This is a genomic window from Fictibacillus fluitans, from assembly GCF_030418125.1.
In the GTDB taxonomy this organism is placed as follows: domain Bacteria; phylum Bacillota; class Bacilli; order Bacillales; family Fictibacillaceae; genus Fictibacillus_C; species Fictibacillus_C fluitans.
The window spans coordinates 1-57671 of the sequence record NZ_JAUHTR010000006.1 but is presented as its reverse complement, the minus strand read 5'-3'; the positions used below and the strand labels follow the sequence as shown (position 1 = coordinate 57671).

The following is a 57671-nucleotide window of genomic DNA, read 5'->3' as shown; positions in this document are numbered from 1 at the left end:
AGATAACGCAAAACAGGAATATTTCTTAGTTTATTTGTGATCTGCAATACTTCAAATGAGATGCCAAGCACTACAGGGATCAGGACGACCCGGTATATTACACGCTGCCACAATGGGTCAGACGGTACAAACAGATAGACAAAGACTCCAACAACTACTGTAAACAGGATAAAGCTGCTGCCGCATCGATAATGAAGACGAGACTGTTTCTTTACGTTATCCACGGTAAGCTCGCAGCCGTTTTCATAAGCGTTAATGACTTTATGTTCGGCACCGTGATACTGAAACACTCGTTTCACCGTAGGAGTCATCGACACAAAGTAAATATAGGAGAGAAGGAAAAGAAACTTGAATAATCCTTCCAGCAGGTTTTGGCCAACATGACTTTGAACCCATGGCCTGAATGCTTCGGCCAGGAAAACGGGAACAAGAGTGAAAACAAACTTTCCAAAAAGGAAAGTCAATACCCCGACAACTGCCAGACTAAAAATGAACATGGCTTTGGATGAAGCGGGTTCTTCCTTTTTAAGCTCCTCTCCGGGTGTTACATTGTAACGCTCAGTGGAGAAGTTCAGATGCTTGGTGCCGTTGGAACTGGCTTCGAGAATCGCTGCGATTCCACGAAGGAAAGGAACCTTTTTAATTTTGTTCATCCACGGGTTGTATGGTTTGAGCACTTCATAATAATCGATGCTGTCATCATTTCTGCGGATGGCAGTGACATATGTGTTCTTGCCGGCAAACATAACCCCTTCGACGACCGCCTGGCCGCCGTATGCCGGTTTCTTCTGATCTGTCATTTTTACACCTCTACCTTATTGTTTATAACTTTAATTCTACAGGAAAACGCTATAAACCTCTAGGCAATCGTGCTTTAACTTTATTTTTCCCATTTTATACAGTTTTAACACGGAATATTAGTAGAACACAGGATGATAAGAGATGGAGAAAAAGGGACATACTACAAACTGGAGGTGTACTTAAACGAATGTATGAGATGAACAGAGATAAAAACAAACAGGAAGAGCCTGGCTCCTTTATGGGCAGGGTCGTCAGTGTGGGTTTTTTTGGCGGGCTGTTTTGGGGAATCATCGGCTATTTTGCGTATTACTTAAACTTGTCCAAAATCGGGCCTGCCCTGGTCCTTGCTCCATGGGCACTGGGAAAATGGAAAGGCCAGTGGCTCGGACAACTGATTGGAGTAGTGGTCATATCGCTGCTTTCCATTTTGGTTGCTATTGTTTACCGCTATCTTTTTGCACGGATAAAAAGCAAAGTTGCCGGTATCTTTTTCGGAATCCTTCTTTGGTTCCTTGTTTTTTATTTGCTGCATCCCATTTTTCCGGGGCTGGAAGCCATGAATAAAATAGGCAGGAACACGCTGGCCACCACACTGTGCCTGTACATTCTGTATGGAGTATTTGTTGGCTATTCGATTTCCTTTGAATATCAGGAGCGGCAGGATGACAATACCGGACAAAGTACCTAACTATTCAAAAAAATAGGGGTATGATAGAATGTTCATGGAACATTCTATTTTTTTTGAGGAGATAACCGATGAAACGGATATTAGTGATAAATGGCCCGAATTTAAACCGGCTTGGCAAACGGGAGCCCGGCATCTATGGCAAAAATGACCTCGCCTCCATCGAAGAGCACCTGATCAGGTTTGCCGAGGAGAACGGGTCAACTGCAGTTTGCCGGCAAAGCAATCATGAAGGCGATATCCTGGACTGGATTCACGAAGCGGAAAATGAGTTTGACGGCATTGCTTTAAATGCAGGTGCCTTTACTCATTATAGTTATGCGATACGCGACGCTATTGCAAGTGTGAATATCCCGGTTATCGAAGTACATATTTCAAATATCCATGCAAGAGAGGAATTCCGTCACCATTCCGTCATCGCAGCGGTGGCTGCCGGCCAGATCGCCGGTCTCGGTGTAAAGGGATATGAGCTTGCTGTATTGGCTCTTATTGGCGAATAATTAACTAGAGGCAGGAGGAGAAACAATATGTCTAAACTGGAGAAACTTAAAAGTGGTTTTAACAATCATGACGTAGATGGCCTGATTGTCACATCCCCCATTAACAGAAGATATCTCAGCGGGTTTACAGGAAGTTCAGGCGTCCTGGTGATTTCTGAAAAAGGAGCAAAGCTGATTACTGACTTCAGATATGTTGATCAGGCGGCAGAGCAAGCCAAAGATTTTGAAATCGTTAGGCACAGCAGGTCCATTCAAGAAGCAGTCGCAGAAGCATTGAAGGAAATGAACATCAAGAAAGCCGGGTTTGAACAGGATCACCTTACCTTTGCAGGTTTCAAAACTTATGAAAAGTATGCCGCTGGTGTTGGAGCGGAGCTTGTGCCGGTTTCTGGCCTCATTGAAAAATTACGCTTGATTAAGGATAATTCAGAGATTAAGATATTAAAGGAAGCTGCGCAAATCGCGGATGCAGCATTCTCGCATATCACGACATACATAAAACCCGGAGTCACTGAGCTGGAAGTCTCAAATGAGCTTGAATTCTTTATGAGAAAAAATGGAGCTGATTCTTCTTCTTTCGATATTATTGTTGCTTCAGGCTACCGGTCGGCACTGCCCCATGGCAGGGCGTCTGAGAAGAAAATCAGCCAAGGGGAATTGGTCACCCTTGATTTTGGTGCATACTATAAAGGCTATTGCTCAGATATTACGCGGACGGTTGCTGTTGGCCAAATTACAGAAGACCTAAAAACCATTTATGAAACGGTTTATGAAGCACAGGCAAGGGGTATGCAGGAAATTAGAGCGGGAATGACAGGCAGACAGGCAGACGCCTTAACAAGGGATTATATTACAGAAAAAGGCTATGGGGAGCATTTCGGTCATTCCACCGGACATGGCATCGGTCTTGAGGTCCATGAGGGGCCAAGCCTGGCGGTTCATTCGGAAGTCGTATTGGAGCCGGGAATGATTGTAACGGTAGAACCAGGCATTTATATTTCTGGTCTTGGCGGTGTAAGAATCGAGGATGATGCGGTGATTACGAAAGATGGCAATGAATCACTTACACATTCTCCAAAAGAGCTTCTTATTTTAGGATAGATAATCAGGAGGAAAAACGATGATCTCAGTAAACGATTTTAAAACAGGGTTGACCATTGAAGTAGACGGCGGAATCTGGCAGGTAATGGAGTTCCAGCACGTGAAACCAGGAAAAGGCGCGGCATTTGTACGTTCCAAGCTTCGTAACCTTCGCACGGGGAACATTCAGGAAAAAACATTCCGTGGCGGTGAAAAAGTAGCGAAAGCCCACATCGAAAACCGAAAGATGCAATATTTGTATGCTTCCGGAGACACACATACATTTATGGATAACGAATCCTATGAGCAAACTGAGCTTTCATCTGCACAGCTTGAGCACGAATTGAAGTTTCTTCTTGAAAACATGGTGGTCCAAATTATGCAATATCAAGGAGAAACCATTGGTGTTGAGCTGCCGAACACAGTTGAGCTGGAAGTAACGGAAACCGAACCTGGCATCAAAGGAGACACAGCTTCGGGCGGTTCAAAACCGGCTACACTGGAAACAGGTTTAATTGTTCAGGTCCCTTTCTTTATTAACCAGGGAGACCGGTTAATCATCGATACACGTTCTGGAGATTACGTTTCAAGAGCATAAGGAAAGCAAGCCTAAGCTTCATTCCCTAAAGGGAGTGGGGCTTTTTTGTTTGCCTTCGTGAGTCATATTGGGAGGTGACAAGCCATAAGGTATAATACCAATTTCTTTTTGGGGTGGTGCGCTTGGAACATGTGTTGGCTGTGTTGCCGGAAGCAGTTGGAAAGCTCATCCGGCAGCTTCCGCAAGAGCGTAAGGAACGAATTGAAGAGATTCGGTTCCGGCTGATGAAACCGCTGGAATTGATTATGAACGGGAGGCCGGAATTTCTTCTTGCTGGTGCCGGCCCGTATATCATACAGCCGGAAGATGGCGTTCAGCTTCTGAATAAACTCAGCCGGTACTCGCTATATGCTCTTGAAGAAGAGCTGAAAAGAGGTTATATCACCATTAAAGGCGGGCACCGGGTCGGACTTGCAGGAAAGGTAATCACAGAAAAAGGAGAAGTGAAGGCGATCCGGGATATCGGTTCTTATAACATCCGAATCGCCAGGCAAAAAATTGGCAGTGCTGAGCGTCTTGTATCCAGCCTTTATGAGAGCGGACACTGGCTCAACACGTTAATTGTCGGAGCTCCGCAAACCGGAAAAACAACCTTGCTCCGGGACTTGGCCAGAACGGCGAGTACCGGCTGCTCTGCTAAAAATATTCCCTCAAGCAAAGTGGGCATTGTGGATGAGCGGTCCGAGATTGCCGGAAGCGTAAAAGGAATTCCGCAATTTATGCTGGGTGAACGGGTGGATGTCCTTGATGCCTGTCCGAAAGCTGAGGGGATGATGATGATGATCCGCTCAATGAGCCCGGAAGTCTTGATTGTGGATGAAATCGGCAGAAAAGAAGATGTGGATGCCATCCTTGAAGCCATGAACGCCGGTGTGCAAATGATGATGACCGTGCACGGACACTCACTTGAAGAAGCTCTCAGGAGGCCCGCAATTTTTCCTCTTGCTGAAATGAAATTGTTTGACCGTTACGTGGAACTCACTCGGACAGGCAGCCCGGGGACAGTTCAAGGCATTTACAACAGGGACAGGAAGCCGCTTTCCATGGAACAGGGGAGCAGCCTATGAGCTGGCTTGGTGCTGTTTGTATCTTTATTTCCACCACTTGGATTGGATTCGAACTTGCCAAAAAAGTGCGCGACCGGCCAAAGCAGCTCAGGCAGCTGAAAGTTGGTCTTCAATCGCTCGAAGCCGAGATTATGTACGGACTTATCCCGCTGGATGAGGCGTTCCTGCATCTTAGCCGGCAGCTCAGCGGGCCGGTTGCTGAGTTTTTCCTGCATGCGGGAAAGTCACTTGAAGAATCGGTATCATCTGTCCAGGAAGCCTGGGAAAATGGGCTGTCCCACCTGTCAGCGGCCTCATCCTTTAAAAAAGAAGAGATAGAGATCCTCAGGCAGTTTGGAGCAACGCTGGGACGGCATGACCGGGAAAACCAGCAAAAACAGATCCGGCTGGCGCTGGCTCACCTTGAGCGGGAACTTGCTGAAGCGAATGACGCACAAATGAAACATGAAAAGATGTATAAAAGCCTTGGTATTCTGTTGGGGCTGCTGCTCATAATTTTATTGGTGTAGGCATGGGAGGAAAACAGATGGGTATTGACGTAAATGTCGTCTTTCAAATCGCCGGTCTTGGCATCGTAGTAGCAATGCTTCACAGTGTTTTAAAAATGGTGGGTAAGGAAGATTATGCGAATTGGGTTACGCTGCTCGGTTTTATCGTGGCGCTTTTCATTGTCATCTCGCTCTTGAGTGATTTATTCCAAAAAGTGAAGGGCGTCTTTCTTTTTCAAAATTGAAGGGGGTATCCAACATTGAAATTCTTCAAATTGTCGGATTTGGCCTGATAGGTACGTTCCTTGCCCTCATTCTGAAAGAACAAAAAACGTCCTTTGCCTTTTTGCTGACACTCGTTATCGGAATAACCATCTTTCTTTTTTTAATCGACCAGATTGCCCTTGTTTTACGAATGCTCCAGCATCTAGCGGAAGAAGCCCACATCAATTTGATGTATGTGGAAACCATCATGAAAATTATCGGCATTGCGTACATCGCTGAATTTGGAGCGCAGATCACAAAGGATGCGGGTCAGGGCGCTATAGCAGCAAAAATCGAACTGGCAGGGAAAATATTAATTCTGGTAATGGCTTTGCCGATTTTATCCATCATCATAGAAACGGTCATTAACCTGATCCCCAGATAGGAGGTGAGGAAGACGTTAAAGACAAACCCTAAAAAGGCGGCTGTACTGCTCTGCTTGTTTTTTGGATTTTACTTGTGGAACAGCAGCGGAGAGACGGTGCATGCGGCTTCAATGACGGAAAACATTGTCAACGAGCAGCTGTCTAAGCTTGGCATTGATGATATCAAAGACTATTGGACAACCATCATGAATGAATATGGCGGGTTTCTGCCGGAAACACAAAAAGGCACGCTGCTTGAATTTGTGAAGGGTGAAAAAGACTTTAGTATCAAGGCTTGGTCTGTTGGCATTTTAAAATATTTATTCTATGAGATTCTCGTGCAGGGAAAGCTGCTCGGCACGCTTATTCTGCTGACGGTGTTCAGCATGCTCCTGCAGACGATACAAAATGCCTTTGAGCATCACAGTGTCAGCAAGGTTGCCTACGCCATTATCTATATGGTTCTGATCATCCTTGCCCTTAACAGCTTTCATGTCGCCATGCAGTATTCCAAGGAAGCCATTGAATCGATGATGAACTTTATGATGGCGCTTGTGCCTCTCCTGCTGGCGCTTATGGCAACGGTAGGAAGTCTTACATCCGTTGCCTTTTTTCATCCCATTATTGTTTTTCTTGTAAATTCAAGTTCCATCCTGATCAATAACTTTATCCTTCCTCTGCTGTTTCTTTCGGCCCTCCTGAGTATCGTAAGCACATTGTCCGAACATCATAAAGTCACCCAGCTGGCCAAGCTGCTCCGGTCTCTCGGCATGGGGGCGCTGGCAGTGTTTTTCACCGTATTTCTCAGCGTCATCTCTGTTCAGGGAGCTACCGCAGCGGTGGCAGACGGCATCACGGTGAAAACCGCAAAGTTTATAACGGGCAACTTTATTCCGGTGGTCGGGCGGATGTTTACAGATGCGACTGACACGGTAATGAGTGCTTCTGTTTTACTCAAAAATACGGTTGGGATTGCCGGTGTGGCTATTCTTTTTCTGCTGGCTGTATTCCCGGCCATCAAGGTGCTGGCTATTGGCCTGATCTACAGTTTTGCTGCTGCCGTCCTCCAGCCGCTGGGGGGCGGACCGATTATTGAATGCCTGGGCATTATCGGCAAAAGTGTATTTTATATCTTTGCAGCACTTGCTACGGTATCCATTATGTTCTTTATCGCTGTCACCGTTATTGTGGCGGCGGGAAATCTATCATTAATGATTCGATAGCAGGAGGCAGATATGGAATTTTTGACTGACTGGATTTCGAATATAGTGCTGATTATTCTGCTTTCCGTCATCGTCGATCTGCTTTTGCCGAATAACGGGTTCCAGAAATATATCAAAATGGTCGTCGGCCTTCTTCTGATCCTTGCGATCCTGAATCCGCTCCTGAAAGTGGCCGGCACCAACGTGGACAAAGTGTTCGAGAAGATCGGTATTGATTCAAAAGTGAAAGAGAGCGAGATAAAAAATTCGATAGATACAAAGAAAAAAGAAATACAAGACTCTCAGTCTGCATATATTTTAGAACAAACGCGTGTCCACATGGAGAACCTGGTAAAAGAGGAGTTGAAGGCCCGCTATGAAGTAACCATTACTGATCTCGTGCTGGTCCCGAAACAGACCGCCGGCGGCACATTCAATGCTGATGATATACAGACGGTCCAGGTTACCCTGGCAGCATCGGAGAACGAAAAGCAAATTACCGTTCCTGCCGTGAAGAATGTGGAAATCAGTGCAGAACAGCCTGTTCAGGAAGAACGTGCTTCATTACCGTCCAAACCTGTGCAGAAGTTTTTGGCGAAAAAATGGCAGATAAAAGAAAAAAATGTGGTGATCTTTACGGAGGGGGGAGAAGAGCATGGAGAAAAAAGGGAGCAGTAAAGGATGGCTTCAGAAATTAATGGACGTGCTGCCGGGAGTCAAAAGCAATAAAGGGCCGCCTCCTTATATATGGATTCTGCTGCTCCTGGGATTTGCCATTATGATTGCCGGCAAGCTTTTTACTCCATCCTCCGGTGATCAAGCCAACCTTCCCGCCATATCCGTAACAAAGCCGGATAAATCCAAGACGGTTTTTAAATCATCAGGAACATCTTCTGCCAAAAAGTTCAGGGACTATGAAGACACCTATGCCACACAGCTGAAGGACATTCTCGAACAGATATCCGGTGTACAGAAAGTCAGGGTCATGGTGACACTTGATACAACAGAAATCAAAGAAATACAAAAGAATGAAAGGAGGCAGAACCAGACCACAAAGGAAACTGATAAAAACGGAGGGGAACGGACGATCAACGATTATAAGACCGATGAAGAAGTGGTGACCATAAAAAGCGGGGATGAAGAAAAGCCCATTGTGATCACAACAGAGAAACCCAAGGTTCGCGGAGTAATCGTTGCGGCAGAAGGCGCTGAAAATCTGCGCGTCAAGGAAATGATTATCGATGCAGTAACCAAAGTGTTTGATATAGGAAGTGACAAAGTCTCGGTCATACCGAAAAAATTTGAGGGGGAATAAGGAATGCTATTAAAAAAACAAACCGTCTGGCTGCTGACGATGCTCAGTTTGATCATTGTATTATCTGTCTATTATATTACTGCCCCGGGTACAGGGGATGACCTTGCCTATCTTGAAAAAGGGAAAAATACGGCGACAAAGCAGGAACAGGGTACAAAATCAAAGAAAGGCAACGATGCGGCTGTTACCTCGGCTTCCAATGATGACTTGTTTACAGCACTGCGCATGAAAAGAGATGAAAGCCGTGATGAGCTGAGCAGCCAGTATACAGCGGCTATTGCCTCACCGAATGCCTCAGCAGAAGTTCAGGCAGAAGCACTTGCCAAAATTTCAGAGCTTCAATCTCTTACAATGAAGGAATCCACACTGGAAACACTGATTAAAACAATGGGATATGATGATGCACTGGTCAATACGATGGATAATGAAGTAAGAATCATTGTACAGGGCAAGAAATCATCCAAAGAAGCAGTAGCCATTATGAAAAAAGCAAAAGAACAGCTGGGCAGCAAGCAGGTAGCAGTCGAATTCCAAAGCAAGTCAAAATGAGCCGGGGAGTTGATCCCCGGCTTTTCTTTTTCCAATCTTATACAGGGTATGTACATGCAGATCGTTGGTCAAGCTGTTAATAGAGAAATTTAAGGGGCAAACGCTTACAAAACCGTTTAATTTCGTGTAGTATGTACTTGTAGAGGGATTAAAACTATTATTTGATCCTCGATTATGATATGCTTTGCTAGTACCAGGTAACAAAATAAGGTACTAAATCAAGGCTTACAACACCGTTTATAGATGAACAAAGGAGTGGAAGTAGCGTGTTGAAGATACAAGAAATCCGAGAATTGATTAAACTAATTGACAAGTCCAGCATTGATGAATTTCAATTTGAAAATGACGGAGAAAAAATCGTCCTAAAGAAAAATGAAGTGAAAATTCAGCAGGCTGCTGAACCGCAAGCTCCTGCAGCTGTTCCGTTTGCGCCTCCAGCCCAACCGGCACCGTCCGCACCAGCACAATCTGCGGCCGTAGAAGCGCCTGAGACTCCTGTTGCGGAAAAGAAACAGGAAGATGCTAATTTACATAAAGTCGAATCTCCAATGGTGGGGACTTTTTATGCATCACCTTCACCAGAAAATCCTGCCTATGTGAAAACAGGAGATAAGGTAAGCAAAGACTCCATCGTTTGCATCATTGAAGCGATGAAGCTGTTTAACGAAATTGAAGCAGAAGTAAATGGGGAAATCGTTGAAATCCTTGTTGAAAACGGGCAGCTCGTTGAATATGGTCAGCCCCTCTTTTTAGTAAAAGCGGAATAGAGGTGTCCTCACATGATTAAAAAGCTGCTAATTGCCAACCGGGGAGAAATTGCTGTCCGGATTATAAGAGCATGTAAAGAATTGAACATAGAAACAGTGGCTGTCTATTCGGAAGCGGACAAAGATGCCCTTCACGTCCGACTGGCCGATGAAGCGTATTGCATTGGTCCAAAGTCATCCAAGGACAGCTATCTTAACTTTACCAACATCATGAGCGCTGCAATGCTGACAGGAAGCGATGCGATTCATCCGGGCTACGGATTTTTGGCAGAGAATGCAGATTTCGCGGAAATTTGTGCAGAGTGCAATGTGAAATTTGTTGGCCCGAGCGCCGATGCCATTAATAAAATGGGCATAAAAGACGTTGCCCGTGCAACCATGAAAGAAGCAGGTGTACCGATTGTACCGGGTTCACAAGGCATTATTTCCGGTAAAGAGGAAGCCATTGAACTCGCGGAAGAAATTGGGTATCCTGTAATTATAAAAGCAACAGCAGGCGGAGGCGGAAAAGGAATCCGTATTGCGAGAACAGAAGCCGAACTCGTCAAGGGAATTAATATTACTCAGCAGGAGGCCGCTACGGCATTCGGCAATCCTGGAGTTTATATCGAAAAATTCATCGAGGATTTCCGCCATGTTGAAATCCAGGTGCTCGCAGACAACTATGGGAACGTGATTCACCTCGGAGAAAGGGATTGCAGTATCCAGCGAAGACTGCAAAAGCTTCTTGAAGAAACCCCGTCACCGGCTATCTCTCCTGAAAAGCGTGCAGAGATGGGTGCGGCAGCTGTAAAAGCTGCAGAGGCTGTTAACTATTCTGGAGCCGGTACCGTAGAATTTATTTTTGACCACAATACAGGCGACTTTTATTTCATGGAAATGAACACAAGGATCCAGGTGGAGCATCCCGTTACAGAAATGGTAACAGGCATTGATCTCATCAAACAGCAGATTCGTGTCGCGTCCGGTGAACATTTAAGTGTTGCACAGGAAGATATCGAATTTGATGGATGGTCGATCGAATGCCGGATCAACGCTGAAAATCCGGATAAAAACTTTATGCCATCCGCGGGGAAAATCGAAATGTACCTCCCTCCTGGCGGTCTGGGTGTCCGGGTTGATTCTGCCGCATACCCTGGATATACCATACCCCCTTATTATGATTCCATGATTGCGAAAGTGATCACTTACGGAAACACAAGACAGGAAGCGATCGATCGCATGAAGAGGGCGCTGAATGAATTTGTCATTGAAGGTGTGCATACAACGATTCCGTTCCATTTGCGTCTTTTAAACCACGCTACGTTTGTAAACGGCGACTTTAATACTAAATTTTTAGAGATTCACGATTTGACATCAAAGTCGGTCAATTAGGCATGGAGGTGTAATATCAATGAGTGAGCTTACATTTGAGATGGAAGAACATCATTCAGAGCTTGGCAGGGTGGAAATTTCACCCGAAGTGATTGAAGTGATTGCCAGTATTGCAGCCTCGGATGTGGAAGGTGTTGCATCCATGAGAGGGAACTTTGCCACCGGAGTAGCAGAACGTTTCGGCAAGAAGTCCCACAGCAAAGGCGTGAAAGTTGAGCTTGGTGAGGAAGGAATCGCCATCAGTGTTTATGTTGTCATGAACTATGGTGTTTCCATTCCGGAGGTGGCTCAGAATATTCAGGATCATATCCGGCAGGGATTGAAGAATATGACAGCCCTTGAAGCCAGTGAGATCAACATTTTTGTCGTTGGCGTGCAATTTGACACAGCCAAGGAGATAACGCTGGAAGCACCTGAAGCATATTGAGGAAGGGGATTCTTATATCCCCTTTATTTTTTTGAGAAAAATGAGTTGTATTGCAGTAAAGCTGTAACCTGCGTTGTTAACCTTTTACTACATGTGATATGATTTCATTTATATTAAGGTACGAAGCAGAAAGGACGTAAAAGATGAAACGTAGACTTGCAAGAGAAAAGGCATTTCAGTCTTTATTTCAAATCGAAGTGAGTGATATTGAACCGGAAGCTGCCATTAAACATGTTTTAGAAGAAGATGAAAGGGAGGATGAGTTCCTTCACGCCCTTGTCTTCGGGACAATGGAACACAAAGATGAAATCGATGAGCAGATTTCCAGCCATCTGGAAAACTGGAGTTTTGCACGTCTTGCCAATGTGGAAAAAGCGGTATTGCGTATGGCTATTTATGAAATGCAGTTTCTTGATGATATTCCGGTTAATGTCTCCATGAATGAAGCGATTGAACTTGCAAAGATCTTCGGTGGAGAAGAGTCGGGGCGTTTTGTTAACGGCGTGCTCGTAAAAGTCGTACAGCATTTTTCAAAGTAAGGAGACATTTCTGTGCAAAATGACCGTTATGTAACGATAAGTTCGGTTACCCGTTACATTAAGCGGGTATTTGAAGAAGATCAAAATCTCAATAATGTCTGGGTCCGCGGGGAACTGTCCAATGTTAAGCGACATAGCCGCGGTCATTTGTATTTTACGCTGAAAGATGAACAGAGCCGGGTAAATGCAGTTATGTTTGCCGGCAATAACCGCTTTCTTTCTTTCCAGCCGGAAAACGGAATGAAGGTTCTTATTCAGGGTGAAATTTCAGTATATGAACCCCAGGGGCAGTACCAGCTTTATGCCCGTTCCATGAAGAAGGATGGTGTGGGAAACCTTTTCCTTGCCTATGAAGAGCTGAAAAGGAAGCTCGAGGAAGAAGGTCTGTTCGATGCTGCCGGCAAAAAGGAAATTCCGTCTTTCCCGGCGGAAATAGGCGTCATAACTTCGCCTACCGGTGCTGCAGTAAGGGATATTATAACCACCATCAAGAGACGGTTTCCGGTGACAAAAGTGACCGTGTACCCGGTTTTGGTACAGGGGGCAGGGGCAGCTGCATCAATCGCTGCTGCGATCGAAAAGGCGAACACTGGTTCAGCGCATGTGCTTATTGTAGGACGCGGGGGAGGTTCGATCGAGGAGTTGTGGGCCTTTAATGAAGAAGTAGTGGCCCGGGCAATTCACCAATCAGTAATTCCTGTCATCTCTGCGGTCGGTCATGAAACTGACTTTACCATTGCGGACTTTGTTGCCGACTTGCGGGCTCCGACGCCTACTGCGGCCGCGGAATTAGCGGTGCCCCATATGGATGAACTTCAGGACAGGCTCATGCAGCGGACGATGAGGCTCAGGCGTGCGATGGGTGATCAGGTTGCCCAATATCGCAAACAGCTGTCACGGCTTCAGAAATCATATGCCTTCCGCTATCCGGATCAGCTCATCAAACAAAAAGAGGTAGAACTTGACCGGGTAATGGAAGCCATGACCAGGGAAGTCCAGCGAAACATTGAACTTCAGAGGAATAAAGTGACCCAGCGCCAAAAGCAGCTTTCTTATTTTTCACCTGCTGATCAGATACAAAAATGGAAAGAAAGACAGTCGAGGCTTGGAAGGACCCTTACACGCACAATGCTGCAGCAAATAAAAAACAGCCAGACAGGTTTCCAGGGGAAGCTGTCGCGTTTGAACGCGCTTAGCCCGCTCGCTGTGATGGAGCGCGGCTACAGTCTCGTCTATACCGAAGCAGACCAGCTAGTGAAAAATGTGAGGCAAGTGCAGCCCGGAGATAGGGTGACCGTAAGACTGCAAGATGGAAAACTGGATTGCCAGGTATGGGGATTGGAGGAGAAAAACAATGGCTGAACAAAAAAACATCAGCTTTGAAGCTGCAATGGAACAGCTGGAGCAAATCGTCGAGCGTCTTGAAGAAGGAGATGTTCCATTGGAAGAAAGCATTGATTTGTTTCAACAGGGGATGGCTTTATCGAAAGTCTGTCATTCCAAATTACAAAACATCGAAAAGAAAATGGATACAATTATGAAAGACAATGGAGAGTCCGAACCTTTTCTAGTTCAGGATGATGAACAATAGATGAATATACACGAATACCTGCAAGACAAAAAACATTTGGTTGATGAATACCTTCCCTCTTTTTTAGAGCAAAAAGCGATTCCGTCCCACCTGAAGGAAGCGATGCTTTACTCGCTGGAAGCAGGCGGGAAACGGCTTCGCCCCATTTTGACGCTCTCTGTACTGGAATCGTTCGGAAAGAGAGCTGAAGTGGGGCTGGAGGCGGCCTGTGCGCTGGAAATGGTTCATACGTATTCGTTGATCCACGATGATCTCCCATCGATGGATGACGATGATTTGCGAAGGGGAAAACCCACAAATCATAAAATGTTCGGGGAAGCGACGGCTATTCTCGCCGGAGACGCGCTTTTAACTCTCAGCTTTCAGGTGATCGCCCAGAGCAGTATCTATAGCCCGGATCAAAAGGTGGCTCTTCTTTCCCTTCTGGCAGAAGCAGCCGGAGCTGAAGGAATGGTGGCAGGCCAGACAGTAGATATGGAATCGGAAAACAAGGACCTTACCCTTGAGGAGCTTCAGTTTATACATGAAAGAAAAACGGGCCGTCTTCTTGAGGCATCCGTTCTTTTTGGCGCCATTTTAGCCAATGCATCTGAAGCCGATGTCGAACAGCTCAGGTCCTTCAGCCGCCATCTTGGCATCGCGTTTCAAATCCAGGATGATATCCTCGATGTGATGGGCGATCCGGAGCTTATGGGAAAATCGGCGGGAAGTGACGAGCACAATTTGAAGAGTACGTACCCAAAGCTTCTCACACTCGGTGGGGCAAAAGAACAGCTTGACCGCCATCTGGCGCTTTCCAAAGACAATTTGAAAATGGCGGATGTAGATCCAGTCATACTTGAAGGGATAGCGGATTATATTGTAAGTAGAAACCATTAAGGTTTTGTGCTTATTGTTGGCTGACCGATTTTATGGTATGATAAAAAATACTTTGGAGTGGTGCAGTATTCTAGTCAGTCTCCCATTCCTGAAGGCGGGCCTAAAAATCCGCCAAAGGGCACATCGATGAAGTTCCTGGTGCCGGCTTGAGGCGCCCAGCCTTGGGTTGACGCTGGGAGTTAAGGTCGCAGGGCGATCCACAATGGCATGTGGGCGATGACCCTGCTTCCGCGGAGGCCCCCATATTTGCGGCTTGTGTGCTAATACCTTGCTGCGAAATGGGGTTTGAACCTGTTTTTGTTCTACCCTTTTGCGGGTGGAAACAAGCAGCGTAGCCTGCCTTGAGTGGAGTTTGAGGGGATTATGGACATGGAAACAGGTGATGGTTGGCCGCCGGAACTTTGTTTATGCCATATGAAATCAACTCTGCAAAAGAGGCTAGGGAAATGGGGAAGGGCTGCTGAGGAAAACTCCTAGACTGTTCCCGCCGACATTCAAAAAGGATTATAGTGCGGACTAAGTGGCAATCCAGTCTAACGCCAGGCGACTGCGTTAAGGAGGAAGTAAAGGGAAACCGCGAATTTGGCGACAATTTCGTTTCCTCTTGGGAAAACCTACTGGACCTAAGCCGCAGCGTTTACTTTTTGAATGACCACTCCTCATACATAATTCAAATGAGGCCTTACGCCTGGTAAAGCGTAAGGCATTCATTTTATCCGGGAGTCTTTTATGAAGCATTCATTTCATAAATCGATTAAATGGAGTACAGGCATTGCCGTTATCACGCTCGTGTTAGCGGCAATTTTTTCAGTGGCTTCCACCCTGATGCTAAGTGGTGTATCATGGGGCATGGGTATGGTGATTGTGTTAATTATTGTTCTTATTGGTGTGTTTTTTGATATTATTGGTGTAGCGTCAACAGCAGCCAACGAAGTACCCTTTCATGCTATGGCTTCGGAAAAAGTTCCGGGATCCCGGCATGCGATCATGATCACCCGGAATGCAGACAGGGTTTCCAACTTTTGCAATGATGTAATCGGCGATATTTCGGGAATTATCAGTGGTACGGCATCCGCTGGTGTTATCATTGAATTAACGATGACACTCGGGCATGGAGAGGGAACTGTGTTTGAACATACCATATCCATTATATTTACTGGAATTATTGCGGCCATAACGGTTGGAGGTAAGGCGTTTGGCAAGTCCTATGCCATCCATCATGCGACAGCTATTATTTTTCAAGTGGGCCGTTTATTATATTTTTTTGAGGAAAAATTAAAGATTAGACTATTTGATACTTCTTCTAAGAGAGGAAAGAGAAGGAATTAAATTGGAAAGTGAGGATTTTCCATGAAACTGGAAGATATTCAAAACCCCCAGTTCTTAAAGGATTATGATCAAGACCAGCTTAAAAAACTTGCGCTTGAGATCCGACAGTTTTTAATCAGCAAATTATCCGTGACAGGCGGACACCTTGGAGCAAATTTAGGTGTAGTAGAACTGACACTGGCTCTTCATAAAATTTTTGACAGCCCAAAGGACAAGTTCATCTTTGACGTTGGTCATCAGGCGTATATTCATAAAATCCTGACCGGAAGAACCGGACAGTTTGATACGCTGCGCCAATTTAAAGGTCTTTGCGGCTTTCCTAAACGCATTGAAAGCGAGCATGATGTCTGGGAAACCGGCCACAGCTCCACGTCGCTTTCTGCTGCTATGGGGATGGCTGTTGCCCGCGACTTGAAAGGAACCGACGAGAAAGTGGTTGCGATCATCGGGGACGGCGCGTTAACAGGTGGTATGGCACTTGAGGCCTTGAATCACATCGGCCACGAAAAGAAAGACCTGATTGTGGTTTTAAATGACAATGAAATGTCCATAGCTCCGAATGTCGGTGCGCTCCACAGTGTGCTCGGACGCATGAGAACTGCCAAGAAATACAATAAGGCCAAGGATGAACTCGAATCGCTGATCCGCAAGATCCCTGCCTTTGGCGGAAAGCTTGCGGCTACAGCTGAACGTGTGAAAGACAGCCTGAAATACATGCTGGTATCCGGTATGTTTTTTGAGGAGCTGGGCTACACCTATCTTGGACCGGTAGATGGCCATGATTTGGAAGATCTTGAAGAGAACCTCCGTTATGCCAAAAAGACAGAAGGGCCAGTGATTGTTCATGTGCTGACCAAAAAAGGCAAAGGCTACAAACCGGCCGAAATGGATATTATTGACCACTGGCATGGTGTAGGGCCGTACAAGATTGAGTCCGGCGAGAAAATCAAAGCAAAACAAGTTGCACCTTCCTATAGCAAACTGGTCAGTGACACGCTATGCACGCTTTCTGAGACAGATGAAAGAGTCGTGGTAATTACACCAGCGATGATTTTGGGGTCACAGCTGCAGGGGTACGCAGAAAAATTCCCTGACAGGCTCTTTGATGTTGGAATTGCGGAACAGCATGCCATGACGATGGCAGCAGGGCTGGCCACGCAAAACATGAAACCTGTGCTTTCGATTTATTCCACGTTTCTTCAGCGGGCATATGATCAGCTTGTACATGACGTTGCCAGACAAAATTTAAACGTCATCCTTACGATTGACCGTGCAGGGCTGGTTGGTGCCGATGGAGAAACCCATCAGGGTGTATTTGATATTGCTTTTATGCGCCATGTGCCGAATATGGTCATTGCAATGGGGAAAGACGAGAATGAACTTCAGCACCTCGTCAATACGGCTGTGAAATACGATGACGGGCCTATTGCCATTCGTTACCCGCGTGGTAACGGAATCGGCATTGAAATGGACCCTGAACTGGAAGAAATTCCGATTGGCAGCTGGGAAGTGCTGAAAGAAGGCAATGATGCGGTCATTCTAACCTTTGGAACGACCATTCCTATGGCTTTGGAAGCATGGGAGATTCTTGCGAAACAAGGAATTTCAGTGAGGGTAGTCAACGCCAGGTTCATCAAGCCGTTTGATCATGAAATGATGCTGGGAATTCTTCAGGAGGGTCTTCCGATCCTGACCATTGAGGAAGCGGTGTTGCAGGGCGGTTTTGGAAGCGCGGTACTGGAGTATGCCAACGATCATCACTTCCATTCCGCCATCGTGGACAGAATGGGTATTCCAGATTGCTTTATTGAACACGGCAGCGTAACAAAGCTGCTTGAGGAAATTGGAATGACCACCGAGGCTGTCGTTGAACGGACAAAAAAATTGGTTACTGAGAAAAAGAAAAAAGGTTTATATACATGAAGAAGGAACGAATCGACGTTTTGCTTGTAGAGCGTGGATTAAGCGAAACAAGAGAAAAAGCAAAACGCTCCATCATGGCCGGATTGGTCTATTCCGGCAGTGAACGATTGGACAAACCCGGTGTGAAGATCGATGTGGAAGCCCCTTTGTCGGTAAAAGGAAATGTTATTCCGTATGTCAGCAGGGGCGGGCTGAAGCTCGAGAAGGCCATTAAAGTCTTTGATCTTGAATTAAAGGGGCTTACTGTGCTTGATATAGGAGCTTCAACCGGCGGATTTACGGATTGTGCCCTTCAGAACGGCGCGGAATTTGTATATGCCCTTGATGTGGGATACAACCAGCTTGCCTGGAAAATCCGCCAGGATGGCCGGGTTGCAGTCATGGAACGAACGAACTTCAGGTATGTAAAGCCGGAGGACCTCAGCCGCGGCCTTCCGGATTTTGCGACCATTGATGTTTCTTTTATTTCATTACGCCTGATTCTTCCTGTCCTTAAAACCATTATAAAACCCGGCGGAAGCGTCATGGCTCTGATTAAACCCCAGTTTGAAGCGGGCAGAGAGGACGTTGGGAAAAAAGGCATTGTCCGGGATCCAGCAGTTCACAGGCGGGTCATACAGGAGATTATCCGGTTTTCGCAAAATGAAGGGTACAGCGTCAGAGGCCTTTCTTACTCTCCCATTACCGGCGGTGAAGGAAATATCGAATTTCTGGTTCATCTTCAAGCGGAACACGGTCATGATCCGTTTTCGCCGGAAGAGGTTTCCCGCGTTGTGGAAGAAGCACATCAGCAGTTTAAAAAAACAGACAACGACAAATAATGTACACAACCCGTATTACATACATGTGATATGGGTTTTTTTTTCGAAACAATCGGAAAAGGTAAGGATAGCTGTAAAGAATGTACAAGTCAGTAACAATATTATAAGATAAGAGCAGATACTTAGAATATGAGCAAATTTGTTCGTAAAATGAGGTGAAAGATGTGAATAAAGGCCAACGTCATATTAAAATAAGGGAAATCATTACACATAAAGAAATTGAAACACAAGATGACCTGGTCGAGGAGCTTCGCAATGCTCATTTTAATGTGACGCAGGCAACTGTCTCCCGTGATATTAAAGAACTGCATCTCGTAAAGGTGCCGATGTCAGATGGAAGGTATAAATACAGTCTTCCGGCAGACCAGCGGTTCAATCCCCTGCAGAAGCTGAGAAGGACATTGATAGACAGCTTTGTGAGCATTGATCAGGCTGACCATCTCATTGTAATGAAGACGCTTCCGGGAAATGCCAATGCTATTGGTGCGCTCATTGACAAATTAGACTGGGAAGACATTATGGGAACGATTTGCGGAGACGACACGATCCTTGTGATCTGCCGCTCAAAGAATGTTTCTCCGGATGTTTCACAACGTTTTCTGGACATGCTGTAGTGGCCCGGCGCTATTAGCGCCAAAAAGCATATAAGGTAAGGTGTGATAGTATTGCTGGCAGAATTAAGCATCCGCAATTTTGCGATTATAGAAGCATTAACCATTTCATTCAATAAAGGATTAACAGTGTTAACGGGTGAAACAGGGGCAGGGAAATCCATTATTATTGACGCTATTGGTTTGCTTATTGGAGGAAGAGGCTCTTCTGAATTCGTGCGTTATGGAACGGCGAAAGCAGAGATTGAGGGCTTGTTTTTGGTCGATTCTCCACATCCTGTTTATGCGAAGGCGGAAGAGCTGGGAATAGAGATTCACGATGGCATGGTCGTTTTAAAAAGGGATATCATGGAGTCGGGAAAAAGTGTGTGCCGTATCAATGGCAAACTTGTCACGCTTACGCTGCTGAAAGAAATCGGGCAATCACTGGTCGATATCCATGGCCAGCATGAAACCCAATACCTTATGCAGCCTGAAATGCATTTGTCCCTTTTGGACAGCTTTGGCGGCGAAGAAATGGAGCAAATGATCTCCAGGTATCAATCGGTCTATGCGGATTATAAGAATCTTCACAAACAGTTAAGGAATTTGACGGAAAATGAACAGCAGATCAATCAGCGGCTGGATTTAATTCAGTACCAGCTCGAGGAAATCAACAGTGCAGAACTGATGGAGAATGAAGATGATGAACTGCAGGAAGAAAAGCTGAAGCTGGGGAATTACGAGAAGCTGTTCAACAGCCTTCAGGATTCATATGAATCTTTGTACGGAGAAAACAAGGGGATCGAGAACGTTTCAGTTGCTTTGAGCCATCTGCAGAATGTGTCCCATTTGGATGAAGAACTGAACAAGCTTCAGGAAAATGTTGCCAATCATTTTTATGCGCTTGAAGAAGCAGCTTTTACCATTCGTGATTATTTTGAAACGATGGAATTTGATCCGGCCAGACTCGATTTTATTGAAACAAGGCTGAACGAGGTCAGCAAGCTGAAAAGAAAATACGGCAACAGTGCAAATGAAATTTTGGATTATGCCGCTAAAATTCAAAAAGAACTCGACATGCTTCAGAATAAAGATGGCAATATTGAAAGTCTTCGCCAGGAGCTGCAGAAAAAAGAAAAGCAGCTGCAAAAAAGCGCCTTAAAGTTAAGTAAAAAACGAAAAAAACTTGCTGAAAACCTGATTATCGATATCCACCAGGAACTTAAAGCGCTCTACATGGAAAAAACGGTGTTCGATATAAGGATCTCCTCTTTAGGGGAGGAAGATGCTGTCCGTGAACAGGATTTTGGCAAATATGGAAGCGATCATGTTGAATTTTTTATTTCAACCAATCCCGGTGAACCGTTAAAACCGCTGGCAAAAGTGGCTTCGGGCGGGGAACTTTCTAGGGTCATTCTCGCATTAAAGTCCATTTTTTCACAGCATCAGGGCATTACAGCCATCATTTTTGACGAAGTGGATACCGGCGTAAGCGGAAGGGTTGCACAGGCAATCGCCGAAAAAATTTTCAGGGTTTCTGAAGGCTCTCAAGTGCTTTGCATCACGCATTTGCCCCAGGTTGCCGCCATGGCAGATACTCATCTGCATATTTCGAAAGAGATCACCAACAAGCGTACCACCACGCATGTTGTTTCACTTGAGACCAACCAAAAGGTCAATGAAATTGGTCGGATGATTTCTGGTGTGGAAATCACCGAATTAACCAAACAGCATGCAAGGGAGCTTCTTGATTTGGCGGATGAAATAAAAAAAACCTCATAGTTCATTTTTGTTATACGTATGTAAAGCTATCCAATTCAGGATAGCTTTTTCTTTTTATGCGGTTATAATCTTACTGTTCTAAGGCAAAATTAGTAGTACAGCCATGTTGGAGGTGTGGGTAAGGAGCGAGGAGAGTGAAAGATGGTTAAAGATAAAATAAGGCGGATTTTTGGTGTAATTCTCCTTGGATGCCTGGTAGGAATTGGTTTTCTGAAGCCGGTTCAGGACTATGTTGGTCTTCCTTCAGCCATAAAGGTATTCAAAGGACAGGAACGTGCAGTTCCTCACCTTCCTGCTGGAACTGATGTTATTTCATCCGATAAAAATGGAGCGATTTTCTCTGTTGGAAAATCAAAAGGCCAAGGCCAGCACTCATTTTCTGTTCATGCAGTGGAGGATGGTGATTCTGTGGTCACAGTAGAAGCAGGAGGCTTTCCGTTAAAGAAAATTGGGGTAACCGCTATGCCTGAACTGCGGGTTGTGCCCGGGGGGCAATCCATCGGGGTAAAATTAAATACGCTGGGTGTATTGGTTGTCGGCCATCATCTGGTTGACACAAAAAAAGGACAAAAGTCTCCAGGCGAGATCGCGAACATACAAGTTGGAGATATTATTACCAAGATTAACGGAGAAAGCATTGCCAGGATGGGCGATGTGGCTCCTTTTGTAAGGCAGGCGGGGAAAACAGGTAGCAAATTGGATGTAACGCTGATACGCAACAAAAAAACGTATCACAGACAGCTGCAGCCTCTTCAGGATAAAGATGATTTGTCTTATCGCATTGGTTTATATATCAGGGATTCTGCAGCAGGTGTGGGTACTCTGACATTTTTCCATCCAGATTCGCAAAAATACGGAGCTTTGGGCCATGTAATTTCAGACATGGATACAAAGCAGCCGATCGTTGTAAATAAAGGAGAAATACTCCGATCCACAGTTACAAGCATTGAAAAGGGCAGCAACGGACATCCGGGCGAAAAGCTCGCCAGGTTTACCAATGAAGATGAGAGTATTGGAAGTATTTCACGAAACAGTCCTTTTGGAATCTTTGGAAAGCTTAGTGAAGGATTATCCAATGGACATTGGAACAAACCAATGCCTGTCGCATTTTCAGATGAGGTAAAGGAAGGTCCAGCAAAGATTCTAACGGTCGTAAATGGAACGAAAGTCCAGGCATTCCAAGTAGAAGTAGTCAGCTCGATTCCTCAAAAATTTCCAGCGACTAAAGGAATGGTCATTAAAATAACTGATCCGAGGCTGCTTAAAGCAACCGGCGGAATTGTACAGGGGATGAGCGGAAGCCCCATCATCCAAAACGGCAAACTGATAGGAGCCGTTACTCATGTTTTTGTCAATGATCCCACATCTGGATATGGTGTCCATATTGAATGGATGCTTGATGAAGCCGGGATTGATATATATGGAAAGCAAAAGCAGAAGGCGAGTTAACCCGCCTCTGCTTTTTTTATGTTTGTAGGTACATAGACTTTTTTATCAATATTTTGTACAATAGAGAGTATAAAGAAAATTCGACAAGCGTGGTTGAAAAATTAAAAAGATGTCGAAAACCGAAGATAATTGAAGAGAAAATGTGCTATTTTAACCAAAATTAATAATTTGAGAAAAAATAAGAAAAAATAAAGGGAAAACAGGATTTTTGTGGAAATCTTAAAGTGTAAAAGAAGAAAATGTTGGATAGGGAGGAATATTCGTGCAAAAAATAAAAGTTTGTTTGGCTGATGATAATCGCGAATTAATCAGTTTGCTGAAGGAGTATTTGGCAAACCAGGATGATATGGAAGTAATCGGTGTGGCTTATAACGGTCAGGAATGTCTGAATGTTCTTGAAGATAAACAACCAGATGTTCTCGTTCTCGATATCATCATGCCTCATCTTGATGGACTGGCCGTTCTTGAGAGGATCCGTTCGAGTGAGCACCTCCCGCAGCCGAATGTCATTATGCTGACAGCTTTTGGCCAGGAAGATGTGACAAAAAAGGCAGTGGAACTGGGAGCGTCCTATTTCATACTGAAACCGTTTGATATGGATAACCTTTCAAGCCAGATCCGTCAAATAAGCGGAACCGACCACTCGTTTGTCCAGCGTCCATCATCTGCCCGTTCGTCGGCTGTTAACTCTCCAAAGCCGCCGCGTAATCTGGATGCAAGCATTACAAGTATTATTCATGAAATCGGTGTGCCGGCGCATATTAAAGGTTATATGTATCTGCGTGAGGCGATCTCCATGGTTTACAATGATATAGAACTGCTTGGTTCTATTACGAAGGTTCTTTATCCGGACATTGCCAAAAAATTCAATACCACCAGCAGCCGGGTGGAACGAGCTATAAGGCATGCGATTGAAGTCGCCTGGAGCCGGGGTAACATTGACAGCATTTCATCCCTGTTTGGCTATACCGTTTCCATGTCCAAAGCCAAACCGACTAATTCAGAATTTATAGCGATGGTCGCTGACAAGCTGAGAATTGAGCACAAATCCGGGATGACTGTATAATCCAAAGAGGTATTTTCCCAAAACCAGTATTCCTTCCTAATTCCAAAAATAAATGGGCCCACATAAATAGTCCGCTGAAGGTTTGTCTTCAGCGGACTATTTGCGTTGAAACCTGCTTTGGACCTTGTTTCGTTTACGGTCTCTGTAAAAAATAAATCCTCCTACGAAAGAAAGGCCTGCTGCAAAAAGAACCAAACCCGCAAGGAACTGAAACCAGAGTGCGAAAAAGCCATGATGTAAAATTCCAAACAGGACATCTCTCATCAATTTGACACCAATGACGCCGGCAACTCCTGGTATTACCATTATTAATAAAGCGATATAACGCTGCATTACGTCCTCTCCTTTTCCCTCCTCATTGTACTTTAGAATGGCAGGGTTGTATACGAAAAAACAGATATTGCAAACCTTTTCATAAAACAGTATGATAAAAGTATGAAAATAATTGCAAAGTGAAGGAGCTATCTATGCAAAAAGCTGTCATTTATGGGACAGGAGAGCATTTTGAATCATTGGTGCAATTACTCGCATCTTCCCATGTGCTGCAACTTTGTTCAATTGTTGCGAGGTCAGTTACTGAAGAGCTGACCAGCCTTGCAGACCAGTATGGTATTCCGGTAAAGGAGACGCTCGGGGACGCAGCAGATCCGGATGTTGAACTGGTGATCGATTTTTCCGGCCGGCTGGAAGATCACGACACCCGGAATATGTTTAAAAACAATGTCAGTATTGTCGCATCCTCCACGGCATGGGAATTTTTCCATTCATTATCGGGAGGCGAAGGATCCATCCCTTCATACCGTAATAAACTTCATAAAATTAACACCATTCTTGATTCTACTCACGATGGAATGATTGCGATAAACGATAAGTTCAACGTTACGCTGTTTAATAAAAGCGCCGAAAAAATGACGGGGCACAACAAGGAACAGGTGATGGGCAAGCAGGTGCAGGACGTTATTCCTTCGAGCCAGCTGCCGCGTGTCATGATTGAGGGAAAAGAAGAAATCAATCAGGAACAAATATTGGATAATGGTACAAAAATCATTACGACCCGTATACCGATTATCGATGAATATGGAAATAAAATGGGTGCTTTTGCTGTGTTTAGAGATATAACAGAAATGATCAACATGGCGGAAGAGGTCACTAATTTAAAAAGCATCCAATCTATGCTCCATGCCATTATTCAATCATCAGAAGAAGCTATTTCCGTTGTCGATGAAGAAGGCAAGGGAATCATGATCAACCCGGCCTATACAAAACTCACGGGGCTTAAATCCAATCAAGTGATTGGAAAACCTGCAACCATAGATATTTCTGAAGGGGAAAGCATACATATGCAGGTGCTGAAAACCCGAAAACCAGTTAGGGGAGCCCGCTTAAAGGTTGGACCGCAGAAAAGGGATGTTGTCGTAAATGTAGCTCCCATCATTGTTGATGGTGTGCTAAAGGGCAGTGTGGGTGTCATTCATGATGTCTCGGAGATTAAGTCCCTGACAGAAGAACTGAGCCGGGCCCGCCAGATTATCCGGACACTGGAAGCCAAATATACCTTTGAAGACATAAAGGGTCTATCCGAGGAGATGACATTTGCGGTAGAGCAGGCTAGACTTGCAGCTTCTACGCCTGCTACGGTTCTGCTCAGGGGAGAATCCGGTACCGGGAAGGAGCTTTTCGCACATGCCATCCATAACGGAAGCAGCCGAAAATACAATAAATTTATAAGAGTCAATTGTGCGGCTATTTCTGAATCGCTGCTTGAAAGCGAGCTTTTTGGATATGAGGAAGGCGCGTTTTCCGGGGCGCTGCGGGGCGGGAAACGAGGATTGTTTGAAGAGGCGAACGGAGGCAGTATCTTTCTTGATGAAATCGGGGAGCTGGCACCTGCAATGCAGGCAAAACTGCTTCGGGTTCTTCAGGAAAAAGAAATCCGGAGAGTAGGCGGCACCAAAGCGATTTCCATTAACGTCAGGGTAATCGCTGCAACAAACATAAATCTTGAAAGAAAGATAGCGGATGGTGCCTTTCGTGAGGATTTGTACTACCGGCTGAACCGCATGCCAATCTATATTCCGCCGCTCAGGGCCCGAAAACAGGACATCCCGATTCTGGCAGAGCATCTGATTAAAAAGCTCAATCAGGATTATGGAAAAAATATTGAAGAAATATCCGGGCAGGCGGAAGAAATACTAAAACAGTATGAATGGCCCGGCAATGTGAGGGAACTTGAAAATGTTTTAGGAAGAGCCATGATTCATATGGAGCCGCATGAACAAAAAATCAGCAGTCTTCATATCGATTTGCCGACACAGGTTAAACAGGAAGATTACCACAAAAAAATTGTTCCGCTAAGTGAAGTTGAACCATTATCTGTGCAAATGGACAAAGTAGAAAAAAGAATCCTATCCGACACTCTCGCAGGTATGGATGGAAATAAAACAAAATGTGCAAAAGCGCTCGGTGTCTCATTGCGGAATTTATATTATAAGCTTGAAAAATTTGGGATTCAAACCGAAGACTGAAGTGAGTTGCATGCAAAATATTTCATAGTGTGCAATAATATTCAAGGTGAAGGAATAGGAAACCATATAGAATAGGGATTATTTTTTGGCATGGTTCTTGCAATATAAAAGCAGGGCGGCATAAAGGAGGCTGGACATTGGAACTAGAACAACTGCTAAACTCCATAACTGCAGACAATAAGAAAGCAGTTGCTGTGGCTGCTGCAGAAGATGAAGAAGTAATCGAATCTGTCAAACAGGCCTATGAGAGAGGAATTGCATCCTTTCTGCTCGTAGGCAATGCTGAAAAAATAAATTTTCTGCTGCAGCAGCATCACCTCGAGCAGACAATGGACCTTCAGGTTATTGATGCAAGTCCTGACCAGGCGGCATTGGAAGCGGTGAAACTGGTGAGCAGGGGACAAGCAGACATCCTTATGAAAGGGATGATTCCCACTTCAAATTTATTGAAAGCGGTTCTTCATAAAGAAGCGGGGTTTCGGACAGGTAAAATTTTATCGCATGTGGCTGCATTTGAGGTTCCAGGCTATGAACGTCTGATTTTTGTGACCGATTCAGGCATGAACATTAATCCGGATTTGCAGCAAAAAGCACAGATCATTGAAAACGCCGCATGGATTGCCAAAGGGGTTGGAGTGGAGATGCCGAAAGTGGCTGTTCTCGCTGCCGTTGAAACCGTAAACCCTTCCATGCAGGCAACGCTCGATGCAAGCGCATTGACCGTCATGAATAAACGTGGCCAAATTTCAAATTGTGTCGTTGAAGGACCGTTCGCGCTTGATAATGCCATTTCACCTGAAGCGGCAGAGCATAAGGGGATTTCCGGAGAAGTGGCGGGCCATGCGGACATTCTGCTTGTACCCGCCATTGAAACGGGAAATGCCCTGTATAAGTCGCTTATCTATTTTTCGGGCGCCAAAGTCGGGGCAGTTGTCGCAGGCGCCCGTGCACCGATCGTGCTGACATCAAGAGCGGACAGTGCAGAAAGCAAATTATTTTCAATTGCGCTTGCAGTAAAGACATTACAACATAAAAACACCTAGGAGGAATTAAAAATGGAAATTTTTAAATATATGGAAACTTACGATTATGAACAAATGGTGATTTGCCAGGACAAACAATCAGGTTTAAAAGCGATAATTGTGATTCACGATACAACCCTGGGACCGGCGCTCGGCGGAACAAGAATGTGGACATACAATTCTGAGGAAGATGCGTTGGAAGATGCGCTTCGTCTTGCAAGAGGAATGACGTATAAGAATGCCGCAGCGGGCTTGAATCTGGGCGGAGGAAAAACAGTAATCATCGGAGATCCGAAAAAAGACAAAAATGAAGAAATGTTCCGCGCATTTGGCCGCTATATCCAAGGATTGAATGGCCGCTATATTACCGCAGAAGATGTGGGTACAACAGTGGAGGACATGGATGTCATATATCAGGAAACTCCTTTTGTAACAGGTGTTTCCCCGGCGTTCGGTTCTTCAGGAAATCCTTCCCCGGTTACTGCTTATGGTGTATACCGCGGCATGAAGGCAGCGGCGAAAGAAGCGTTTGGAACTGATTCTTTGGAAGGCAAGGTCATTGCCGTTCAGGGTGTGGGACATGTCGCCTATAATCTTTGCCGGCACTTGCATGAAGAGGGAGCACAGCTGGTTGTAACGGATATTAATAAAGAAGCCGTTGACCGTGTGGTGGGAGAATTTGGTGCAACAGCCGTTGATCCGGACGAAATTTACGGAGTGGAATGTGATATTTTTGCACCGTGTGCACTTGGAGCCATCATCAACGATCAAACCATCGGACAAATTAAAGCAAAAGTAATCGCAGGTGCTGCAAATAACCAGCTTCGTGAAACGCGTCATGGAGATGCCATCCACGAAATGGGAATCGTTTATGCGCCGGATTACGTGATCAATGCGGGTGGGGTAATAAACGTAGCAGATGAACTGAATGGATACAATCCCGACCGTGCAATGAAAAAAGTGGAAACCATTTATGACAACATTGCCAAGGTTATCGAAATTTCAAAACGCGACAACATTCCGACCTATCTGGCAGCGGACCGTCTTGCCGAAGAACGCATTGAGAGAATGCGCAATTCAAGAAGCCAGTTCCTTCTTAATGAACGTCATATTTTGTCCAGCAGAACTCGTTAATCGCGGTTTGTGAATTGGAGGTTAATATGGTGCCTTTGAAAGAACATCGCCTGCTTGTCATTAATCCGGGATCAACCTCTACCAAAATCGGGATTTTCGACAATGAACGCGCCGTGTTTGAAAAAACAATACGCCACGACAGTGATTGTCTGGCTTCATTTGAACAAATTATTGATCAGTATGCTTTTCGCAAACAAACAATCCTGGAAACACTTGATCATGAAGGGATCAATATTTCAAGACTGAATGCGGTTGTTGGCCGCGGCGGGCTGCTCCGGCCGATCGAAGGCGGTACTTACCATGTGAATGAAGCGATGCTTGCTGATCTCAGGAAGGGGTATGCAGGCGAGCATGCCTCCAATCTGGGCGGCATTCTTGCTTTTGAGATTGCTTCAGGGCTGAACATCCCATCTTTTATTGTTGATCCTGTTGTTGTGGATGAGCTCCAGCCGGTTGCAAGGATTTCCGGTATCCCGGACATCGAGCGTAAAAGTATTTTTCATGCTTTAAACCAAAAGGCTGTGGCAAGAAGGGTGGCTGCACAGCTCGGGCGATCATACCATGATCTGAACCTGATCGTGACCCATATGGGTGGCGGAATTACCGTTGGTGCCCATGCGTCGGGCAAGGTCATAGATGTAAACAACGGCTTGCATGGCGAAGGTCCTTTTTCTCCGGAACGTGCAGGAACTGTGCCGATCGGAGATTTGGTAGAGCTCTGCTTTTCGGGGGAATACTATGCGGATGAACTGATGAAAAAACTCGTGGGACAAGGTGGCCTCGTCGGTTATCTGGGAACCAATGATGCGGTAAAAGTAGAAGAAATGATCGCAGGCGGAAATAAACAGGCCAAATTGATATATGACGCAATGGCCTACCAGGTAGCGAAAGAAATAGGAGCTCAAAGCACAGTTCTTGGGGGAAAAGTGGATGCCATTATTATCACCGGGGGTCTTGCATACGGCAAAGAATTTGTGAAAAAAATTACAGAGCGTGTAGAATGGATAGCGGATGTTATTGTTCAGCCCGGAGAAAACGAACTTCAGGCGCTCGCTGAAGGAGGACTCCGTATCCTGAGGAGCGAGGAGCAAGCAAAAGAATACGGAACAACAGGGGTATTAAGTCCAAATTAACGATACAAAGGAGAACTGTATGGCAACTGATTTTGATCTAGTCATCCTTGGAGGCGGGACAGGCGGATATGTGGCCGCCATCCGCGCCGCACAGCTTGGTAAAAAAGTAGCAGTAGTTGAAAAAGGACTGCTTGGCGGCACTTGCCTACATAAAGGATGCATTCCAAGCAAAGCCCTGCTGAGAAGTGCCGAAGTGTTTTCCACTTCCAAGAAAGCAGCAGAATACGGTGTATCCATAGAAGGTGTCTCACTCGATTTTATGAAGGTTCAGGAACGTAAGCAAAAAATCGTGGACCAGCTTCATAATGGTGTCAAACATTTGATGAAAAAAGGAAAAATCGAGGTGTTTGAAGGCATAGGACGCATTTTAGGCCCTTCGATTTTTTCACCGATGCCGGGAACAGTTTCAGTTGAAATGAACAACGGTAATGAAAATGAAATGCTGATTCCGCAAAATGTCCTTATTGCGACAGGTTCAAGGCCACGCAGTCTTCCGGGTCTGGATCTTGATGGAACGCATGTAATGTCATCCGATGATGCACTAAAAATGGAGAAATTGCCTGCAAGCATCCTCATTATTGGGGGTGGTGTTATTGGCATTGAATGGGCGTCAATGCTGAACGATTTTGGTGTGGAAGTTACTGTAGTGGAGTATGCGGACCGCATTCTTCCAACTGAAGACGAGGAGATTTCCAAGGAAGCGGCGCGCATCCTGAAGAAAAAAGGGATTGAACTGGTTACAGGAGCAAAAGTATTGCCGGAAACATTGAAAAAAGAAGGCGGCCTGCAGATTGAGGCTGAACATAAAAACGGCCAGAAAACTTTTAGTGCCGAGAAAATTCTTGTCTCTGTCGGACGGCAGGCCAATGTGGAAGGAATCGGCCTCGAAAATACCAGCATTAAGGTGGAAAAAGGTTTCATTGAAACGAATGAATATTATCAAACAGCAGAAAGCCATATTTATGCGATTGGTGATGTGATCGGCGGTCTTCAGCTGGCTCACGTGGCATCACATGAAGGAATAATTGCTGTTGAGCATCTCGCCAACGAAAAGCCCCACAAGCTGGACTATTCCACGGTCTCGAAATGCATATACTCTAATCCTGAAATGGCCAGTGTTGGATATACTGAGAAAGAGGCCAGGGAAAAAGGATTCAGTGTCAAGATCGGAAAGTTTCCGTTCAAAGCCATCGGCAAGGCACTCGTCTACGGTGAATCAGATGGTTTTGTCAAACTTGTCGTGGATGAAAATACCGATGATTTGCTCGGGGTTCACATGATCGGTCCTCATGTCACTGATATGATTTCAGAAGCAGGGCTTGCAAAGGTGCTTGATGCTACACCTTGGGAAATTGCCCAAACCGTACATCCTCACCCGACACTGTCCGAAGTATTTGGAGAAGCCGCACTGGCTGTGGATGGAAAAGCGATTCATTTCTAAAAACAGGAGGGAAGCTATCATGGGTGAAAACCGACATGAAAAATTGGGATTAACGGACGAACGAGTCCTTGAAATGTATAAAACGATGCTCTTGGCAAGGAAGATCGATGAACGCATGTGGCTGCTAAACAGGGCAGGCAAAATCCCGTTCGTCATTTCCTGTCAGGGCCAGGAAGCTGCACAAGTTGGAGCAGCAATGGCGCTCGACCGTGAAAAGGACTATGTTCTTCCTTACTATCGTGACATGGGAGTGGTTCTCTGGTTCGGGATGACCGCGAGAGATCTTATGCTTTCGGGTTTTGCCAAAGCTGAAGATCCAAGCAGCGGCGGCCGTCAGATGCCCGGCCATTTTGGCGGCAAGAAGTATCGGATTGTTACAGGGTCATCCCCGGTAACCACACAGGTTCCGCATGCGGTGGGAATGGCACTTGGAGGAAAGCTGGAAGGGAAAGACCTTGTCACCTTTACAACTTTTGGTGAGGGATCTTCCAATCAGGGAGACTTTCATGAGGGGATCAACTTTGCCAGTGTACATAAGCTTCCGGTCATATTTATGTGCGAAAACAACAAGTATGCGATTTCTGTTCCGATTCAAAAACAGCTCGCTTGCGAAAATGTATCCGACCGGGCTGTTGGTTACGGAATTCCTGGTGTAACGGTTGACGGTAATGATCCGCTGGCCGTGTACGAAGCGGTAAAGGCTGCTGCAGACAGAGGCCGGCGCGGGGAAGGGCCGACTTTGATCGAAGCTGTTTCCTACCGCCTGACTCCTCACTCGAGTGATGACGATGACAGGGCATACCGCACGAGAGAAGAAGTGGAAGAAGCAAAAGCAAAAGATTCCATTTTTACATTTGCTCAATATTTAAAAGAAGCTGGCGTTCTTTCGGACGGATACGAAAAACAGTGCCATGAGGAAATTTCAGCTATTATTGATGAAGCAACTGACTATGCAGAAGCAGCGCCTTATGCAGATCCTGAATCTGCCATGCGCCACGTTTTTGCAGAGTAAGGGGGAGAAGTTATGCCGATTATTTCATATATCGATGCCGTAACACAGGCCATCCGTGAAGAGATGCAGCGAGATAAAAAAGTATTTGTTGTAGGTGAAGACGTTGGTGTGCGCGGAGGCGTATTCCGTGCAACTGCCGGTCTTATTGAAGAGTTTGGCGAAGATCGCGTAATTGATGCACCGCTTGCTGAATCTGCAATTGCGGGAGTTGGAATCGGAGCTGCCATGTACGGTATGCGGCCGATAGCAGAAATGCAGTTTGCTGATTTTATCATGCCTGCTGTAAACCAGATCGTGTCAGAGGCTGCAAAAATCAGGTACCGGTCCAACAATGACTGGACATGCCCAATCACTATTCGTGCTCCCTATGGCGGAGGTGTGCATGGAGCACTCTACCACTCTCAATCTGTAGAAGCCTTATTTGCCAATATACCCGGTTTGAAAATTGTAATGCCTTCTACGCCTTATGACGTGAAAGGTCTTCTTAAAGCAGCTATCCGTGACGAAGATCCTGTTCTTTTCTTTGAACATAAAAGAGCGTACCGCTTGATTAAAGGAGAAGTGCCCGAGGAAGAATATACACTGCCGATTGGAAAAGCGGATGTAAAACGAGAAGGCGATGATATCACCGTCATTACATATGGATTGTGTGTGCATTTTGCCCTGCAAGCTGCTGAAAAACTGGAGAAAGACGGTATTTCAGCTCATGTTCTTGATCTGCGCACCGTATACCCGCTGGATAAGGAAGCGATTATTGAGGCGGCGTCTAAAACCGGAAAAGTACTTCTCGTAACGGAAGACAATAAGGAAGGAAGCATTATAAGCGAAGTGGCAGCCATTATTGGAGAACACTGTTTGTTTGAGCTTGATGCGCCAATCAAACGGCTTGCCGGCCCTGATGTGCCAGCAATGCCATATGCTCCAACCATGGAAAAGTACTTTATGATGAATCCTGAAAAGGTAGAAAAAGCAATGAGAGAACTTGCTGAGTATTAAACAGCAGCGCTAAGGAGGGTGATCAGATGGCTACCGAAAAGATTGTAATGCCCCAGCTCGGGGAGAGTGTAACAGAAGGAACCATCAGCAAATGGCTTGTTCAGCCAGGCGATCAGGTGAAAAAGTATGACCCGCTTGCTGAAGTTATGACGGATAAAGTGAATGCCGAAGTTCCTTCTTCCTTTACAGGAACCATTAAAGAACTGGCTGCAGAGGAAGGGGAGACACTGGCAGTAGGCGAGCTGATCTGTTATATCGATACAGAAGGCGGAAATGCCCAGGCTGAACCAAAAGAGGAAGCAGCTGTGCCTGATAAACAAGATGATACTCAAGAGGTAAAGGCAGCAGACGCTGCTGATAGCCGGCCAAAACGTGACAAATCAGAAAAAAACCGTTTTTCTCCTGCCGTACTCCGCATCGCGGACGAACATAGCATTGACTTAAACCAGGTGGAAGGTACAGGAATGGGCGGGCGCATTACCCGCAAGGATCTGTTGAAACTGATTGAATCTGGATCCGTTCCATCACCTGGAACAGCTCCAAAAGCGGAAGCGCCAATTCAGGAGGCGGCAAATGTAAAAGAACCTGAAACGCAAACTCCGGCAACGCAGCAGTCTGCTCCCAAATCAGCACCGCCGGTTGAAAGTTTGCCTGGTGATATTGAAATTCCGGTCACTGGTGTAAGAAAAGCAATCGCAGCCAATATGGTAAGAAGCAAGCATGAAGCTCCGCATGCCTGGACCATGGTTGAAGTGGATGTCACGAATCTGGTTGAATACCGCAACAGTGTAAAAAACGAGTTCAAATCAAAAGAAGGATACAATTTGACCTTTCTTCCATTCTTTATCAAAGCAGTGGTGGAATCCCTTAAAGAGTACCCTCAATTGAACTCCATGTGGGCGGGGGATAAGATTATCCAGAAGAAAGACATCAACATCTCCATAGCGGTAGCAACAGATACAGCACTTTACGTGCCCGTTATAAAAAGTGCGGATGAAAAAAGCATTAAAGGGGTTGCCAGAGAAGTTAAAGAATTGGCGGATAAAGTGCGTTCAAACCGATTGGGTGCTGATGACATGAAAGGTGGAACGTTCACGGTCAATAATACAGGCTCCTTTGGTTCGGTCATGTCCACGCCAATCATTAATTACCCTCAGGCTGCCATTCTTTCTGTAGAATCAATTGTTAAACGTCCTGTGGTGATGAATAACGGAATGATTGCGGTTCGTGATATGGTTAACCTGTGCCTGTCTCTCGATCACCGTGTACTCGATGGCCTGGTGTGCGGACGATTCCTTGCGTCTGTTAAAAAACGGCTGGAGAGCATTTCACCGGAAAACACATCAATTTATTAAAAATCAGGGTTTATAGCAAGGGAAAAAGGGAATGTAGTGACTATCAACACCTCCATACCCCATAACCCCCTAAAGAAAAGACGCTTCGGATAAGCGTCTTTTCTTTGTATTAAGGAAGAAAACGGGTAAAATAAGGCTGAAAGGGGAGTCTGCTATGAATTTAAACTTTAATTTTTTCATGAACGACGCGGTGGAAGCCGCCCGGCAGGAAATCGTGGAAGCGGGATATATCCAGTTAACTACACCTGACGATGTCGATAAGGCATTTGCCACATCAGGAACAACATTAGTGATGGTTAACTCAGTATGCGGCTGCGCCGGCGGCATTGCGCGTCCTGCTGCTTCCTATTCCGTGAAGCAAGGCGTACGTCCAGATCAGCTCGTTACTGTGTTTGCCGGTCAGGATAAAGAAGCAACGGAACATGCGAGATCTTATTTTACAGGTTATCCTCCTTCTTCTCCTTCGTTTGCACTTATGAAAGACGGGGAGATTCAAATGATGGTGCAACGCCATGAAATTGAAGGCCACGAGCCAATGGAAGTCGTCAATAAGCTGATTGAGGCATTTAACACCTATTGTAAATAAGATAGAAACGCTCTTGTCCAGAATCCTGGTCAGGGGCGTTTTTGTTTTTGAAACGACAGGGGCGTTTTTGTTTTTGAAACGACAGGGGCGTTTTTGTTTTTTGAAACGACAGGGACGTTTTTTGTTTTAAAAAAATTAAAAATAAAAAAAATCTCACTGTAAAGATTATACATAAGAATGCATAGAAATACATTCTGAATTATCAAAAAACTAGCTTTCTTCACTTTTTGTGTTAAAATGCATTATATTGAATAAATATGAGTGCATAAATTTCAAATAGAGACTAATGAGAGAGTTGGGGGATAACGAATGTTTAAAAAGACGCATGTGCTGCTTACACTGGTGCTGCTGCTCGTTTTCAGTCTGGCGGGAAATGTGCTGCCAGGCCAGCATAAAGCAGCAGCAAAGGAGAAACATAACAAAACGTTAGTCATGGGAACATCGGCTGACTATGCGCCATATGAGTATATTGATACGGCCAAGGGCAATAAAATTATCGGCTTTGATATCGATGTGGCCAGACATATTGCGGACAAGCTTGGCTATAATCTTGAAATCAAGGATATGGACTTTAATGGTCTTGTCCCTGCTTTGGATGCAAAGCGGGTTGATTTCGTTATGGCGGGAATGACGCCAAATGCTGAAAGAAAACAAAAAGTCGATTTTTCCGATACCTATTATAAAGCGAAACAGCTGATTGTAACCGACGATCCGAAAATCAAAAAGATTGAGGACCTCAAAGGAAAAGCCATTGGTGTGCAGCTGGGTTCCATACAGGAAAAAGAAGCGAAAAAAATCGCGGACAAAGTGGACAATGTATCCATTGAAAAAAGAAATAAAGTACCGGATCTTGTACAGGAAATTATGTCCAAACGTTTTAATGCGGCCGTTATTGAAGATGGAGTGGCCATTGAATATTTGAACAAAAACCCGGATCTCAGTTCGTTTGTCATCCCGGGTTCCGCTTCTGCAGGTTCGGCGGTAGCCTTCCAAAAAGGCAGTGGCCTGACAGAGAAGTTCAACAAAGAAATTGCATCCATGAAGAAAAATGGAGAGCTCGACCAATACGCGAAGAAATGGTTTGAACCGAAAACAGAAAAAAAGGCAGAAAAAAAGTCGATCGTCGATTTTTCAACCATCATGCCTTCCATTCCATACATCTTAAAGGGGATTCTGACCACTCTGAAATTTGTGGTCGTGTCCATTCTGTTAGGGTTTGTACTGGGAACTATCCTTGCGCTGTTTAAAATCAGCAAGGTAAAGGTTCTCCGCTGGGGAGCTGACGCTTATACATCGATTTTCCGGGGTACACCTCTTATTCTTCAGCTTTTGATTATTTATAATGCCACGCCTCAGCTGACGGGTTATAAAATCGAACCGTTCCTGGCCGGTGTGCTGACTTTTGGCTTGAATTCCGCAGCCTATGTTTCGGAAATTATCCGTGCAGGAATTAACGGAGTGGACAAAGGACAGCGGGAGGCTTCCATGGCACTCGGTGTTTCATACGGTTCCATGATGCGCCAGATCATTTTGCCGCAGGCATTAAAAAATATATTGCCGGCACTGATGAACGAATTTATTACACTGACAAAAGAATCCGCCATCATTGCCGTAATTGGTACGACGGATATTATGAGGCGTGCCCAAATTGTAGGTGCAGACACTTATCGTTACTTTGAACCGCTGATTACAGCTGGTATCATATATTATCTCATGGTGATGACATTAACGGTTCTTGGACGCATGCTTGAAAGGAGAATGAGCCGCGGTGATTAAAATAGAAAACCTGCATAAAACATTTGGAAAAAATGAAGTTCTAAAAGGCATTTCGACCGAAATCGCACAGGGGGAAGTCGTGGCTGTGATCGGGCCTTCAGGGTCCGGTAAATCTACCTTCCTCCGCTGCATCAACATGCTGGAGGAACCGACAGAAGGAAAAGTATGGTTCAAGGACCAGGAGGTCACAACCCAGGCGTCCAAAATCCAGCAGGTGCGCAAGAAGATCGGTATGGTTTTTCAGCATTTTCACCTGTTTCCGCACATGACCGTTCTTGAAAATCTGGCATATGCACCTGTTACAGTGAACAAGACACCAAAGCGCGAAGCAGAGGCCGCGGCCAGAGAATTGCTGAAAAGAGTGGGACTTGAGGACAAAGAAGGAGAATATCCGGGCAGGCTTTCCGGCGGCCAGAAACAGCGTGTGGCCATTGCCCGGGCGCTGGCCATGAACCCGGAAGTGATGCTTTTTGATGAACCTACTTCTGCACTTGATCCTGAAATGGTAAAAGAAGTTCTTGATGTCATGAAATCACTTGCACAAAGCGGAATGACCATGGCGATCGTGACCCATGAAATGGGCTTTGCAAAAGAAGTCGCAGACCGGGTATTGTTTCTTGATGACGGTATTCTTGTGGAAGATGCGAAACCGGCCGAATTTTTTGCTCAGCCAAAAAGTGAACGAGCACAAGCATTTCTTGAAAAAGTTCTATAAGAGACCTTGCGGGGTCTCTTCTTTTTTAGGCTTGGAAGAAACTTGCGCTTTTTTTGTTTGTCCTGCAAGATAATAAGTATTGTATAAAGGAAAATGCAAGAAAGGAAGACAGCTATGCCCGCCATTAAAGTCGGCTACAGAACAATAAAAACAGCAATTGGAACGGCAGTTGCGATCGGAATCGCTCAATGGCTGGGCCTTGAGTTTTACAGCTCGGCCGGAATTCTGACGATTCTGTGTGTCAAAGTAACCCAGAAGCGTTCCCTTATCACTTCCTGGGAGCGTTTTGCGGCCTGTCTCATCGGCATTGTCTTCGCGGCCGTTTTTTTCACCGTACTTGGTTACCATCCCTGGAGCATCGGTCTATTGATTCTGCTGTTTATTCCCGTACTGGTTGCTTTGAATTTAAAAGAAGGCATCATTACAAGCTCGGTTATCATCCTTCATCTGTATACCCTTGAATATATCAGCTGGAAGGCGGCCGGCAATGAAGTGGCCCTGATTACCATCGGAATCGGTATGGCGCTTCTGGTCAATCTCTATATGCCGAGCATGGAGACTTCACTTAAAAAAATTCAAAGGGAACTGGAAGATCAGTTTAAAGCCATCTTTCTTGAGTTTCGTGCCTATCTATATGATCACGAGCATTTGTGGGACGGAAAAGAGATCACGAGGTCAGCAGAGCTGATTGATGAAGGAAAAGATCTGGCGTTCCGCGATGTTGAGAACCATACCGTGCGTTATGAGAATGAGTACTATCATTATTTCAAAATGAGGGAAAAGCAACTGGAGCTGATTGAAAGGATGATCCCCATCCTGTCATCCATTGACGAGCGGTATATACAGGGCTATATTCTCGGTGATTTCTTCGGAGAACTTAGTGAGGCCGTCCATCCCGGAAATACAGCGGTGATTTACCTGGACAGCATTGAAAAGATGAGAAAAAAATTCCGTGAGATGGATTTGCCGAAAGACCGGGCAGAATTTGAAACCCGATCTAAGCTGATTCACCTTCTAAATGAAATCGAACGCTACCTTCTCATCAAAAAAACGTTTAAGAAAAGCGATATATAGCTAAAAAAAAATAAGCCGGAAAGGCTTATTTTTTTATCTCTTATTAAAAAAATGCGCTGATTCCGGTCAGCAAGGTTGTCAGCAGCAAGGATGCCAGCATGATAAAAACAACGGTCTTAATCACTTTTTGAGACATACCAACCCTCCTTATTCATTGTTATTGTACAAGGAATTGAGTCATGTCTCAAGAATTCCTGCGATTTCTCTTTAATTTGAGAAAAAAGAAGGAAAAAGCGTTTTCAAAAAGAAAGTAATGAATAGGTAAGAAAATGTCGAATGATAGGTGACAGGAGGCAGCCATATGATAAAACATCAAGAGCAAGTGAAAAAGTGGAAGCTGGCCACAGAGAAAAGCATGCAGCGGTTTCCGGAGAGAAAGGAACGATTCGAGACCAGTTCCAAATTTGAAGTCAGCCGTTTATATGGTGCTGACCGGGAAGACTATGATATAGAGAAACTCGGCCTTCCGGGCGAATATCCTTATACACGGGGCATACAGCCAACTATGTACCGGGCACGCTACTGGACCATGAGGCAGTATGCGGGGTTCGGATCAGCCGAAGAGACGAACAAACGGTTTCGCTACCTTTTGAAGCAGGGGCAAACCGGGCTTTCCGTTGCTTTTGATCTGCCGACACAGATTGGCTACGATTCTGACCATTCCATGTCTAAAGGGGAAGTGGGAAAAGTAGGAGTCGCTATCGATTCGCTGGAAGATATGGAAGCGCTTTTACGAGAGATTCCCCTGGATCAGGTAAGCACATCGATGACGATTAATGCCCCTGCATCCGTACTTCTTGCCATGTATATTGTGGTAGCTGAAAAACAGGGCATCTCGCCGGAAAAGATATCCGGAACCATTCAAAATGATATTTTAAAAGAATATATTGCAAGAGGAACCTATATTTTTCCTCCCAAGCCTTCCATGAGGCTGATTACTGATATTTTTGCCTATTGCAAAGAACAGGTGCCAAAATGGAATACAATCAGCATTTCAGGCTATCATATCCGGGAAGCTGGAGCGAATGCAGTCCAGGAGCTTGCTTTTACCATTGCCAATGGCAAAGCTTATGTGGATGCTGCGATTGAAGCAGGTTTAAATATTGATGATTTTGCACCGAGACTGGCATTTTTCTTCAATGCCCATAATCAATTTTTCGAAGAAGTCGCCAAATTCCGTGCTGCCAGGAGAATATGGGCCAAGTTGATGAAAGATACATACGGCGCCCAAAATCCTAAAAGCTGGCAGCTGCGCTTTCATACCCAGACGGGGGGATCAACCTTAACCGCACAGCAGCCGGACAATAATATTGTCAGGGTGACTCTGCAGGCACTGGCTGCAGTTATGGGAGGAACACAGAGTTTGCACACCAACTCAAGGGATGAGGCCCTGGCGCTTCCTACCGAAGATTCTGCCAGAATTGCGCTTAGAACACAGCAAATCATCGCACATGAAAGCGGAGTAGCAGACACGGTAGACCCTCTGGCCGGTTCGTATTATGTGGAACACTTGACGGACCATATGGAAGAAGAGGTTGGAAAATATCTTGAGAAAATTGAATCCCTTGGCGGAGCGGTGGCAGCCGTTGAGCAAGGATATATGCAGCGGGAGATTCATCATACAGCCTACGAAACCCAAAAGGCGATTGAAAAAGGGGAAGAAATCATTGTTGGGATGAATTCGTTCACCCTTGAAAATGAAGTAAGGCCGGAGCTGTTAAGGGTGGATCCAACCCTGGGCGAAAAACAGAAGGAAAAACTGACAAAGCTGCGGAATACCAGGGATCAGAACCGAGCGAGCGCTCGGTTGGAGGCGTTGCGGCAAGGCGCAAAGGGGACTGAAAACCTGATGCCGCTTATTGTGGACTGTGTACGTGATTATTGCACGATTGGAGAAATTTGCGGCATTCTTCGGGAAGAGTTTGGAGAGTACGCGGGAGTATAGACAGACAGGAGTGGATGAACAATGAACAAGAAGATACGTGTGCTGGTTGCCAAACCTGGCCTTGACGGGCATGACAGGGGAGCACTGGTTATTTCTCAGGCCCTTCGTGATTATGGCATGGAGGTTATCTATACAGGACTTCGCCAGACGCCGCAGCAAATCGTGGCGGCGGCCGTGCAGGAGGATGTGGATGCCATCGGCTTATCATGTCTTTCAGGTGCACATAACGAACTGTTTCCGGAAGTGATGGCCCTTTTAAAAGAACGCGGAGCTGATGATATCATCGTCATTGCCGGCGGGGTAATTCCATGGGAAGATATCCCGTTTCTTGAATCGGCAGGCGTTCAAAAAATATTTACACCGGGCACACCCACCATTGAAACGGCAAAGTTTATTGAGGCAGCTGTTCGTGCCCGTGACGGTCTTCCCGCTTCAACAGGCATGGAAGCTCCGAAAAAGATCGATCATATCGGCATAGCCGTTGAATCCTTGGATGAAGTACTTCCGTTTTACGTGAATACCCTCGGTTTAAAGCTCGAAGCCATTGAAGAAGTGCCTTCTCAAAAGGTAAAGGTGGCTTTTATTAAAATTGGCGAAAGCCGCCTTGAACTGCTTGAACCATTAAGTGATGAGAGTCCGATCCGTCAGTTCATCACAAAAAGGGGGCAGGGGGTTCATCATGTTGCCCTCGGTGTCGAAGGAATTTCAGAGCGGATCGGAGAGCTTAAACAGGCAGGCATCAAAATGATTCAGGAAGAACCGGTGAAAGGGGCCGGCGGTGCTTCTATCGCATTTATTCATCCTTCTTCCACACACAAGGTGCTGTTGGAGCTGTGTGATAAAACGGAACTTGAAGGAGGCGCTTCTTAAAATGGATATGTACGATAAAATGGATGAGCTGTATGACAGAAAACGTGAAATCGAGCTTGGCGGCGGAGACGATAAAATCGACAAGCAGCATGAACGGGGAAAATTAACGGCGAGAGAAAGAATTGACCTGCTGCTGGATGAAGGCAGCTTCATTGAACTGAATCCCTTCATTGAACACCGCTGTACTGATTTTGGCCTGGAAAATATGAAAGCCCCTGGTGAAGGTGTGGTTACGGGTTATGGAAAGATTCATGGCCGTCCGGTTTATCTGTTTGCTCAGGATTTCACTGTTTTTGGCGGTGCGCTTGGCGAAATGCATGCTCATAAAATTGCCAATGTAATGGACCTTGCAGCCAAGAGCGGCACACCGTTCATTGGATTAAATGATTCGGGCGGGGCACGGATCCAGGAAGGGGTCGTATCGCTCGATGGCTATGGACAAATTTTCTACCGAAACTCCATCTACTCGGGAGTTATTCCCCAAATATCGGTGATCCTTGGACCGTGTGCAGGAGGAGCGGTTTATTCACCGGCAATCACGGATTTTGTATTTATGGTGGAAAAGACAAGCCAGATGTTCATTACGGGGCCAAAAGTAATTGAGACGGTGACAGGGGAAAAAATCTCTTCTGAGGATCTAGGAGGAGCAAAAGTTCACAGCTCAAAAAGCGGAAATGCTCATTTTATGGGCGAAACAGAGGCGGAGGTCCTTGAACAGGTAAGGGATTTGGTGGAACTGCTTCCCCAGAATAATAAGGAAAAGTCCCAAATCAAGGAAGGGAATCCGCAAGCAAGCGATGATCTTCCTGATATTGCCGAAGTGGTACCTGTTGATGCAACCAAACCATACGATGTACGAAAAGTAATCGAGCAAGTGGTAGATGAGGAAACATTTTTGGAGGTTCACGCCCATTTTGCGAGAAATATAGTCGTCGGTTTTGCAAGGATCAAGGGAGAAGTGGTAGGATTAGTATGTAATCAGCCAAAAGTGATGGCAGGAGGTCTTGATATTGATTCTTCGGATAAAGCCTCACGCTTTATTCGGTTTTGTGATTCTTTCAATATTGCAATCATCACCTTTGAGGACGTCACGGGATTTTTTCCAGGAATTAAACAGGAGCACGGCGGAATCATAAGACACGGAGCGAAAATTCTTTATGCGTATTCCGAGGCTACTGTTCCGAAAATTACCGTAATCACCCGCAAGGCATACGGTGGCGCTTATGTGGCTTTAAACAGCAAATCGATCGGAGCCGATCTGGTTTTCGCCTGGCCGAATGCAGAAATCGCCGTAATGGGTCCCCAGGGGGCTGCCAATATTATTTTTGCAAAAGAAATTGAACAGAGCGAGAATCCCGAAGCGACCAGGCAGGCTAAAATTGATGAATACCGCACGAAGTTTGCCAATCCGTATGTAGCAGCCGCAAGAGGCATGGTTGACGATGTGATTGACCCTCGTGATACAAGGATCAAGTGCATCCAGGCTCTTGAAATGCTGCGCACAAAGCAGGAGGAACGGCCCTGGAAGAAACATGGCAATATCCCGTTATAATGGAGGAAAGACATAATGGTAAATGAACAGCGATTGCTTGATGAATTTTTGGAATTGGTTCAGATCGATTCCGAGACAAAATTTGAAAAAGAGATTTCCAAAGTTTTAACCAAAAAATTCACGGATTTAGGTGTTGAAGTTTATGAGGATGACGCGGAATCAACAACCGAACATGGAGCAGGCAATCTGATCTGTACGCTGAAGGGAAATAAAGAGGGAATTGATCCGATCTATTTCACTTCACACATGGATACAGTAGTGCCGGGTGTAGGCGTCAAGCCTTCTGTTAAAGATGGCTATGTTGTAACGGACGGAACCACCATCCTTGGTGCGGATGACAAAGCCGGACTTTCCGCAATGCTTGAAGCCGTAAAAATATTAAAAGAACAAAATATTAAGCACGGTGATATTCAGTTCATTATTACTGTAGGCGAGGAATCTGGCCTCGTCGGAGCAAAAGAACTTGATCCCGCAAAGCTGACCGCCAAATTCGGTTTTGCGCTTGACAGTGACGGCAAGGTGGGTGACATCATTGTTGCCGCTCCTACCCAGGCCAAACTGATCGTTGATATTTACGGAAAAACCGCTCATGCGGGTGTGGCACCGGAAAAAGGTGTTTCTGCGATCACCATTGCAGCCAAGGCGGTTTCGAAAATGCCTCTGGGCCGCATTGATGAAGAAACAACGGCTAATATCGGGCGTTTTGAAGGTGGAACGCAAACTAACATTGTATGCGACCATGTTGCGATCCTTGCAGAGGCGCGTTCTCTCATCGCGGAAAAAATGGAGCAGCAGGTTGCGAAGATGAAAGAAGCGTTTGAAGCGACTGCGAAGAGCCTTGGCGGCCGTGCTGATGTTGCAGTAAAAGTCATGTACCCGGGGTTTAAATTCGGAGACGGCGACCATGTCGTGGAAGTGGCTAAAAAAGCGGCAACACGGGTTAACCGGCCGCACCGCCTGTTGCAAAGCGGTGGTGGAAGCGATGCGAACGTAATCGCAGGACATGGCATTCCAACCGTGAATCTGGCAGTGGGCTATGAGGATATTCACACCAAAAATGAAAAGATGCCAATTGAAGAACTGGTAAAAACAGCAGAAATCGTCGTTGCAGTTATTCAAGAGGTTGCAGGAGAATAATACAAAGGGCCAGCCATCAAATTGCGTTGGCCCTCTTTTTTTTAATGGAGGAGTTTTAAGTTTGAATTGACAGGAGTCTCAGCTGTTAGTATATTTGGTGGTAGTTTAACATGGAAATATTTTCTTAAATTGGATAAAAAGCCGGAGGGATAGGATGAGTGAAGTTGCGGACTTGCATATGATGATGAATTATGTGCGTGGAGTCTATAAAGTGTTGGAGGAAGATTGGCAAAAATCTGCCAAAGCTATTGGCCTGACCCAAGCGGAGCAGCATATTTTATGGATTGTTTCCTTTGAAAAAGAAGCTACCATTTCGCGTATAGCCCAGCTGGGTTTATGGGATGTTTCTACCGTCATGCAGGTGATCAAACGATTAAAGGAAAAAGGTCTGGTGAAGATGCTGAAAAAGGATCATGACCGGCGAATTTCGTATGTGAGCCTTACAGAAGAAGGAGCGAAAAAACAACAAATGTCCTCTGAGGGCAAGAATTCAATTTATGAATACTTACGGACATGGAGCCAGGAGGAAGACAGGGCGGAGTTTCTTCTTCAACTGGAGGGGCTGCATAAAGAAATAAATCGGCATTTCCATGGCTCGGATTACGTGGAGTGGGTGGAAGCAACCGGAAGGCAGCTGAGAGATGAGGTGAAGACAAGGTAAATGTACCTTGTCTTTTTTGACGGTTTTAAGTCACAGCGGCTTTTGCCTTTTATTCTCGTTTCTCTTTTCATATAATAATGAAGGAATCCATGAAAAGGAGAGGGAAGAACATGGATCGTTCAACGCATAAGCGCAGATTTATCCTGCATGTGGACATGAATAGTTTTTATGCTTCTGTGGAAAGCATGATGGATCCTGCATTAAAAGGCAAGCCGCTTGCTATTGCAGGAAACCCTGAAGAACGGAGGGGAATCGTCGTCACATGCAGCTATGAGGCGAGGAAGTTCGGCGTAAAAACCACCATGACCCTGTGGCAGGCAAAAAAACTGTGTCCTTCCCTGATCGTACGAAGGCCAGATTTTCAAAAATACAGAATGATGTCGAACAGAATGTTTCAGCTTTTAAGGGAGTATACCGATCTCGTGGAGCCTGTATCCATTGACGAAGGTTATTTGGATGTGACAGCTTCATCCATGAACCCTGTTGAAATGGCAGGTGAAATACAAAACAGGATTTTTCATGAACTTGGATTACCCTGCAGTATAGGGATTGCACCCAATAAGTTTCTCGCTAAAATGGCGTCCGACATGAAAAAGCCGATGGGAATTACGGTGTTAAGAAAAAGGGAAATGGGTACAATCCTTTGGCCGATGGGCGTGGGTGAGATGCATGGCATTGGGAAAGCAACAGAAGAAAAGTTAAAAGCTTTTAACATTCATACCATTGGCGACCTGGCAAAAGAAGATGCGTACAGCCTGAAGCACCGGTTTGGCATCAATGGAATAAAGATGTGGGAGCGTGCCAATGGCATTGATGACCGGCCTGTGAATCCTGAGCGGGCTTCGGAATTTCAGTCAGTTGGAAATTCCACCACACTCGCTGAAGACCTGGACCATGAGCCAGAAATTAAAAGTGTCTTTGAAAGCCTTGCCGAATCCGTTGAACGCAGGATGAAGCAAAAGAAAGCAGTAGGCCAAAATCTGCAGATTGTCATTCGGTACTCAGACAGAAAAACGGTGACGAGGAGCAAATCCCTTGAAAACCCATTTCATGACCGGGACATTATCCTTGAAACGGCGTGGAATTTATTTAAAAAGCATTGGAACGGTGAACCCGTCCGGCTTCTTGGCATTACAGCGGCGGATGTGATTCCACGGGAGAATGCCTATAAACAGATGGATCTTTTTACGTTCGAACAGGAAAAAAAGCAGGCAGATGTGAACCGCCTGGTCAGTGACCTTCAAAAAAAGTTTGGGCAGCAATCCATTATCAGAGGAAAATGGAAGGCAGGTCCGTCATAACCTTTATAGATGGAAGTTTTTTTATCCCGGGTGGTGTATATTTTGCATAAAATCATTATGTTGAAGCTCTTGGTTGGGATGGTTGGATTAGCGGCTCTTTTTGTTCTGCTTGCCCTTGCGTATAGCAGCACGAAAGTGGAAAACATGGATCACCTGATTATTTCGGCATTGACCGCCTATCAGCCTGGCGAATTAACCCGGCTGTTTATCTGGATTACAAACAGTGCGGCAAAAGCAAATGAGTGGCTCTCATTGCTGATTTTTTCTGTTTTTTTTATTATCTGGCGCCGCAAGTGGCTGGAACCTGCAGTTTTAATGATTAGTTTGTTTACTATCCGCTATGGCAATTTTTTTCTGAAAGACGTTTACGAAAGGAAGCGGCCATCCGTTCATCAGCTTGTAGAGATTGGCGGATACAGCTTTCCCAGTGGACACGCCATGATTTCAGCAGGATTTTTTGGATTGCTTTTTTATTTTTTGGCCCACCACATCAATCAGACCTGGGCGAAGCGCCTGGTGGCGGTCCTTGGATCTCTGTATATTATGCTTGTAGGCATTAGCCGTATTTACCTTGGTGTGCATTACCCGAGCGATGTGGCGGCTGGCTTTTTGGCTGGAGGCTGTATGCTTTTACTTTTTATTGTGATTTACCAGCTGGCGGTGTTTATTTTATGGCATGAAAGGAAGAGCTAAAGATATGGAACTTCATTTTTTGGGCACGGGAGCCGGAATGCCATCGAAAGAAAGAAATGTGTCATCCGTGGCGCTGAAATTTCTTCAACGAAGCGGAGAGGTTTGGCTTTTTGACTGCGGAGAGGCTACGCAGCATCAAATTCTGTATACTTCGGCCATTAAGCCGCGTAAAATCACTAAAATTTTCATTACTCATCTTCATGGAGACCACATTTTTGGGCTTCCGGGCCTGCTCGGCAGCCGGTCGTTTCAAAGTGGTGAAGAGAGTCTGCTTACAGTTTATGGCCCTCCTGGAATCAAAGAGTACCTGGAAACCTGTTTGAAGGTGAGCTCAACCTACCTTACCTATCCCTTTGAAGTGGTTGAAATTACGGAAGGACTGATTTGTGAGGATAACGGGCGCCGCGTATACAGCAGCCTGCTAGATCACGTGATTCCCTGTTATGGGTACCGGATGGAAGAATCCCCACAGCCAGGGAAACTGAAGGCGGAGCTGCTTCAAAAAAGCGGTTTGTCCCCCGGGCCCCTGTATCAGGAGCTGAAAATGGGCAAGGATGTGACGCTCACTGACGGAACCGTTCTCAAAAGCAATGATTTTCTTTCTGCACCCATTCCGGGAAGAGTTATAACGATTCTGGGGGATACGAAAGCTTGCGACAATGCCGTGAAGCTCGGGAAAGATGCTACTGTGCTTGTGCACGAAGCGACTTTCTTGCATGAATTGGCTGAGCAGGCGGCTGAATTTGGCCATTCTTCTGCAAAAATTGCCGCACTCACTGCCAGGGAGGCAAATGCTTCCGCATTGATTATTAATCATATCAGTTCCAGGTATCACAAAGAACAGAAACAGCTGTTGCTCAAGGAAGCGCGGGAGGTATTTCCCCATACATCCATCGCAGACGACTTTTCCGTATTCCCGGTGGAAAAGCTCCTGGCAGCAGACATGGATAAGTAAGCGAAGAGAAGTGACCACTTTTGGGATCACTTCTCCTGGATTGTTTTTTATAGCGTTTTTTTATAGGGGATATCTCCATTGCGGACGGCAAGTGCCAGATCGGGCAGGTCCGTTATGACCGCATCCACTTCATATTGGAAGAAGTAATAAAGCCATTTCTCTTTATTGACGGTATAGGGCCTCACCGAGATATTATGCCTGCGCAATCCTTCCAGAATGGGGGGATGCAGGCTTTTAAAGGGAGGGTGCACGCTCCAGGCACCAAGCTGGTTTGCATAATTCCACGGTTTATACAGATTGGATGTATAAAGGGGAGCGATATCAATGGAAGGATCCATGCCTCTTAACAAAACAAGGCTGTAATGATTGAAAGAGGAATAAATGGTCCGTTCTTTCATGCCATATGCATTCACAAGGTTGTATACTTTTTGTTCCAAATCCTCGTAATGCACCTTGTTGTTCTTCAATTCAATATTAAGCAAAAGAGGGGTTGTGCGGATCCATTGAAGAAATTCCTCAAGTGTCGGAATTCTTTCGTATTGAAATTCTGAAGAAAACCAACTGCCCGCATCCAGCTGTTTAATTTCTTGGAGGCTGAAATTTTTCACATACCCTTTTCCGTTGGTAGTCCGTTTTACCGTTTCGTCATGGATGACAACCGGGATGCCGTCTTTCGTCAAGTGAACATCAATTTCCAGGCCTTCTGCCCCTAATTCCAACGCTTTTATGTAGGACGCCATGGTGTTCTCCGGGCATACTTTGCTCGCGCCCCGGTGTCCATAGATTTTTGTCATATCTGGAAAACTCCTTTCTGTCCTATACATTACCAGAACGTCCGGGGAATAAACCGCCTGCTGCAAAGAAAAAAAGCCTCCTGCGGGAGGCTTGGTCAGGTTGCATTCGCCGAAGACCGGTGTTCAATGCTCATATCATTTTTTACAATCCATTTTATAAAATCTTTTTCCTTTTTTGTTAATGGCCGGGTGAGGAACTGCTGAAATTCTTTAAACAACAGATTGTACCGCTTGACTTCTTCTTGATCAAGCATATTATACCTCCCGTTGCTGACGTTTGGTCTTTTATTATAAAATGAAATAACAGAATTGTCAAACTATTCCTTGGCTTGATGACCGGGTGTATATTTTGCCAAGTTCTTCTGATCGTTCGGCCGCCCGTTTGACGCACTGCTCAATTGCATTTTTAACCTGGAAATGGTCGAGCATCTGAATGCCAGCTTCTGTTGTGCCTCCCGGACTGGTTACTTTTTGGCGAAGCTGTTTGGGATGATCACCGCTTATCTTCACCATGTGTGCTGCCCCGAGAAGCGTTTGGGCGATCAGGTCTCTTGCTTCCTCCTCGCTGATATCCATGGAAGAGGCCGCCTGCTGCATGGCTTCTACCAGATAGTATACATACGCGGGGCCACTGCCCGATAAACCGGTCACTGCATGCAGGCTTTCTTCCCGAAGGCAGGTTGTTGTGCCGATACAGCTGAATAATTCTTCGGCCAGCTGCATGTGCTTAACTTCGGCAAATTTTCCGCCGGCAATGCCGGTTGCCGAATATCCGATGGCTGCAGAAGTATTGGGCATAGCCCGGATTACAGGAACCGGGGCATCCAGAAGGGAAGAAATCAGATCTGTTGATATACCCGCGAGAACGGAGATGAGGATATGGTCCGCATGAACTGCTTTGTTTATTAACCGCAGGGCCTGTTCTGCATCTTTTGGTTTCATTGCCAGAATGAGAATATCAGCCTGGTGTATTGCCTCACTTGCTGATTTAGAAATGGTAACTTTATAGTTTTCCTTAAGCTCCTCGAGCCTTTTGGCGTTGATCCGGTTGGTTACGATAATATTTTCCGGGGCAGCCCAGTTTTTGGCAACCATTCCCGAAATCATAGCTTCAGCCATCGCGCCTGCTCCGATAAAGGCAATTTTTTTATTCATGGCTATCCCTCCAATTAGGTAAACTAAAACGCACTCCTTCATCCTATAAAAGGACGGAGGAGTGCGATCCGCGGTACCACCTTAATTGGCTTGATTACAAAGCCCAGCTTGTAGCCTGTATCGAAGGCATACGATCAGGTTCATTCCCTGATGGCTCGGGGGATAGGTTCGTTCATCGCGCGCTTGCAGAATCTTTCAGCCGGTGGATTCCGCTCTCTATCAGCCGCTTTATGAAGTACTAGTCCCTTTCAACGCCGTTTCAACGTTTAGTTATTAAAAGATATTATGCAATGGACAGCTCCAGTATGTCAAGGCTATTCCAATACTTTTTGGAATTTTCATTTTTTTCAAGAGTGAAAGTTTTGATATACTTATTATATTATGCAACGTAAGGAGGTCAGGTGCATCCTTGAAAGAGAAAATTATGGCCATCGAGCTTCCTACCCCTTTTCTGGTAGGAAATGTAAATGTGTATCTTATAGCGGGAGAGAAGCTGACCCTCGTTGACTGCGGCCCGAGAACCCCCGGGGCCTGGTCGGTTTTCCGGGAAAAGCTTCAGGGTTCAGGAGTTTCCGTAAACGATATTAAACAAATTATTTTTACTCATTATCATCCCGATCATGTTGGATTGTATGCGTATTTTGATTCTCCGGCTCCAGTTCTGGCAAGCAAGGAACAGATTCCATATCTCTGCCAGGACCCGCAATATTTTTTACATAGAAATCAATTTTACGAGTCGTTTTATAAAAAATCAGGAATGCCCAGAGAAGCTTCCGAGCTGGAGAAGGAAAAGCAGGAGCGATATCTCGGGTTTTCTGCTGCTGTTCATTCCGACATATTAGTATCAGAGGGGAAAGAAATTCCAGGGTTGCCAGGTTGGGGGATGATCAAAACCCCCGGACATTCGCCCGACCATCTCTCTCTGTTTCATGAGGAAAGCGGAACAATGATCGGAGGGGACTTTCTCCTTCAGCGTGTTTCATCCAATGCGCTTATAGAGCCGCCAGAGCCTGGAGAAATGGACCGGCCAAGACCTCTATTGCAGTACCGGGAATCCCTGCGAAAAGCTGCTGTTCTCCCGATCAGGCGGGTCCTGCCGGGCCATGGAGATGATATCACCAACTGCCGGGGGCTGATCCGGGAAAGGCTGAAGGAACAGAACAACAGAGCAGAAGTGCTTCGAACGCTGCTTGCGGGAAAAATGACCGCCTATGAACTCAGCCGGCAGCTGTTCCCGCGGATGTATAAAAAAGAGCCTGGGCTCACATTATCAGAAACAGTAGGGCATCTTGACCTGCTTGAGGCAGAGGGAAAAGTAAAAATCGAGCAAATTCAGGGTGTTGAATATTACAGGAAAGCAGAATAGGAGTTAATATCATGAACCAGGTAAGAGATAAAGTGATTGTGATTACAGGAGCATCCGGCGGTCTGGGTGCCCAGGTGGCGTCAGATGCTGCCCGCATGGGTGCGCAGCTTGTACTGATTGCCCGCAATAAAGAGAAGCTTGAACAGATTAAGGAGAAAATAAAAGCGGGAGGAAACGGTGAGCCTATCATTCATCAACTGGATGTAGGGAATATTGATGACGTCAGGAGAGTGTTTCACAAAATCACTTCTGATTTACAGGTTGATGTGCTTATTAACAATGCCGGCTTTGGGATTTTTGATTATTTCGTCGATGCCGACCTTAGAGACCTCTCAGGCATGATGCAGACGAATGTGATCGGGCTTATGGCCTGCACGCAGGCCGTACTGCCGCAAATGGTTCGGCGGGGGTCCGGGCATATCATTAACATCGCTTCCCAGGCGGGGAAAATTTCTACCCCCAAATCCAGTGGTTATGCGGCTTCCAAACATGCTGTTCTTGGTTTTTCAAATGGATTGCGGATGGAAATTGCAGAAAGCGGGATACATGTGACCACCGTAAATCCCGGTCCGATTGAAACCAATTTTTTTTCAATTGCCGATAAATCCGGATCGTATGAAGCAAACATTAAAAAGTGGATGCTGTCGCCGGAATATGTCTCGAAAAAAATTCTTTCTGCTGTGGGACAACCGGTCCGGGAAATTAATCTTCCTTCCTGGATGAATGCCGGAAGCAAACTGTATCAAATTTTCCCAAGGCTTGTTGAAAAATTGGGAGGCGACGCTTTTAAACAGAAATAAATCATAATATTATTATGTCAACTAAATGTTTTGCTTGGTGAATGATCTTTTCTTATCATTTACGCGGATTTTCTAATTTCCATACCTTCTCAACAAAAGGTAAAAAGTCTTAATTTATTAGGTCTTAAGTACCGATTGTGGTTTGTCCTGGCCGAAACCGGGGTATATCTAGTACAGGCTATTGACCGCAACAATAGAAAGAGGGGTAACGACAATGAATAAAAAAGTTTTATTTATTTCAGATCATGGGGATCCGCTTGCAAAACTCGGTGGAAAGCAAGCCGGAGGACAAAATAATTATGTATACCACCTGGCCCTGGCAATGGAAAACAGGGGATGGGATGTTGATGTTATAACCCATTGGTGTGATAAAGATGCCCCGCAGACAGAGAATTTTGGGAAACGTGCCAAAGTCATCCGCATTCAGGCCGGGCTTAAAGGATTTGTATCAAAAAATGAAATGTTTCAAATCTTGCCGGCATTTTTTAAAGAAATTGAAGAGGTTGCACCTCTTGACCAATATGACATTATTCATACTCACTACTGGCTATCCGGAATTCTGGGACGCCAGCTCCGAAGAAAATACAACATACCGTTTGTTCATACATCACATTCCCTTGGCGCTGCAAAAGAACGGGCAACAGGAGAAAGGGATGAGCGCAGATTTCAGTATGAACGAACCATTCTCCGTTCCGCCAATCGTGTGATTGCCACCACCAACAGCGAAAAAAGCCTGATTCATGAAGTGGCTAAGCAGCCAGCGCCTGTAGATGTTATTCCAATAGGTGTATCTCCTACCTTCTATCCATATAACCAGCGATCGGCTACCAAACAAAAGCTTGACGTCCACGGACCTTTGGTTTTTTATGCAGGGCGGCTCGAAGAAACAAAAGGCGTTGAAACTCTGCTTCAAGCTTTCAGGTATTTAATTCAATGGGGAGATGTACCATCAGACACCAAACTGGTTCTTGCCGGCGGACAAAAGGAAGAGATTGGCGATGACCAGCTTCCGGTACCCGAGAAACAGCGCTCATGGGTAAAAGGAATTGAACGTTATGTCCGTTTTGTCGGACCAAAAAGCCAGGAAGAACTGGCCGACTACTTTAATGCGGCGAACGTGGCGGTTGTGCCGTCCTATTATGAATCGTTCGGCATGGTGGCAGCAGAAGCTCAAGCCTGCGGATGTCCGGTAATTGCGTCACGTGTCGGCGGACTGCAAAACGTGGTGGTTGAAGGAGAAACCGGGTTACTTGTTACACCAAAAGACCCGCAGGATCTGGCTTTGACCCTTGAAATCATATTAAACAACGATATTATTGCACAAAGGCTTGGCAAACAGGCGTCCTCTCTTGCAGAACGCGATTACCGCTGGCCAAATGTGGCGGCGAGAGTCGAGCAGGTTTATGAGGAGGTTCTGGAAGGTGAAACAAAAAAACGTTACACATCTTTTAGCTACTGATCTTGATGGAACCCTGGTAGGAGAACAGGAACTGACTTCTGCTCTGTTTAAATATTACGGGGAGCGAACCTATGGGGTTGAGCTGGTATATGTGACCGGACGCCACCATGATTCGACGATGGAATTGATCAAGGTGGAAAATCTTCCAATGCCTTCCATTCTTATTTCCGATGTCGGGACGGAAATGTATGATTTTGACGACCCGGAGCTTCATGAACGATGGAAAAAAACGTTGGAGGAACAGTGGAGACCTGAGGAAATTTCCAGAATTGCCGACCAGTGCAGCGGGCTTACGCCTCAATCCATACCCTCCTCTCACCGGCTTTCCTACTTTGCCGAAGATGAGGCAGCGTTTGAAGAAGTAAAACAAAAGCTCGAAGAAAACGGAGTGCCGCACAAGCTGATTTTCAGCTCGGGCAGAGATGTCGACATTCTTCCGCCAAACGCAGGCAAGGGGGAAGCTCTTTCCTTCCTTCTTCATGAAAAGGGCTGGGAGAATGCCAATATTCTTATTGCCGGTGACTCCGGAAATGACCGTGATATGATTACGATGGACTATCCTGCCGTTGTGGTGGGAAATTGCCAGGATGAACTGAAAATGCTTCCTGAACATCCCCTTATTTTCCGGGCAGAAAATCACTGTGCCGGCGGAATCAGGGAAGCGTGGGAACATTTTTTTGAAAAGAAAACAGTGGAAAGCAATGGTTAAAGCAACCCCTCTCTTAAAGGCAAGAGAGGGTTTTTTTATTGTTCAATCACAAAGTTGGAACGAAGAACCGGAAGCACCCTGAAAAAATTTCCATTGAGAACAGAACATATATTCGGTTAAAATGGGTATACATAATAAAGAGAACGAACGTTTGCATTTTGAAGGAGTGAGGAAGTTGATCGATTATTCCAAGGTTCAAAATCGTTCAATTTTGTGCATGGACATGAAGAGTTTTTATGCCAGCTGTGCGGCTGTGCGTTTGGGGCTGGATCCGCTGGAGTGTTATCTTGCCGTCGTCGGAAACACCGAAAGGCAGGGGAGTGTGGTCCTGGCTGCTTCTCCCAGCTTGAAAAGGGATTTTGGCATAAGGACCGGAAACCGGCTTTTTGAGATTCCCAAAGACAGCAGGATTCATATTGTGGACGCCCAAATGTCCTTTTTTTTAAAGCGCTCCATGGAGATTACGCGTCTGCTTAGCCGGTTCGTCCCCAAGGAAGCGATTCATACGTACAGTGTGGACGAAAGCTTCATACAGGCGGATGGGACCGAACGCTTATGGGGAGGACCAGTGGAGCTGGCATCGGCCATCCGCACCGCCATCAAGGAAGAGTTTGGGCTTCCCTGTGCAATCGGCATCGGCCCCAATATGCTGATGGCTAAACTCTGCCTCGATCTTGAAGCAAAAAAACGCGGGGTGGCCACGTGGACGTATGAGGATATCCCGGAAAAATTATGGACGCTTACGCCTCTAAGCAAGATGTGGGGCATTGGCTCACGGGTGGAACGGACGCTGAACTTGATGGGAATCACGACCGTGGGGGACCTGGCTCACTATCCTCTGGCGCTTCTTGAAAAAAAGTTTGGCATTATGGGCAATCAGCTGTACTATCATGCCTGGGGTGTGGACCTCTCAGAGGTGGGAGCACCCATTATGCAGGGGCAGATCAGCTATGGAAAAAGCCAGATTCTCCTGCGGGATTACTCGGATTCGAAGGAAGTCAGGCATGTGATCCTCGAAATGTGCGAAGAGGTGGCAAGAAGGGCCCGGACGGCCAAAAAAGCGGGAAGAACGGTCAGCCTTGGAATCGGCTACAGCAAGGAGGAATGGGGCGGAGGGTTTTACCGCTCGAAAACCATTGCAGAACCTACCAATATTACGATGGAAATCTATGATGTCTGCCTGGAGTTATTTGATACATTTTATGAAGGGAAGACCGTCCGGAAAATTTCCATTTGCCTTTCCAATGTGTGCGATGACAATGAGACTCAGTTAAGCATCTTTACGCTGGAGCATCCAAAGAAACGAAAACTCGGCTATGTCATGGATGATATCCGCAAAAAATACGGATCAACTGCTCTTCTTCGGGCCGTCTCCTATACGAGCGGAGGAACAGCTCTGCACCGGAGTACTCTCCTGGGCGGTCATAAGGCATAGAGAAAGGAGGACGTCTTCAACATGATTAAAGACCGGGGAAGCCTTAAATGGACTTCCATGATGCTGCCTGAGCATGTGAAGCAATTAAGGGAATGGGAGCAGGAAGATACAGGCGCAGCTGATGAAGGCCATGAATGGGATGAGCAGCTGATGGAGGAGATGAACCGGCAGATCCTTTTTGCGATGGAAGAGGCAGCCCGGGTGGAAATTAATTGCCGGAGCGGCGCTTTTGCCGGGAAACAAGTGAGGGGATGCATCTATTATTACGATCCATACCGCCGCATGCTCAGAATGGTGGATGACGAAGGAGGAAGACAGGACGTTTTCCTGCAGGCGGTCGCTGACATTACCCTTTTATAAAAATAAAATGGAAAAACTGCCCCTAATGTCAGTGGGGCAGTTTTTTTATGGGCTTTATTCCGCTTGTTCAAACAGCTCGGATTGCAACAACTGATCCTGCAGAATGGCTAAATCTGCCGTGCTTGTTATTTCAATCTCCTGCCCCGGCTGGATGGATAAGGCGATCAGTCCGAGAAGGCTTTTGCCATCAGCTGTCTTATCTCCTTTTTTTACATACACAGACTCCTCAAAACGGCCGGTAAATTGCACAAACTGGCCGGCATTTCTGGCATAGATGGGTTTTTTAGCAATGACTTTCAAAGCGTCTCTCTCCCTCTGAAATCTTCTTTTTTATACAGCTTATGAAGGAGTAAAGAGGAAATGTCATAAATATAATGAAAATAAAAGTGACTTCTATCGGAAAGTAATGGAAAATATAAAGGTATGACAGAAGAGAGGAGAAACACGCATTGATTCGCAACAAAAGAAACTGGATGAAACTTTTAATAATCGCCCTGGGCGCGATTCTGCTATTGTATATCAATCACAACTATTTAAACTTAACACCTGAAGTGTTTCGGGAGTGGATTCTTTCCTGGGGCGTCTGGGCACCGATTGTTTTTATTGTGCTGTACGGTCTGAGGCCATTTGTACTGTTCCCGTCCTCCGTTTTTGCGATTACGAGCGGATTGGCCTTCGGGCTTTATTACGGATGCCTCTATACCTACATCGGGTCGCTTTCCGGCGGTTTAATGACCTATCTCGCGGTCAGGTGGATTGGAAAAAAGGCGATGAAAAAAGAATGGAATGGCAAGTATCAGAAGGTGCAGGAGGGGATCAAAGAGAAAGGCTTTATTTATGTGCTGATTCTCCGGTTACTGCCAATCCTGAATTACGACCTTGTCAGCTATCTGACCGCAGCGGCAAATGTGAAGTTCAGAGATTATGCGGCAGCAACAGCCATAGGTATTATACCCGGAACGCTGGCGTATACCTATATCGGATCTTCAGTAGCGCATACCGGCATGAAGGAAATCTTAATCTCTTCGATTATCCTGATCATTTTAATTGTCCTGCCGGTGCTTACAAGAAAAAGGTGGCAAAAAAAGCTCGGACTTTAGGCAGACACAAAGAAAGAAGCGCTGACATCATTCAGCGCTTCTTTTATGCAGTAGCCTGTGAAGGAGTAAGCTGTTGGAGCAGCTGCCGGATCGCGGAGTCTGCATCAGGACCTTCTGTAATAAGAAGAAAGGATTCATCCTTGCGAAGCATCATAAAAAAAGTTACCAGGCAGGATAATTTTTTTGCTTGAAGGGTAATACCGTTTTTACAAAGAAAAACGTTGGATTGATAGGAACGTGATATATTGACGAAATCCGTTATCATTTGAATGGTAAATTTAGAAGCATCCTGTGTCATGGAGACCGTTTTTGAACAAATTTTTTTCATGTATGTATCCTCCTGAGTGGATTCAGTAATAGTCGACTTAAAATCTATCTACCCCTTGCCGAAGCCGTTTAAACCAAAGAGATTGAAATTGGCGGGAAAGGGAATAAAGAGGAGGAGAAGACAGGAGAGGAGAATGAATGTTGTGTTTGAAATGATTTTTCATTTTTTACGAGAGCTGGGAGCTGCAGGCCTGTTCATCGGAACGGCACTGGAAGCCTCCTCCGTTCCCTTTCCCGGAGCGCTGGTTATATTAATCTATGGGTTTCTGCTGAAGCCGGGGCTGATAGGGACGGTGCTGCTGGCATTGGCCGTAAGCGCTGTTTATACATTATTCAGTTATGTTCCGTACATGATCGGCTATAAGCTCGAAAGCAAAATGAGAGAAAAGTTTGACGAGAAAAAGGTAGAGAAGACTAAAAGGGTGTTCAAGAAATACGGGGAGTGGAGCATTGCACTTTCACGCCCGTTCGGCATAGGAAACTATGTCTCATATGCGGCCGGAATGAGCAAGGTCAACCGTTGGAAGTTTGGCGGATTAACCTTTATCGGTGTTTTCCCCCTGGCGATTGCCATGCTGTTTTTGGGAAGGCTGGGTGAAATAAAAACCGTCAACTCCGTACTCGAAGCCTCACAGACTTATATTCTGATTGGCGTGGGTGTCCTTCTTCTTTGTTTCCTGCTCTATAAGTTTGTGTACAAAAACCGGAAACGAAGGGCTGCCGGCTAATCGCTCCCTTACCAGCTGATATGTTCTAAATTACAAAAAAACGGGGCTGTCCAATAAGTCCCTAAAATGAAAGCAGGACGGAAAAACGATAAGTTTTTCCT

General features: G+C 45.6%; 62 protein-coding genes (1 of these 62 running past the window's edge). 54 read left to right on the top strand and 8 right to left on the bottom strand.

Annotation, left to right across the window (positions count from 1 at the left end):
* A protein-coding gene (locus QYB97_RS12380; protein WP_301166324.1) for a DUF1385 domain-containing protein crosses the window boundary here: on the bottom strand, positions 1–800 show its 5' portion. The gene continues 151 nt to the left of window position 1, outside the view; only the first 800 of its 951 coding nucleotides appear in the window; it begins with the start codon at positions 798–800; the stop codon falls past the left edge of the window.
* 188 nt (positions 801–988) lie between these two features.
* Between QYB97_RS12380 and QYB97_RS12375 the strand changes: the two genes are divergently transcribed.
* From QYB97_RS12375 to spo0A, 26 genes are all read left to right on the top strand, one after another.
* Positions 989–1489, top strand: coding sequence for a YqhR family membrane protein (locus tag QYB97_RS12375; RefSeq protein ID WP_301166323.1), 501 nt, complete (start codon positions 989–991; stop codon positions 1487–1489).
* 68 nt (positions 1490–1557) lie between these two features.
* Positions 1558–1986 (top strand): type II 3-dehydroquinate dehydratase, encoded by a 429-nt coding sequence (aroQ, locus tag QYB97_RS12370; RefSeq protein ID WP_301166322.1) that lies wholly within the window; start codon positions 1558–1560, stop codon positions 1984–1986.
* A gap of 27 nt (positions 1987–2013) precedes the next feature.
* Positions 2014–3087, top strand: coding sequence for a M24 family metallopeptidase (locus QYB97_RS12365; RefSeq protein WP_301166321.1), 1074 nt, complete (start codon positions 2014–2016; stop codon positions 3085–3087).
* A gap of 19 nt (positions 3088–3106) precedes the next feature.
* The gene (efp, locus tag QYB97_RS12360; RefSeq protein ID WP_301166320.1) at positions 3107–3664 is read left to right on the top strand and encodes an elongation factor P; all 558 of its coding nucleotides are present in this window, start codon (positions 3107–3109) and stop codon (positions 3662–3664) included.
* 122 nt (positions 3665–3786) lie between these two features.
* Positions 3787–4731, top strand: a complete 945-nt coding sequence (gene spoIIIAA / locus QYB97_RS12355) for a stage III sporulation protein AA (protein WP_301166319.1) — start codon at positions 3787–3789, stop codon at positions 4729–4731.
* Positions 4728–5240, top strand: a complete 513-nt coding sequence (gene spoIIIAB, locus QYB97_RS12350) for a stage III sporulation protein SpoIIIAB (protein WP_301166318.1) — start codon at positions 4728–4730, stop codon at positions 5238–5240. The genes spoIIIAA and spoIIIAB overlap by 4 nt, the downstream gene beginning before the upstream one ends.
* A gap of 17 nt (positions 5241–5257) precedes the next feature.
* Entirely contained in the window at positions 5258–5464 is a 207-nt protein-coding gene (spoIIIAC, locus tag QYB97_RS12345) for a stage III sporulation protein AC (RefSeq protein WP_301166317.1), read from the top strand.
* 14 nt (positions 5465–5478) lie between these two features.
* Positions 5479–5868, top strand: a complete 390-nt coding sequence (gene spoIIIAD, locus QYB97_RS12340) for a stage III sporulation protein AD (RefSeq protein WP_301166545.1) — start codon at positions 5479–5481, stop codon at positions 5866–5868.
* Positions 5869–5940: 72 nt separating this feature from the next.
* A complete protein-coding gene (gene spoIIIAE, locus QYB97_RS12335; protein WP_301166316.1) occupies positions 5941–7071 on the top strand; it encodes a stage III sporulation protein AE in 1131 nt (376 codons plus the stop codon).
* Between the two features lie 12 nt (positions 7072–7083).
* Positions 7084–7728, top strand: a complete 645-nt coding sequence (gene spoIIIAF / locus QYB97_RS12330; protein WP_301166315.1) for a stage III sporulation protein AF — start codon at positions 7084–7086, stop codon at positions 7726–7728.
* Entirely contained in the window at positions 7706–8365 is a 660-nt protein-coding gene (spoIIIAG, locus tag QYB97_RS12325; RefSeq protein WP_301166314.1) for a stage III sporulation protein AG, read from the top strand. Before spoIIIAF ends, spoIIIAG begins: the two co-directional genes overlap by 23 nt.
* A gap of 3 nt (positions 8366–8368) precedes the next feature.
* Positions 8369–8914: a SpoIIIAH-like family protein gene (locus tag QYB97_RS12320; protein ID WP_301166313.1), complete on the top strand. Its 546-nt coding sequence runs from the start codon at positions 8369–8371 to the stop codon at positions 8912–8914.
* 266 nt (positions 8915–9180) lie between these two features.
* Positions 9181–9681: an acetyl-CoA carboxylase biotin carboxyl carrier protein gene (gene accB / locus QYB97_RS12315; RefSeq protein ID WP_301166312.1), complete on the top strand. Its 501-nt coding sequence runs from the start codon at positions 9181–9183 to the stop codon at positions 9679–9681.
* Positions 9682–9693: 12 nt separating this feature from the next.
* Complete coding sequence (accC, locus tag QYB97_RS12310; protein ID WP_301166311.1) at positions 9694–11055, top strand: acetyl-CoA carboxylase biotin carboxylase subunit; 1362 nt, start codon at positions 9694–9696, stop codon at positions 11053–11055.
* Positions 11056–11074: 19 nt separating this feature from the next.
* Positions 11075–11482, top strand: a complete 408-nt coding sequence (locus QYB97_RS12305) for an Asp23/Gls24 family envelope stress response protein (RefSeq protein ID WP_301166310.1) — start codon at positions 11075–11077, stop codon at positions 11480–11482.
* A 143-nt stretch (positions 11483–11625) separates the two neighbouring features.
* Positions 11626–12021, top strand: a complete 396-nt coding sequence (gene nusB, locus QYB97_RS12300; RefSeq protein WP_301166309.1) for a transcription antitermination factor NusB — start codon at positions 11626–11628, stop codon at positions 12019–12021.
* A gap of 12 nt (positions 12022–12033) precedes the next feature.
* On the top strand, positions 12034–13383 hold the full coding sequence (gene xseA / locus QYB97_RS12295; protein WP_301166308.1) for an exodeoxyribonuclease VII large subunit: 1350 nt from the start codon (positions 12034–12036) through the stop codon (positions 13381–13383).
* On the top strand, positions 13376–13612 hold the full coding sequence (locus tag QYB97_RS12290) for an exodeoxyribonuclease VII small subunit (RefSeq protein ID WP_301166307.1): 237 nt from the start codon (positions 13376–13378) through the stop codon (positions 13610–13612). The genes xseA and QYB97_RS12290 overlap by 8 nt, the downstream gene beginning before the upstream one ends.
* A complete protein-coding gene (locus tag QYB97_RS12285) occupies positions 13613–14491 on the top strand; it encodes a polyprenyl synthetase family protein (protein ID WP_301166306.1) in 879 nt (292 codons plus the stop codon).
* A gap of 729 nt (positions 14492–15220) precedes the next feature.
* A complete protein-coding gene (locus tag QYB97_RS12280; RefSeq protein ID WP_301166305.1) occupies positions 15221–15820 on the top strand; it encodes a hypothetical protein in 600 nt (199 codons plus the stop codon).
* A gap of 21 nt (positions 15821–15841) precedes the next feature.
* Positions 15842–17743: a 1-deoxy-D-xylulose-5-phosphate synthase gene (dxs, locus tag QYB97_RS12275; protein ID WP_301166304.1), complete on the top strand. Its 1902-nt coding sequence runs from the start codon at positions 15842–15844 to the stop codon at positions 17741–17743.
* Positions 17740–18564 carry a TlyA family RNA methyltransferase gene (locus QYB97_RS12270; RefSeq protein ID WP_301166303.1) on the top strand — a complete coding sequence of 275 codons (825 nt, stop codon included), beginning with the start codon at positions 17740–17742 and terminating at the stop codon, positions 18562–18564. The genes dxs and QYB97_RS12270 overlap by 4 nt, the downstream gene beginning before the upstream one ends.
* 164 nt (positions 18565–18728) lie before the next feature.
* Entirely contained in the window at positions 18729–19178 is a 450-nt protein-coding gene (gene ahrC, locus QYB97_RS12265) for a transcriptional regulator AhrC/ArgR (RefSeq protein WP_301166302.1), read from the top strand.
* A gap of 51 nt (positions 19179–19229) precedes the next feature.
* Positions 19230–20939, top strand: a complete 1710-nt coding sequence (gene recN, locus QYB97_RS12260; RefSeq protein ID WP_301166301.1) for a DNA repair protein RecN — start codon at positions 19230–19232, stop codon at positions 20937–20939.
* A 141-nt stretch (positions 20940–21080) separates the two neighbouring features.
* Positions 21081–22388: a SpoIVB peptidase gene (spoIVB, locus tag QYB97_RS12255; protein ID WP_301166300.1), complete on the top strand. Its 1308-nt coding sequence runs from the start codon at positions 21081–21083 to the stop codon at positions 22386–22388.
* A 262-nt stretch (positions 22389–22650) separates the two neighbouring features.
* Positions 22651–23454 carry a sporulation transcription factor Spo0A gene (gene spo0A / locus QYB97_RS12250; protein WP_301166299.1) on the top strand — a complete coding sequence of 268 codons (804 nt, stop codon included), beginning with the start codon at positions 22651–22653 and terminating at the stop codon, positions 23452–23454.
* Positions 23455–23550: 96 nt separating this feature from the next.
* Here the strand turns inward: spo0A and QYB97_RS12245 are convergent, their stop codons facing one another.
* Positions 23551–23787, bottom strand: coding sequence for a DUF2627 domain-containing protein (locus tag QYB97_RS12245; protein WP_301166298.1), 237 nt, complete (start codon positions 23785–23787; stop codon positions 23551–23553).
* Positions 23788–23921: 134 nt separating this feature from the next.
* Here QYB97_RS12245 and QYB97_RS12240 point away from each other — a divergent pair, with 134 nt between their 5' ends.
* The 12 genes from QYB97_RS12240 (at position 23922) to QYB97_RS12185 (ending at position 38223) form a co-directional block, all read left to right on the top strand.
* The gene (locus QYB97_RS12240) at positions 23922–25979 is read left to right on the top strand and encodes a sigma-54 interaction domain-containing protein (protein ID WP_301166297.1); all 2058 of its coding nucleotides are present in this window, start codon (positions 23922–23924) and stop codon (positions 25977–25979) included.
* 137 nt (positions 25980–26116) lie between these two features.
* Positions 26117–27022 (top strand): phosphate butyryltransferase, encoded by a 906-nt coding sequence (gene yqiS / locus QYB97_RS12235; RefSeq protein ID WP_301166296.1) that lies wholly within the window; start codon positions 26117–26119, stop codon positions 27020–27022.
* Between the two features lie 12 nt (positions 27023–27034).
* Positions 27035–28135, top strand: coding sequence for a branched-chain amino acid dehydrogenase (gene bcd, locus QYB97_RS12230; protein ID WP_301166295.1), 1101 nt, complete (start codon positions 27035–27037; stop codon positions 28133–28135).
* 26 nt (positions 28136–28161) lie between these two features.
* Positions 28162–29268 (top strand): butyrate kinase, encoded by a 1107-nt coding sequence (buk, locus tag QYB97_RS12225; protein ID WP_425589798.1) that lies wholly within the window; start codon positions 28162–28164, stop codon positions 29266–29268.
* A gap of 19 nt (positions 29269–29287) precedes the next feature.
* A complete protein-coding gene (gene lpdA, locus QYB97_RS12220) occupies positions 29288–30709 on the top strand; it encodes a dihydrolipoyl dehydrogenase (RefSeq protein WP_301166294.1) in 1422 nt (473 codons plus the stop codon).
* A gap of 19 nt (positions 30710–30728) precedes the next feature.
* Entirely contained in the window at positions 30729–31721 is a 993-nt protein-coding gene (locus QYB97_RS12215; protein ID WP_301166293.1) for a thiamine pyrophosphate-dependent dehydrogenase E1 component subunit alpha, read from the top strand.
* A 12-nt stretch (positions 31722–31733) separates the two neighbouring features.
* On the top strand, positions 31734–32717 hold the full coding sequence (locus tag QYB97_RS12210; RefSeq protein WP_301166292.1) for an alpha-ketoacid dehydrogenase subunit beta: 984 nt from the start codon (positions 31734–31736) through the stop codon (positions 32715–32717).
* A gap of 26 nt (positions 32718–32743) precedes the next feature.
* Positions 32744–34072, top strand: coding sequence for a dihydrolipoamide acetyltransferase family protein (locus QYB97_RS12205; RefSeq protein WP_301166291.1), 1329 nt, complete (start codon positions 32744–32746; stop codon positions 34070–34072).
* Between the two features lie 154 nt (positions 34073–34226).
* A complete protein-coding gene (locus QYB97_RS12200; RefSeq protein ID WP_301166290.1) occupies positions 34227–34658 on the top strand; it encodes a BrxA/BrxB family bacilliredoxin in 432 nt (143 codons plus the stop codon).
* Between the two features lie 309 nt (positions 34659–34967).
* Complete coding sequence (locus tag QYB97_RS12195; protein ID WP_301166289.1) at positions 34968–36434, top strand: ABC transporter substrate-binding protein/permease; 1467 nt, start codon at positions 34968–34970, stop codon at positions 36432–36434.
* Positions 36427–37149, top strand: a complete 723-nt coding sequence (locus tag QYB97_RS12190; RefSeq protein WP_301166288.1) for an amino acid ABC transporter ATP-binding protein — start codon at positions 36427–36429, stop codon at positions 37147–37149. Before QYB97_RS12195 ends, QYB97_RS12190 begins: the two co-directional genes overlap by 8 nt.
* A gap of 114 nt (positions 37150–37263) precedes the next feature.
* The gene (locus QYB97_RS12185) at positions 37264–38223 is read left to right on the top strand and encodes an aromatic acid exporter family protein (RefSeq protein WP_301166287.1); all 960 of its coding nucleotides are present in this window, start codon (positions 37264–37266) and stop codon (positions 38221–38223) included.
* Positions 38224–38266: 43 nt separating this feature from the next.
* On the opposite strand, the gene prli42 is transcribed toward QYB97_RS12185, so the two are convergent.
* Positions 38267–38359: a stressosome-associated protein Prli42 gene (prli42, locus tag QYB97_RS12180; RefSeq protein WP_170834287.1), complete on the bottom strand. Its 93-nt coding sequence runs from the start codon at positions 38357–38359 to the stop codon at positions 38267–38269.
* 219 nt (positions 38360–38578) lie between these two features.
* Between prli42 and QYB97_RS12175 the strand changes: the two genes are divergently transcribed.
* The 8 genes from QYB97_RS12175 (at position 38579) to rnz (ending at position 47337) form a co-directional block, all read left to right on the top strand.
* Positions 38579–40168 (top strand): acyl-CoA mutase large subunit family protein, encoded by a 1590-nt coding sequence (locus QYB97_RS12175; RefSeq protein WP_425589802.1) that lies wholly within the window; start codon positions 38579–38581, stop codon positions 40166–40168.
* A 21-nt stretch (positions 40169–40189) separates the two neighbouring features.
* Positions 40190–41038 (top strand): methylmalonyl-CoA epimerase, encoded by an 849-nt coding sequence (gene mce / locus QYB97_RS12170; protein ID WP_301166285.1) that lies wholly within the window; start codon positions 40190–40192, stop codon positions 41036–41038.
* A 1-nt stretch (position 41039) separates the two neighbouring features.
* Entirely contained in the window at positions 41040–42590 is a 1551-nt protein-coding gene (locus tag QYB97_RS12165; protein ID WP_301166284.1) for an acyl-CoA carboxylase subunit beta, read from the top strand.
* A 15-nt stretch (positions 42591–42605) separates the two neighbouring features.
* The gene (locus tag QYB97_RS12160; RefSeq protein WP_301166283.1) at positions 42606–43727 is read left to right on the top strand and encodes a M20/M25/M40 family metallo-hydrolase; all 1122 of its coding nucleotides are present in this window, start codon (positions 42606–42608) and stop codon (positions 43725–43727) included.
* Between the two features lie 154 nt (positions 43728–43881).
* Positions 43882–44388: a winged helix DNA-binding protein gene (locus QYB97_RS12155; protein WP_301166282.1), complete on the top strand. Its 507-nt coding sequence runs from the start codon at positions 43882–43884 to the stop codon at positions 44386–44388.
* Positions 44389–44498: 110 nt separating this feature from the next.
* Complete coding sequence (locus tag QYB97_RS12150; RefSeq protein WP_301166281.1) at positions 44499–45689, top strand: DNA polymerase IV; 1191 nt, start codon at positions 44499–44501, stop codon at positions 45687–45689.
* Positions 45690–45731: 42 nt separating this feature from the next.
* Positions 45732–46382 (top strand): phosphatase PAP2 family protein, encoded by a 651-nt coding sequence (locus tag QYB97_RS12145; RefSeq protein ID WP_301166280.1) that lies wholly within the window; start codon positions 45732–45734, stop codon positions 46380–46382.
* 4 nt (positions 46383–46386) lie between these two features.
* Entirely contained in the window at positions 46387–47337 is a 951-nt protein-coding gene (gene rnz / locus QYB97_RS12140) for a ribonuclease Z (RefSeq protein ID WP_301166279.1), read from the top strand.
* Between the two features lie 47 nt (positions 47338–47384).
* On the opposite strand, the gene QYB97_RS12135 is transcribed toward rnz, so the two are convergent.
* From QYB97_RS12135 to proC, 3 genes are all read right to left on the bottom strand, one after another.
* Entirely contained in the window at positions 47385–48131 is a 747-nt protein-coding gene (locus tag QYB97_RS12135) for a glycerophosphodiester phosphodiesterase (protein WP_301166278.1), read from the bottom strand.
* A 95-nt stretch (positions 48132–48226) separates the two neighbouring features.
* Complete coding sequence (locus QYB97_RS12130) at positions 48227–48385, bottom strand: hypothetical protein (protein WP_156412564.1); 159 nt, start codon at positions 48383–48385, stop codon at positions 48227–48229.
* A gap of 58 nt (positions 48386–48443) precedes the next feature.
* Complete coding sequence (gene proC / locus QYB97_RS12125; protein WP_301166277.1) at positions 48444–49286, bottom strand: pyrroline-5-carboxylate reductase; 843 nt, start codon at positions 49284–49286, stop codon at positions 48444–48446.
* Positions 49287–49695: 409 nt separating this feature from the next.
* Between proC and QYB97_RS12120 the strand changes: the two genes are divergently transcribed.
* The 6 genes from QYB97_RS12120 to QYB97_RS12095 all read left to right on the top strand — a co-directional run bounded on the left by QYB97_RS12120 (position 49696) and on the right by QYB97_RS12095 (position 55415).
* Positions 49696–50652, top strand: a complete 957-nt coding sequence (locus QYB97_RS12120; RefSeq protein WP_301166276.1) for an MBL fold metallo-hydrolase — start codon at positions 49696–49698, stop codon at positions 50650–50652.
* Between the two features lie 11 nt (positions 50653–50663).
* Positions 50664–51452, top strand: coding sequence for an SDR family NAD(P)-dependent oxidoreductase (locus QYB97_RS12115; protein ID WP_301166275.1), 789 nt, complete (start codon positions 50664–50666; stop codon positions 51450–51452).
* 214 nt (positions 51453–51666) lie between these two features.
* Positions 51667–52911: a glycosyltransferase gene (locus QYB97_RS12110; protein ID WP_301166274.1), complete on the top strand. Its 1245-nt coding sequence runs from the start codon at positions 51667–51669 to the stop codon at positions 52909–52911.
* The gene (locus QYB97_RS12105) at positions 52874–53620 is read left to right on the top strand and encodes an HAD-IIB family hydrolase (RefSeq protein ID WP_301166273.1); all 747 of its coding nucleotides are present in this window, start codon (positions 52874–52876) and stop codon (positions 53618–53620) included. The genes QYB97_RS12110 and QYB97_RS12105 overlap by 38 nt, the downstream gene beginning before the upstream one ends.
* Before the next feature lie 175 nt (positions 53621–53795).
* Positions 53796–55055: a Y-family DNA polymerase gene (locus QYB97_RS12100; protein ID WP_301166272.1), complete on the top strand. Its 1260-nt coding sequence runs from the start codon at positions 53796–53798 to the stop codon at positions 55053–55055.
* Between the two features lie 21 nt (positions 55056–55076).
* Entirely contained in the window at positions 55077–55415 is a 339-nt protein-coding gene (locus QYB97_RS12095) for a YolD-like family protein (RefSeq protein WP_301166271.1), read from the top strand.
* Positions 55416–55469: 54 nt separating this feature from the next.
* Here QYB97_RS12095 and QYB97_RS12090 read toward each other — a convergent pair whose 3' ends face one another.
* A complete protein-coding gene (locus QYB97_RS12090; protein ID WP_301166270.1) occupies positions 55470–55715 on the bottom strand; it encodes an HPr family phosphocarrier protein in 246 nt (81 codons plus the stop codon).
* A gap of 149 nt (positions 55716–55864) precedes the next feature.
* Between QYB97_RS12090 and QYB97_RS12085 the strand changes: the two genes are divergently transcribed.
* A complete protein-coding gene (locus QYB97_RS12085; protein ID WP_301166269.1) occupies positions 55865–56515 on the top strand; it encodes a TVP38/TMEM64 family protein in 651 nt (216 codons plus the stop codon).
* Between the two features lie 43 nt (positions 56516–56558).
* Here QYB97_RS12085 and QYB97_RS12080 read toward each other — a convergent pair whose 3' ends face one another.
* Positions 56559–56843 carry an HPr family phosphocarrier protein gene (locus QYB97_RS12080; RefSeq protein ID WP_301166268.1) on the bottom strand — a complete coding sequence of 95 codons (285 nt, stop codon included), beginning with the start codon at positions 56841–56843 and terminating at the stop codon, positions 56559–56561.
* 133 nt (positions 56844–56976) lie between these two features.
* Here QYB97_RS12080 and QYB97_RS12075 point away from each other — a divergent pair, with 133 nt between their 5' ends.
* Positions 56977–57570, top strand: coding sequence for a DedA family protein (locus QYB97_RS12075; protein WP_301166267.1), 594 nt, complete (start codon positions 56977–56979; stop codon positions 57568–57570).
* Positions 57571–57671: the final 101 nt, after the last annotated feature.

Bases quoted from the DNA above. Each gene is read 5' to 3' on its own strand.
- QYB97_RS12135 (WP_301166278.1), bottom strand. From the start codon at position 48,131: ATGACAAAAATCTATGGACACCGGGGCGCGAGCAAAGTATGCCCGGAG.
- QYB97_RS12210 (WP_301166292.1), top strand. From the start codon at position 31,734: ATGCCGATTATTTCATATATCGATGCCGTAACACAGGCCATCCGTGAA.
- QYB97_RS12240 (WP_301166297.1), top strand. From the start codon at position 23,922: ATGCAAAAAGCTGTCATTTATGGGACAGGAGAGCATTTTGAATCATTG.
- spoIIIAG (WP_301166314.1), top strand. From the start codon at position 7,706: ATGGAGAAAAAAGGGAGCAGTAAAGGATGGCTTCAGAAATTAATGGAC.
- buk (WP_425589798.1), top strand. From the start codon at position 28,162: ATGGTGCCTTTGAAAGAACATCGCCTGCTTGTCATTAATCCGGGATCA.
- QYB97_RS12205 (WP_301166291.1), top strand. From the start codon at position 32,744: ATGGCTACCGAAAAGATTGTAATGCCCCAGCTCGGGGAGAGTGTAACA.
- QYB97_RS12175 (WP_425589802.1), top strand. From the start codon at position 38,579: ATGCAGCGGTTTCCGGAGAGAAAGGAACGATTCGAGACCAGTTCCAAA.
- QYB97_RS12195 (WP_301166289.1), top strand. From the start codon at position 34,968: ATGTTTAAAAAGACGCATGTGCTGCTTACACTGGTGCTGCTGCTCGTT.
- mce (WP_301166285.1), top strand. From the start codon at position 40,190: ATGAACAAGAAGATACGTGTGCTGGTTGCCAAACCTGGCCTTGACGGG.
- dxs (WP_301166304.1), top strand. From the start codon at position 15,842: ATGAAACTGGAAGATATTCAAAACCCCCAGTTCTTAAAGGATTATGAT.
- QYB97_RS12280 (WP_301166305.1), top strand. From the start codon at position 15,221: ATGAAGCATTCATTTCATAAATCGATTAAATGGAGTACAGGCATTGCC.
- bcd (WP_301166295.1), top strand. From the start codon at position 27,035: ATGGAAATTTTTAAATATATGGAAACTTACGATTATGAACAAATGGTG.
- QYB97_RS12155 (WP_301166282.1), top strand. From the start codon at position 43,882: ATGAGTGAAGTTGCGGACTTGCATATGATGATGAATTATGTGCGTGGA.
- QYB97_RS12245 (WP_301166298.1), bottom strand. From the start codon at position 23,787: ATGCAGCGTTATATCGCTTTATTAATAATGGTAATACCAGGAGTTGCC.
- QYB97_RS12095 (WP_301166271.1), top strand. From the start codon at position 55,077: ATGATTAAAGACCGGGGAAGCCTTAAATGGACTTCCATGATGCTGCCT.
- QYB97_RS12320 (WP_301166313.1), top strand. From the start codon at position 8,369: ATGCTATTAAAAAAACAAACCGTCTGGCTGCTGACGATGCTCAGTTTG.
- QYB97_RS12365 (WP_301166321.1), top strand. From the start codon at position 2,014: ATGTCTAAACTGGAGAAACTTAAAAGTGGTTTTAACAATCATGACGTA.
- nusB (WP_301166309.1), top strand. From the start codon at position 11,626: ATGAAACGTAGACTTGCAAGAGAAAAGGCATTTCAGTCTTTATTTCAA.
- QYB97_RS12075 (WP_301166267.1), top strand. From the start codon at position 56,977: ATGAATGTTGTGTTTGAAATGATTTTTCATTTTTTACGAGAGCTGGGA.
- lpdA (WP_301166294.1), top strand. From the start codon at position 29,288: ATGGCAACTGATTTTGATCTAGTCATCCTTGGAGGCGGGACAGGCGGA.
- QYB97_RS12115 (WP_301166275.1), top strand. From the start codon at position 50,664: ATGAACCAGGTAAGAGATAAAGTGATTGTGATTACAGGAGCATCCGGC.
- QYB97_RS12130 (WP_156412564.1), bottom strand. From the start codon at position 48,385: ATGCTTGATCAAGAAGAAGTCAAGCGGTACAATCTGTTGTTTAAAGAA.
- QYB97_RS12160 (WP_301166283.1), top strand. From the start codon at position 42,606: ATGGTAAATGAACAGCGATTGCTTGATGAATTTTTGGAATTGGTTCAG.
- accC (WP_301166311.1), top strand. From the start codon at position 9,694: ATGATTAAAAAGCTGCTAATTGCCAACCGGGGAGAAATTGCTGTCCGG.
- QYB97_RS12285 (WP_301166306.1), top strand. From the start codon at position 13,613: ATGAATATACACGAATACCTGCAAGACAAAAAACATTTGGTTGATGAA.
- QYB97_RS12305 (WP_301166310.1), top strand. From the start codon at position 11,075: ATGAGTGAGCTTACATTTGAGATGGAAGAACATCATTCAGAGCTTGGC.
- spoIIIAB (WP_301166318.1), top strand. From the start codon at position 4,728: ATGAGCTGGCTTGGTGCTGTTTGTATCTTTATTTCCACCACTTGGATT.
- QYB97_RS12270 (WP_301166303.1), top strand. From the start codon at position 17,740: ATGAAGAAGGAACGAATCGACGTTTTGCTTGTAGAGCGTGGATTAAGC.
- spoIIIAF (WP_301166315.1), top strand. From the start codon at position 7,084: ATGGAATTTTTGACTGACTGGATTTCGAATATAGTGCTGATTATTCTG.
- proC (WP_301166277.1), bottom strand. From the start codon at position 49,286: ATGAATAAAAAAATTGCCTTTATCGGAGCAGGCGCGATGGCTGAAGCT.
- QYB97_RS12215 (WP_301166293.1), top strand. From the start codon at position 30,729: ATGGGTGAAAACCGACATGAAAAATTGGGATTAACGGACGAACGAGTC.
- QYB97_RS12165 (WP_301166284.1), top strand. From the start codon at position 41,040: ATGGATATGTACGATAAAATGGATGAGCTGTATGACAGAAAACGTGAA.
- spoIIIAC (WP_301166317.1), top strand. From the start codon at position 5,258: ATGGGTATTGACGTAAATGTCGTCTTTCAAATCGCCGGTCTTGGCATC.
- QYB97_RS12290 (WP_301166307.1), top strand. From the start codon at position 13,376: ATGGCTGAACAAAAAAACATCAGCTTTGAAGCTGCAATGGAACAGCTG.
- spoIVB (WP_301166300.1), top strand. From the start codon at position 21,081: ATGGTTAAAGATAAAATAAGGCGGATTTTTGGTGTAATTCTCCTTGGA.
- rnz (WP_301166279.1), top strand. From the start codon at position 46,387: ATGGAACTTCATTTTTTGGGCACGGGAGCCGGAATGCCATCGAAAGAA.
- QYB97_RS12110 (WP_301166274.1), top strand. From the start codon at position 51,667: ATGAATAAAAAAGTTTTATTTATTTCAGATCATGGGGATCCGCTTGCA.
- QYB97_RS12375 (WP_301166323.1), top strand. From the start codon at position 989: ATGTATGAGATGAACAGAGATAAAAACAAACAGGAAGAGCCTGGCTCC.
- efp (WP_301166320.1), top strand. From the start codon at position 3,107: ATGATCTCAGTAAACGATTTTAAAACAGGGTTGACCATTGAAGTAGAC.
- QYB97_RS12150 (WP_301166281.1), top strand. From the start codon at position 44,499: ATGGATCGTTCAACGCATAAGCGCAGATTTATCCTGCATGTGGACATG.
- QYB97_RS12185 (WP_301166287.1), top strand. From the start codon at position 37,264: ATGCCCGCCATTAAAGTCGGCTACAGAACAATAAAAACAGCAATTGGA.
- aroQ (WP_301166322.1), top strand. From the start codon at position 1,558: ATGAAACGGATATTAGTGATAAATGGCCCGAATTTAAACCGGCTTGGC.
- QYB97_RS12200 (WP_301166290.1), top strand. From the start codon at position 34,227: ATGAATTTAAACTTTAATTTTTTCATGAACGACGCGGTGGAAGCCGCC.
- prli42 (WP_170834287.1), bottom strand. From the start codon at position 38,359: ATGTCTCAAAAAGTGATTAAGACCGTTGTTTTTATCATGCTGGCATCC.
- QYB97_RS12080 (WP_301166268.1), bottom strand. From the start codon at position 56,843: ATGAAAAAAATTTGTTCAAAAACGGTCTCCATGACACAGGATGCTTCT.